Genomic DNA, 45123 nt, shown 5'->3' with positions numbered 1-45123 from the left:
GCGGTGGACGAGATCTTTGCTCGTTCCGGTGGTGGCGCGTTGCAGTTGAACACGCCGATGCAGCGGTTCTGGCGTGACGCGCATGCCGGTCTCGCGCACGCGATCCACGTACCCGGTTCCATCTTCCACGCGTCGACGCTCTCGCAGCTCGGTGGCGAACCGCAGGGCATCCACCGCTCGATGATCTAGTCCCACAATCACTCTCGAAGCAAGGACGGTTAGGCATGACTGAAATTCGGGGCCTGGGGTATCTCAGGATCCAAACGCAGGACGTGGCTCGCTGGCGCGAGCTCGTGGTCGACGGACTCGGCCTCGCGGTCGGTAGTGGCCCGGAAGCCGACGGCCTCTACTTGCGCCTGGACGAGCGTCGTGCGCGACTGATTGTCCTGCCCGGTGAGACGGACAAGGCCCTCGCAGTGGGCTGGGAAGTGCGAGATCAGTTCGCGCTCCAGCGTGTTCGTGAAGAGGTCGAGAAGGCCGGAGTCGAGGTCGAGGTTCTTTCCGAGGTCGACGCCAGCTACCGCGATGCCGAGCAGGTCATCGCATTCGACGATCCCAACGGCAACCGTGTCGAGGTCTTCTTCGGACCGGTACTCGACCACAGCCCGTTGGTCACCCCGCACGGCGGCCGCTTTGTCACCGGTGATCAGGGACTCGGCCATGTGGTGCTTCCGGTTACGCGTTTCGACGAGGCGTACACCTTCTACACCGAGGTGCTCGGATTCCTCCCGCGCGGTTCCATCCGTCTCGGCGGAATCGATGCGCCGCCGCCGGCTCGCCGCGTTCGCTTCATGGGTGTCAACCAGCGCCACCACAGCCTGGCGCTGTGCCCGGCGCCGCCGGTTGACGAACCCGGTCTCGTGCATCTGATGATGGAAGCCGAGACTCTCGACGCCGTCGGTCAGGCTCTCGATCGTGTTGCCAAGCTCGGCTTCTCGATCTCCTCGACGTTGGGTCGCCACACGAACGACAAGATGGTCTCGTTCTACGTGCGCGCACCCGGTGGCTGGGATCTCGAGTTCGGTTGTGAAGGCACGCTTGTCGACGAAACCTTCTACACCGCTGAGGAAATCACGGCGGACAGCTACTGGGGCCATGACTGGTCCGACAGTGAACCGCTGGCCGCGTTCACTCCCAAGAGCTAGTTCTGACGCAACGAAAAAGCTCGGTCCCGACGCCTGTCGGGACCGAGCTTTTTCGTGTGCTCGATCAGGAAGCTGCTGCTGCCAAACCGGTTTCGAGGTCGGCGAGGATGTCGTCGATTCCTTCGATACCGACCGCGAGGCGGACGAGCCCCGGGGTGACACCCGAAGCGAGCTGCTCCTCGGGGGTGAGCTGCGAGTGCGTCGTCGACGCGGGGTGGATGACGAGTGAGCGAACGTCACCGATGTTGGCGACGTGGCTGTGCAGCGTCAGTGCGTTGACGAACTTCTTGCCTGCGTCGACTCCGCCGGCGAGCTCGAACGCGACGATGGCGCCGGTTCCCTTGGGAGCCAGCTGCTTTCCACGCTCGTGCCAGGGTGAGGATTCCAGTCCGGCGTACGCGACCGACGTGACTTCGGCGCGGCCCTCGAGGAATTTCGCGACCTTCTGGGCGTTGGACACGTGGCGCTCGATGCGCAGGCTCAGTGTCTCGATGCCCTGCGAGATGAGGAAGGCGTTGAACGGTGCGATGGCCGAGCCGAGGTCGCGCAGAAGCTGAACGCGTGCCTTGAGGGCGTAGGCGGGTGCACCGAGGTCTGCGAAGGTGACGCCGTGGTAGCTGGGGTCGGGGGTCGTGAAGTTGGTGTGGCGTCCCTGGGTCCAGTCGAAGGTGCCGCCGTCGACGATGACGCCGGCGATCGCGGTGCCGTGTCCACCAAGGTATTTGGTGGCGGAGTGGACGACGATGTCGGCGCCGTGCTTCAGCGGCTGAATGAGGTACGGAGTTGCAACCGTGTTGTCCACGATCAGTGGGATGCCGTGTTCATGGGCGACTGCGCTGATGCCGGGGATGTCGAACACGTCGTTCTTGGGGTTGGAGATGGTTTCGCCGTAGAACGCCTTGGTGTTCGGACGGATTGCCTCACGCCAGTGATCGAGGTTGTCCGGGTCCTCGACGAAGTCGACGGTGATGCCGAGCTTGGGCAGCGTGTAGTGGAAGAGGTTGTACGTGCCGCCGTACAGGCGGGGGCTGGAGACGATGTGGTCCCCGGCCTCGGCGAGGTTGAGGATCGCGAAGGACTCGGCGGCCTGACCGGACGCAACCAGCAGAGCCGCGACTCCGCCTTCGAGAGCGGCGATGCGCTGCTCGACGGCGTCCTGCGTCGGGTTCATGATGCGGGTGTAGATGTTGCCCGGCTCGGCGAGGCCGAAGAGCGCCGCCGCATGGTCGGTGTTGTCGAAGACGTAGCTGGTGGTCTGGTAGATCGGAAGCGCTCGAGCGTTGGTAGCGCTGTCCGGGCCCTGTCCGGCGTGGACCTGCTTGGTTTCGAACGACCAATCGGCGGTCGGATCGGTGTCGACGGGGGTGTTCTCGCTCATGAATTCATACTCCGTGGTGAAGGTGGGTTGGTGCGGGTCAGGCGGTTTCGACGACTGTATGCACTGGGACGGGATTTCGGGTGAGATCGAGTACGGGGCAGTGGGCGTCGACCGTCTCCTGCAACTCGAGGTATCGCTCGCGAGTTTCCGGACCGGTCAGGGTCACCACGACGCGAACCTCGGAGAATCCCGGGCGGACGGCATCGTCGAATCCGAAGAATCCACGAACGTCGAGGTCGCCTTCTGCCCTGGCCGAGATGTCGTCGAGCGCGATACCGAGCTTGTCCGCCCACACACGGTAGGTGACCACCTGGCAGGAGAGCAGGGATGCGAGGTAGTACTCGACGGGATTGGCTGCGGTGTTCTCGCCGCCGAGGGCCGGCGGCTCGTCGACCTCGACGGTGTACTTACCGAGAGAAATGGTGCTGGCAACGGCGTCGTGCGCCTGAGCGGATGCTTTGAAGACGACGTGCGCTTTGCTTGCGTCCTTGTCGATGGCGTCGGCATTGGCTGCTACGACGGAACTCAGGTGCGAGATCGAAGCGGTGGTCATGACAGAAATATCCCCTGATCTGGGTGTACATACGAGTATCGACGTGAGCGGCGCTCACGTCGTAGGTCCGATCAGTAGATCGGACACCCGGATGTACAGACGTGCGCAAAATCGACATGGCGTCGCCGCGTCAGCAGCGTGCCCGTCTCGTATGCGCCAATTCCCGTCACGGAAGAGACTGTAACCGGTTCCCACCCTTTCCGACCAGCCCTATAGGAAATCCGTCTCGGATCGTGGTCGCTCATGTGGGCGGCAGTCCGCTCCACTGCGGCGTCCGACGGCTCGCAAAAGCGTCGAGTCCTTCGGCGATGTCCGGCGATCGGAGCACCGCGTCCTTCGCGTCGTCGGTGATGGTCCATCCGGCAGTATCGGCCTCGGCGTAGAGAGCGTCGATTGCCTTCAGGCTCAGGCTTACCGAGGTCGGAGAGGACTCGCAGATCTCGGCCGCCATCACCAGAGCCTCGTCGAGCGCCTTACCCGGGGCAGTCACTGCATTGACGACGCCGAGATCTTTGGCCCGATCGGGATCGAGAGTGCGCCCGGTGATCAGGAGTTCGCGAGCGACATTGATCGGAAGGGCACGTGGCGCCCGAAAGAGCGCACCGGACGTCGCAACCAGACCACGTTTGGTTTCGGGTAGACCGAATTGGGCTGTGGCGGAAGCGACGATCAGATCGCAGGCCAATGCGATTTCGAAGCCGCCGCCCAGCGCGTATCCCTCCACTGCGGCGATCAGAGGCTTGTTTCGCTGACGCCGAATGACGCCGTACTCACCGCCGCGAGGCATGCGAAGGTCGGCTCGCTCTCGGATATCGGTTCCGGCGCAAAAGATGTTGGGGGTTCCGGTGATGATGCCGACCCACAGAGAAGGGTCGTCGTCGAGAAGGTTCAGTGCGGCTTCGATTCCCTCGGCAGTTTCACGATTGATCGCATTACGACGTTCTTCGCGTTCGATCCTGACGATGAGAACGCGGTCGTGGCGTTCTGTGGAAACAGTCGACATAATTGGACTGTAGTCCATCTATCGAAGGAGTGGTGCGTCAACTGGCGAGACCGACATTGGACACATTCCGGACTGTGGCGAAGACTGTGTCCTGAGGCGGAGAAAGGCAGGTCGACGTGATTTCCAAACGAGAACAGAACAAGCGCGATACCAACGACAGGTTGCTCTTAGCTGCTCGAATTCTGTTCTCGGCAAAGGGTTTCGCCAGCACGACCGTCGACGACATCGCCGAGCGAGCCGAGGTGTCGCGAGCCACCTTCTTCAATTACTTCCAGGGCAAGGACTCGGTTCTCGAGGCGCTGCACAGTGATCATCTCGATCAGCTTGCGGCACTGGTGGATCAGCTCATGGAATCTCCGATGCCGACCTCTGATCGGATCTCCCGGATTTTTCAGGACTTTGCGCAACAAGCGATCATGCATCCGCGCTATCTGCGCATGGTGACTGCAGAACTCGAGCGCGACTTCGCCTCCTCCGGAGCGGGGGCGGCACACGATCATCGGTTCCATGTGGAACTTCTGCGGATCGTCACTGCCGGTATCGAAGCCGGCGAAGTGAGATCGGACTACCCGCCGCTGTTTCTCGCGCAGATGATCGGCGGTACGTACGGAGCGTTGGTCCGCTTCTGGCGGCAAGACGCCGATTACGACGTGGTCGGCGAATTCGATCGCGGTGCCAGGTACGTCGCGGAAGGCATCGCTGCTCGCTGAGCCGACTCAGGACGTGGTGCCGGCTCAGGGTGTGGGCACTACCAGGGGCAGCATCTGCTGGACGCTCTCCGAAAGATAGTTCGCGGCAGTCTGATCACCGGACAGGTGGCGAAGAAGACTCTGCTGGAACAGGCCGTCGAAGATCGCGTACATCGCCGGCGAGGTGACCGAGGGCTCCACGTCGAGAAGCTCGGCATAGCGAGAGACGATGCGCCAGATCATGTTTTCGAGACTCTCGTCGATCGCGGCCACGTCGGTTCGGAACGACTCCTCGAACATCGACTGCGCGCGCAGGTCGTACCAGAGGCGGTGCATCGTCGGCTCGTCGATCATGGTCTCGGCGAGCAGCGCGCCGAAACCCGTTTTCAGTTCCTCCGGCGTCTGAGCGGTGGCGACGATGCCGTCGTAGCGGGTGACGCAGCGTGCCTTGTAGTGGCGCACGCAGTGGGTGATGAGATCGACCTTGTCGCTGAAGTAGTAGTGCAGGACGCCGTGGGAGAACTCCGAATTCTGGGCGATTTCGCGCAGGCTCGTGCGTGCGTAGCCCAGTTCGGCCAGCGTTTGCAGTGCGGCCTCGGCCAGTTGATCACGTCGCTCGGAGAATTTGTCGACCTGACGACGTGACACCTTGTCTGCGTTGGACCGCTTCTCCGAAGAGACAGGAACCGCCTTTTTTCCTGCCCCACTTGGCTTCTCGACTGTCGTGGTCACGATGGCACGTCCTGTTCCCTGCGGTTTCCACAGCGGCACGATCGCCGCGTCCGAATCAGTGTAACCCCTGGTCTTTGACGAGCGTGTAACAAAATCTTGACAGTCGTCAAGATTTCTCTTGACACTCGTCCAAAGTTGAATACTCTGTGACTCACACCACTTGGCAGCGTCGCTGTGAACGGTGGCATCGCGAGAGTCGTTTCAGTCATGGAGGCAGTCGAAAATGAGCGTGTTTGATCTCGAGGGACGAAAAGCACTGGTCACAGGTGGTGCCAAGGGGCTCGGAGCCGGAATGGCTGAGGCGTTGGCGAAGGCGGGGGCGTCGGTGATGATCGGCGATGTTCTCGAAGACGAAGGTCGTGCCACCGCAGAGGCCGTTGGTTCGGGCGGAGTCAAAACCGGGTTCGTAAAGCTGGACGTCACCGACGACGCCAACTGGGAAGAGGCAGTCGCCGCCACCGCGGAGACTCTCGGCGGCTTCGACATCCTCGTCAACAACGCAGGCATCGAGATTTCCTCGCTGGTGGTTGACCTCGATCCGGGCGACATCCGCCGTATGTGTGAGGTCAACATCCTCGGAACAGCGCTCGGAACCAAACACGGACTGCGCAGCATGCGTCCGGGTGGCGTAGCCGGAACCGGCGGCTCCATCATCAACATCTCTTCAGTGGCCGCAACCATTCCGTTTCCCGGGATAAGTGGATACTCCGCGACCAAGTCCGCGGTCGATCGCTTCACCAGAGTTGCCGCCGCCGAGTCGGGCAAGCTCGGCTACGGAGTCCGCGTCAACTGCATCTACCCGGGCCTCGTCGCCACGGAGATGGGTCTCGGACTCGCGGCGGACATGGAGAAGCTCGGCCTGTGGCCCAGTGCCGAAGCGGCAGTCGGCGACGTCATCGGTCTCACCCCGCTCGGCCGCCTCGGTGAAGTGAACGACATGGCTGACGCCGTGGTGTTCTTGTCCTCCGACGCCGCGCGATTCATCACCGGAATCGGCCTACCGGTCGACGGTGGTATGGGCATGTAACTGCCCTCCCCATTCGTACGTACACCCTTCTCACGTCTTCGAAAGGTTCCACGAACATGTCCGAAAAGAAGCCAGTCATCGTCTACGGAGTCTCCGGGTACACCGGCCGTCTGGTGTGTGAATACCTGCGCGAGTTCAACATCCCGTTCATCGCAGCCGGCCGCGATGCCGCTCGAATCCAAGAGGTCCTCGACAAGATCCCCGGTTTGGACACCGTCGATCACGAGGTCGTCGAGGTCGAGCACACGGTCGAGGCTCTGACCGAATTGTTCACCGGCGCACAGGTTGTCAGCAACATGGTCGGGCCGTTCATCAAGCTTGGCGGCACCGTCGTCGAGGCTGCGTTGAATGCCGGTTGCCACTACATGGACACCACCGGTGAGCAGGACTGGGTACTCGACGTCCAGGAGAAATTCGGCGACAAGTACCAGCAGAAGGGTCTGCTTCTCTCGCCCGGTATCGCGCAGATGTACACCACCGGTGAGATCGCGGCCAACATCGCACTGGAAACGCCGGGTCTCGATACGCTCGACATTCTCGTGCTGTGGAAGGGATTTCCCACCTACGCCTCCACTCAGACGATCTTCACCATCCTCAAGGCGAACTGGTACTACCTCGAGCAGAACAAGTACGTGCAGTGGGCGCCCGGCCAGACTTTCGACGTCGTCGTTCCCGGCCAGCACGAAACTGCGCTTGCATTGCCGTGGGGCGGAACTTGCCACCCCGTGTGGTTCAAGAACGATCCGCGAGTTTCCAACGTCAAGGCTGCGGGCGGGGTGTTCGACCGCACCGTGATGGAAGGTGTTGTCGCGACACAGAAGATCGTGGAGGAGCAGATCAAGACCCTGCCCGCCGACGAGCAGGAAGCCGCCTTGGCCGAGATCGCCGGTTCGGTTCAGGCGGGTATGCCCCCTCGTGAAAATCCGCGCATCAACACCTCACTCGACTCCGTCTACGCGTCGGGACCGCTGGGTCGCTCGCACGTCGTGATCCACGGAAACTGCAACTACAAGCAGACGGGCCTCCTGCACGCTTATGCAGCGCATTCGTTGCTTCAGCAGGCGCCCAAGAGGACCGGGCTTGCCTCGGCCTGCCAGGCGTTCGGCCATCGCGAACTACTCGGCGCGCTGCGTAGTTTCGGGCTGGCTCTGGAGCCGGAAGTAACCATCAACGCCTAGCTCGTCGCCCTCGTCATCATGTTCACGGCTCCCGGCGTGCATCGCGCCGGGAGCCCCGCCCTGGAGGCTCCCCATGCGTTTGACCGACTATCTCGACAAGGGAGCCTCTCTTGGTTCCACCGCACCGTGTTTGACGATGGGGGAGCGCACTCTCTCCTACGGCGAGGTGCAACAGTTCAGCCGACGCTTCGCAGCTTCGCTCGCTGCTTCGGGCATCGCGGCGGGCGAGAAGGTCGCGATTCTGTCCGGCAATGACCCGATCTCGTTCTCCTGCGTATTCGGTATCAGTAGGGCTGGCGCGGTCTGGTGCCCGATCAACCCCCGCAACGAAGCTGCGGAGAACCGAGACCTGTTGGATCTGTTCGATTGTCGCGCTCTGTTCTTCCAGAAGTCCTATGCGCCGCTTGTCGACCAGATCAAGGACGCGCTTCCACAGTTGGTGACGCTCGTCTGTATCGACGGCGAATGGGATTCGGCACAGTCCCTCGAAAGCTGGCTCGGGGAAGAAGAACTCGACGCCGCGGCGCCCGACGACGTCACCATGCTGGTCGGTACCGGTGGTACGACGGGCCGCCCCAAAGGCGTGATGTTGACCGGGCACAACATCGAGACGATGACCGCAATCACTTTGATGAGTTATCCATTCGAGGGGCGCCCGGTGTATCTGGCGTTGGCGCCGTTGACTCACGCCGCCGGTGTTTTGTGCTTCCCGATCATGGCCCTCGGCGGCGAAGTGGTGATCATGCCGAAGCCCGATCTCGGGTACTTCCTCGCGAACGTTCAGAAGCACAAGGTGACTCACACCTTCCTGCCGCCGACGCTCATCTACATGTTGCTCGAGCACGAGGACCTCGCGGTAACGGATCGTAGCTCGCTGCAGTGTTTCTGGTACGGCGCGGCACCGATCTCCCCGACCAGGCTAGAGGAGGCGATCGACAAGATCGGACCGGTCATGGCTCAGCTGTTCGGGCAGAGTGAAGCCCCCATGATGATCTCGACGATGTCACCGAAGGAGCATTTCGGCCCGGACGGCACTGTCGCAACGTCACGACTTTCGTCGGCGGGTCGACCGTCGCCGCTGGTGACCGTGGGGATCATGGACGACAAAGGCGCGCTGCTCGGACGTGGCGAGCGTGGTGAGGTGGTGATTCGCAGTTCGTTGGTGATGGCGGGTTATTACAAGAACTCCGACGCAACCGCGGAAGCGTCAGCCCACGGCTGGCATCACACCGGCGACATCGGGTACCTGGACGAGGACAATTTCCTGTTCATCGTCGATCGTGCGAAGGACATGATCATCACCGGCGGTTTCAACGTCTATTCGGTCGAGGTGGAGCAGGCACTCATGGCGTATCCGGGGATTCAGGACTGCGGAGTGATCGGGTTGCCGGACGACAAGTGGGGCGAACGTGTTGTGGCAGTGGTGCAGCCACACCTCGGCGCAGACATCGACGGCGCCGAGGTGATGGCTTTCGTGAAGTCTCGCATCGGAAGTGTGAAGACTCCGAAGCAAGTCATCGTCTGGGACGATCTACCTCGCTCCAAGGTCGGCAAAGTTCTCAAGAACGAGATCAAAAGCGAGCTGACTGGCTGAATACCCCCGGAACGCCTATGTTTCACCGCGCGGAGTGCCTGTCGAAACCGACAGGCACTCCGCCTTCTTGTCACCGCGGCCGGTCGATTGCTCACGAATCGAGTACCGATCATCGGGAATCGTGTCTGTGAAGTTCGAATCGCGACCCGCATCGTCTCTGTGTCAGCCATCACAATGATGTGTTCGAATGAGTACGAGGTGAATCATGCGTCACGAAAGAACAGTCACCGAGCAACTTCCCCTTCCGGCCAGGACCGTCCGGAAGGTCATGCTCCGCTTCATGCCGGTCATCGGATTGGCATACATCGTCCTGTATCTCGACCGATTGAACATCGGCGTTGCAGCATTGACGATGAACAAAGAACTCGGAATATCGGCCTCGATGTTCGGGTTTGCGGCCGGAATCTATTTCTGGAGTTACACGATCTGCGAACCCCCGAGCAACTACATCCTCACAAAGGTCGGTGCGCGGCGCTGGATCACACGAATCATGATCACGTGGGGCGTGGTCACCATCGGAACCGCGTTCGTTCAGGGTGCCAGCGGATTGGTGGCAGCACGATTCCTGTTGGGTATTGCCGAAGCCGGCTTTTCGCCCGGCATGCTGTTCTTCGTCTCGAAGTGGTTCCCGAATCGGGATCGAGGCAAAGCAATGGCGTGGATCGTGACCTTCATCTGTATCTCCGGCCTGGGTACTCCGATCACCACACACCTGATGGCTATCGACGGCTTTCTCGGGCTTTCCGGATGGCGATGGGTATTCATTCTCACCGGCGTCCCCGCCGTGGTCATGGCGTTTGTGATCTACAAGGTTCTGCGGGACAAGCCTTCCGAGGCGGAGTTCCTCTCCGAGGAAGAACGCGGTTGGCTCACCGATACGCTCGAGTCGGAGGCGCAAGAGCGCGAAGCGGTCGTCGGTAAGCACAGCTTCCTCCAGGGACTCGTGCACCCACGAGTACTGGTGTTGATCGCCGTGTTCATCTGTTTCACATTCAGCCTCAACGGTTTCCAGATTTGGATGCCGCAGATTTACGCGCAATTCGGGATGAGCACCAATCAGATCGGATGGGTTGCCGCACTACCTGCACTGATTGCGATCGGACCGATGATCTGGTGGACGCGCCATTCGGACCGCGCCGGAGAGCGCCCCGTGCACTTCGCCATCGCCGCATCGGTCGCAGCACTCGGTTTTGCTATTGCTGCGCTGTTCTTCACCACACCGGTTGTCGCCATCTTCGGATTCTGCATCGCCGGGATCGGTCTCTACAGTTCGATGAGCATCTTCATCACCATGCCTTCGAGCTTCCTTACCGGCGCTGCCTTGGCGGCAGGTTTCGGTGTCATCAACGGAATGGGTAACCTCGGAGGCTATTTCGGTCCACAGGTCACCGGCTGGATCAAGGACGCGACCAACAGTTTCACACCGGCAATCGGGGTGTACTCCGCGGTGCTGGCGACGGCAGCATTGATCGTGCTGCTGCTCAAGGTGATCACCAGAAAGGCCGACAAGGCCAACGCCCAACTGACTCTGGATTACCGGGCGGAGCGCGACGCCGGAACCTTGGTTGCACCTGAGCAGGTTTGAGCCGAGTCTCGGCCCGAAAGATTCCCGATCAAGGGGAATTCTTCATTCTTCAGGCGAGCATGCGCAGGACATCATCACTTATCAGGATCACAGTCGTCGACCGTGGTTTCGTCGGCAACGAACAAACGAGGACTTCGTGAGTAGATACTTCGGGCCTTTGCGCCAATTGGGTTTTGTGGTCAACGACATCGACAGTGCGCTGAAGCATTGGATCGACGTTGTCGGCGTTGGCCCCTTCTTCTTCGTGGAGGACCAACCGTTGAACGACTTCGTCTTCCGTGGCAAGTCGAGTGCGCCTCGATTCAGTGTGGCGCTCGCGCACAGCGGAAGCGCGCAGATCGAGCTGATTCAACAACACAACGATGAGCCGTCGGCATTTCGCGAGTTCGCCGATCGCGGGCTCGAAGGACTTCAACATGTTGCCTACTGGACAACGGATTTCGATCGATATATGGAGGAATCCAAGAACCGAGGGCTCGTCGAATTGCAGAGTGGTAGGTCCGGTAGTGGCGCTCCGGACGAGCGATTCGTGTACTACGAGGACGGCCCGTATCCGGGAACAGTCATCGAAATCTCGGAGGTCAGCGGAAGGAAGGGTGATCTGTTTCGCGCAGTCGAGGCTGCATCGAAGGAGTGGGACGGGTCGAATCCCATTCGCGACATGAGGAAGGTGCTGTAGTCGTGAGTAGGAAGGTAGCGATCGTCACTGGTGGCGCATCGGGGATCGGCCTGGCAACGTGCAAACGATTCGCCGACTTGGGTTGGAATGTCATCTCTGCCGACCTGTCGCATACATCCGGAGACACTGCGCCAGAACCAGATACACGGACAGTCGGCGTTCGAGTGGATGTCACCGATGAGGGGGATATCCGACGGCTTCGCGACGTCGCCGAAAAGCTGTTCGGTCGTGTCGACACGGTTGTGACCTCGGCGGGAACCGCGGACAACGCGCCGATCCGGCACACCACACCCGATCGATTCAGGCGAACCCTCGAGCTGAACCTCGTTTCCACGTTTGCGGTGGTCAGGGAGTTCGTGGATCTGCTCGCCGGAGATGGCGGCGGATCGGTGGTGACAATTGCCTCGGTTTCCGGCCTACGCGGCAGCGTAGACCGTGCCGCGTATTCCGCCTCGAAAGGTGGCGTGGTCGCGTTGACCACACAACTCGCGATCGAGCTCGCCGGCGAGGGGATCCGAGTCAATTGTGTTGCACCGGGTTCGACGCGGACACCGCTTGCAAGTCGGGCCCAGAGCCCTGAAATGCAGAGCGCCATCTTGCAGTCGATCCCGTTGAGCCGTTACGCGGAGCCGGCTGAGATTGCCGAAGTCGTGACCTTTGTCGCTGGTCCCGGCGCCGGTTTCGTGACGGGTCAGACGTGGACGGTCGACGGAGGTCAGTCGATGACAGCCGGTTGGAATCTTGCGAAGGAGCGACATGACTCTTGACGCAACGTCCAATACAACGGAGAAACCGGTAATCATCGGAGTGCACGTCAACGAGAACACCATGCGCGCACCCAATCCCCACATTCCGTGGACGCCCAGCGAAATAGCCGACACTGCTCGCGCTTGTGAGGATGCGGGGGCGTCGTTGATGCATTTTCACGGTCGAGCCGTGGACGGCGGCGTGGATCACTCGGCGGCGACCTACGGAGAGATCGTCGAGCGGGTTCGGGCGGTATCGAATCTGCTGCTTGCGCCGTCGATGGCCAATGTTCCCGGCTACACGATAGATGAGCGGCTGTCGAATCTTGCCCCGAACCAAAGTGATCCGAAACGACGTTCCGACTTCTTGGTCGTCGATATGGGCTGTGCGGCGATGGACTTGATCGATGCGACGACAGGCTTGTTCGCAACCGATTCCAGGGTCTTCGTCAACGACACTCGAACACAGATCGAGTTACTTTCGCGCGCTGGTGAATTGGGTCTGGTGCCGTATCAGACGTCATTCAACGTGAGTTGGACGCGCGCGATCTTCGCCCACGCAAGGGTGCGGAATCCGTCGTCACCATTGGTGATCGCTTTCATTCTCGGTGGTGACGAGTTTCCGGCTGCACATCCGGCGACAGCAGCAGGGCTACGTGCGCAACTGGACCTCCTGCCGACTGATCTTCCAGTGGAGTGGATCGTCTCGGCCTACCGAGGCAATGTTCTTGCAGCAGCGGAGGAGTCGATCAAGCGCGGGGGCCATGTAGCAATCGGTGCCGGTGACTACCACTACGAAGAACTGGGATACCCCTCCACACCTGATCTGGTCGCCGAAGTTGTTTCGATCGCTCGGCGGTACGGGCGTGAACCCGCAAGTCCTGATCAGGCACGTCGAATTCTAGGGGTGGATGTCCATGCGAGTAGTTGAAACCGAAGGTGCCGAACCTACTTTGGTTCATTCCTCTAACGGAAAGAGAGTGTGGATCATGGATTCGATTGCGTTTGCTTCCTCGGCTCAGGCCGGTGATGTGATCGTGACCGGATCACACGGAGGGACGAGTGCTGGAGAGTACGCCGTCGGGTTCGGGGTTCGTGTTGTGGTGTGCAATGACGCCGGCATAGGGAAGAACAAGGCAGGAATCGCAGGTTTGGCTGCGATCGACGCCCAGAAGATCGTCGGCATTGCAGTCGGACACGAGAGTTCGCGTATCGGAGATGGCAAGGACGTGTGGGAGTGCGGCATCGTGACGTATGCCAATCCGACTGCAGTCGCAGCGGGTGTGCGTGTGGGCAGCCGCGTTTCCGAAGAAGTGCTGGCACTGATAGAGAGGAGCGTCGACTGATGTTTCGGAACATTGTCGGTGTGGAGAACGGTAGACAGATTGTCGTCATGGACAGTATGTCGCAGATCGAACGGTCGGACCGCGACCGCATCGTCGTTGCGGCATCCAACGGAGGTCAAGAGTCAGGGCGGATGGCGATTGCGACGGGCTGTGCGTTGGCTGTGCTGAACGATGCCGGAATCGGCAAGGACAACGCGGGGATCATCGGAATCGTCCGCATGGGAGATTCGGGACTTGCCGGCGTAGCGGTCAGTCACGACTCTGCCGAGATCAGCAATGGAATGGATATGTGGCACAACGGAACTGTTTCGTATGTCAACGAGCCCGCAGCGGCGGCTGGGATACGGGTCGGTGACAACGTTCGCACGTGTGTGAGTGCGTTTGCGGTTCGCTTCCCTGTCGGCCCAATGTCGGCGTCCGAGAGTTCGTCATGATCGGCCATGTGGTCAACCGGCCCGAGGATGTAGTCCGCGAAGCGCTCGAAGGACTTCAGATCCTGCACCCGGAAATGCTCTCCTACCACCGAGATCCGTTGTTTGTGACTCGCGCGGTTGTCGCCCGAGACAAAGTTGTGTTGGTCTCAGGTGGCGGGGCCGGGCATGAGCCGTTACACGCGGAGTTCGTCGGATCCGGCATGTTGGACGCCGCAGTTCCTGGGTCGGTCTTCGCCAGTCCCACAGCCTTTCAGATCCGTGCTGCGGTCAATGCTGTCGAGACCGGACGGGGTGCACTTCTCATCGTGAAGAACTACACCGGAGACAAACTGAATTTCTCGATCGCGGCCGAGTTACTCGGAACTGAGCGGCAAGTGGAGATCGTGATGGTCGACGACGACCTCGCGACGACGACTGCAGACGAGGGTGGACCTGGACGTCGTGGTACCGCTGCGGTAATCGCCGTGGAGAAGATTTGTGGGGCGGCCGCGGAACGGCACTGGGCGCTTTCCGAGATCGCTGACCTGGGGCGCCGGGTGGTGGCGGCGTCGGCGACGTTGGGTGCAGCTTTCCGCTCGTGCACGGCTCCCGGACAGGATCGTCCGTCCTTCGAACTGGCGCCGGGGGAGATGGAGTTCGGCATCGGAATCCATGGCGAGCGTGGACGTGAGACGCGTCCGACGGTTCCTGCCGCCGAACTCGTGGCGCAGTTGTCGGAGCCGATCCTCGATGCTGTCGGGGTGGAGCGCGGGGATGGTGTGATAGCGATAGTGAATGGGCTAGGGGCAACACATGGACTCGAATTATCGATTGCCACTGCAGAATTGAAGTCTTTCCTCGGGGATGCCGGTATCGGTTTGGATCGGGTGATTGCAGGTTCTTTCGTCACTGCATTGGATATGCACGGGCTCTCTATCACCCTTCTCCGTTCGACCGAGGAGTTTGTGGATCTCTGGGATGCAACGGTACGCACTCCCGCTCTCGCTTGGTAACTCGAATATGCACTACTGAAAAGAGTTTCATGATGACAACGTTGAGCGTTGGGGACACTCGGGCGTGGATCGATCGATTTGCCGACGCCGCCGAAGATCAATTCGATTCCCTCACAGATTTGGACCGGCTTGTCGGAGACGGCGATTTCGGAATGAATCTGCGGACGGGCCTGCGAAGTGCGGTGCAACGACTTCGTTCCGACCCGCCGACCAGTCCTGGTGAAGTGTTCGCCCGTACGTCGGATGCGTTTCTCGGCATCGGTGGGACAAGCGGACCACTTCTCGGTCTGTGGTTCGGCCGGATCGGAGCAGTCTCTGGAGTTGAAGTGACCGCAACAGACTTGGCTTCTGCCCTAGGTACGGCGACAGCTGCGGTGCAGCGTCTCGGCAATGCCCAGGTGGGTCACAAGACCATGGTCGACGCCATGGTCCCCGCAACCAGCGCATTGACCGAGGCGGCAGTCAGCGGGGCAACCTTGTCTGCTGCCTTGCGCTCTGCGGCCACGGCTGCGAGGCTCGGCGCCGAATCGACTCGCGCGATGCTCGCCCGCCGCGGACGCGCGACCTACGTGGGAGAACACGCCAGGGGCGTCGAGGACCCTGGGGCATCGGCGATTGCCATGTTCTTCGCCGCATCCAGCTACAAGAGCGTTCCGGCATGAGCGATCTGCGAGACAAGGTCATCGTCACAGTTGCCCCGACGGGTGGCTTCCTCACTGTTGCCGACAATCCGTTCATTCCGACTCAGCCTGAGCAGATTGCGGCGGATGTGGCACGCTGCCACAGCGCTGGAGCCAGCGTGGCAGCACTTCATGCTCGACGACCGGACGATCAAGCGACCTGTGATGCCGCAATCTATCGGCGGATGAATACGCTTGTCCGCCAAAGCTGCGACATCGTGATCAACAACTCGACCGGCGGCGGAGTCAACGGTGACATGGTGAGTGTTCGCAGTGACGGAACGCGCGTCGTGGACTGGGACGCGAGGCTGCAGGGCCTGCATGGCGGAGCAGACACATGCACGCTCGATGCCATCACGGCCTATGTGACATCACCGGTCGGTGAGGTACTGATGGACACGCCGCCCAGTCGTGCCGCCGAACTGGCAGCGTCAATGCGCGAACTAGGAATCAAACCTGAATGGGAGGCCTTCAGCCCGTCACATCTGCTCCAGGAGATACGTACGTTGACCGAAGAGCAGCCTGGCCCGCACCTCGTCAATCTTGTACTGGGACTTGATCGAACTTTTCAGAATGCGATGCCGTACTCCCCGCAGATCTTGCAGCAGATGGTGGAACACCTACCGGAGAAATCGGTCTTCTCCGTGAGCATCAGCGGGCCAGATCAACTGCGTGGTCTGACTCATGCACTCGTGCTCGGTGGGCACGTGCGTGTGGGAATCGAAGACTATCCGTTTCTCGCGAATGGGGAGCCGGCCGAGAACGTTCGTTTGGTGGAGAACATCGTCGACATCGTCCAGCGACTCGGAATGCAGCCTGCAACACCTGGGGAGGCAAGGGCAATCCTTGGTTTGGAGGGTTCGGATGAGTAGAACACCGACGAGTAGAACACTTCGCTCGCAGGATTGGTTCGGAGGCAATGATCTCAATGCATTCATCCACCGCTCGTGGATGAAGAACCAGGGTATCCCTGATCGGATGTTCGACGGCCGACCGGTTATCGGTATCTGCAACACGTATTCCGAGCTCACGCCGTGCAACGCTCACTTCAGAGATCTGGCCGAGCAGGTGCGACTGGGTGTCATCGAAGCGGGCGGATTTCCAGTTGAGTTTCCGGTGATGTCATTGGGTGAGACGATCATCCGCCCCACCACGATGCTCTATCGGAACCTCGTCAGCATGGACGTGGAGGAGTCGATTCGAGCCAATCCGATCGACGGCGTCGTACTGCTCTGCGGCTGCGACAAAACCACCCCGGCGCTGGTAATGGGCGCAGCCAGTTGTGACCTTCCCACCATTGTCGTATCCGGTGGGCCCATGTTGAACGGCCGCCATCAAGGTAAAACTGTCGGATCTGGAACCTCGGTGTTCGAGATGAGTGAAGCAGTGCGAGCGGGGTGCATGAGCGAATGTGAGTTCAGAGCAGCGGAATCGGCGATGTCTCGATCGCCTGGTCACTGCAACACTATGGGCACCGCGTCGACGATGGCTTCGATTGTCGAGACTTTGGGCCTCACGCTGCCCGGTAATGCTGCGATCCCGGCAGTGGATTCACGGCGACGTGTACTTGCACGCGACAGCGGCGTGAGAATCGTGGAGATGGTCGTCGAGAACCTGACGATGTCTTCGGTCGTCGACCGAAATTCATTCGAGAATGCGATCAAGGTGAACACGGCTATCGGTGGGTCCACCAACGCTGTGGTGCACTTGCTTGCCATCGCCGGGAGGCTGGAAATTCCCCTCGAACTCAGCGATTTCGGGGAGCAGAGTCGTGACGTTCCCCTGCTGGTCAACCTCATGCCTTCGGGTACCTATTTGATGGAAGATTTCTTCTACGCAGGCGGACTGCCCGCGGTGATCGCCGAGCTCGGAGACATCCTCCATCTGGATGCCGCCACGGTTACCGGAATGACTCTCGGTGAGAACAACTCCGGCGAAACGATTTGGGATGACGACGTAATTCGTAGCACGGCGGCACCGTTGCTGGAGCAAGCCGGCATAGCGGTATTGACCGGCAATCTCGCGCCGAACGGTGCAGTGATCAAGCCGTCTGCGGCGTCGCCCGAGTTGCTCAGCCACGTGGGTCGTGCGGTCGTGTTTCACGGAATGGACGACTTCTCGGCGCGCGTCGACTCGCCGGATCTCGACATCGAAGCCGACGACGTCATCGTCCTCACCGGTGCTGGACCGAAGGGGTTTCCGGGTATGCCAGAGGTAGGTAATCTGCCACTCCCTCGAAGGCTGCTCGAGCAGGGTGTGCGAGACATGGTCAGGATCTCGGATGCGCGAATGAGCGGAACAGCCTTCGGCACAGTCGTTTTGCACGTTGCGCCTGAAGCGGGAGCCGGTGGGCCTCTCGGCGCGGTCAGGGATGGTGATTTGATCGAGTTGGATGTTGCTCGTGGAGTCTTGCGTGTACTCGTCGACGACGACGAGCTGGCCAGGCGTCTCGAGGCGTTGCCGCCACGCGTACAAAAGAGTACGAGTGGGTATCAACGACTGTTCGTGGATCATGTGATGCAGGCCGACCGCGGAGTCGATTTCGATTTCCTGGTGGGCAGGCGTGGAACGGAGGTACACGGTGACAATCACTGAGCGTGTCGGCCGAGTCGTGGTCGTGACCGGTGCAGGGTCGGGACTCGGCCGCGCAATGGCCAGAGGTCTACTCGATGCAGGACACCACGTTGTATTGGCTGGTCGAAACAGCGTGAGCTTGGAAGCGACAGGTGGGGGTCACGAGCGTGCAGTGGTAATTCCCGCTGATGTGTCCTCGCCCGAATCGGTTCACCGGTTGTTCACATCCGTGACTGAGCGTTTCGGCAGACTCGATGTGCTTGTCAACAACGCAGGGACATTCGGTCCGTCGGGGAGTGTGGACGAGATCGATCCTGAAGCGTGGAACGCGACAGTCGCAGCCAATCTCACCGGCGTATTCCTTTGTGCGCGTGAAGCGATTCGTATCATGAAAACACAGGATCCGAGAGGAGGCCGGATCATCAACAACGGGTCGCTCTCCGCTCACACGCCCCGGCCTGACAGTGCCGCCTACACCGCGACCAAACACGGTGTGTCAGGTTTGACGAAGTCGATCTCTCTCGACGGCCGAGAATTCGACATCTGTTGCAGTCAAATCGACATCGGCAATGCGGCAACTGACATGACAGCCGGAATCGGCCACTCGGCACGACAAGCTGACGGCACCACCAGGCCCGAGCCGACATTCGATCCTCGTCATGTCGCGAACACCGTTGTGCAACTGATAGATCTACCACTCGACGTGAATGTCCCGACTCTGACGATCATGGCAAACCGGATGCCGTACGTCGGGCGCGGTTGACGGCGTCAGCGTCGTTGTAGGACAGGGCGGACGACGGACTGGGCACTCGAGAGATCACGTGAGATGGCGATTGCCGTCGTCCGCACCGCCGCGTCGATACGGGTCAGATTTATTCGGCCTGCCATACCGGAAATGGAGATGGCGCCGAGGACGTCTTCGTCCGGGCCGAATATTGGTGCTGCGGCGCCGACGATCCGGGGAAATGCTTCCTGGCGGTCGAAGGCGACACCACGCTTGCGAACACGATCCAGTTCTCGGTGGAAGAGTTCGGGGTCGGTGATGGTGTTCTCGGTGTGTGCTTCGAGGACAGTGGGCATCGTGAAATCCCGAGAGTTGGTGAACGCCAATACTGCTTTGCCGGAACAACTTGCGTGTGCAGGCCACCGACCACCGATTTGCTGCGGAAGGCGTGGTCCGTCGTCGCCACGGAAGACATCAAGGTAAACCACGTCGAAACCGTCCAATACAGCGAGTCCCACGTTGTGCCCCGTTGCTTCACGCAAGGCCGAAAGGTGGCGCCGCGCTGCTTCGCGGAGGTTTCGCTGCCGTGGAACAGATTCGCCGATCTCGAACAGGAGGAGACCCAAGCGGTAGTTGGTTCCTTGCCGTTCGAGCAACCCGACTCGGACGAGATCGTCGACCATTCGATACACCGTTGTTTTGGCCATGCCTGTCCGTCGAACAAGCGCTGCTGCGCTGAGAACGCCTGAGCTGTCACGAAAAGTCTTCAGGATCTCGGTGGAACGACCAATTGCGGAAACCTCGCCATCGGCCCGATGAATGGGACTCACCGAACTATTCTGTCTGCCTGATGCGCGATTGTCGAGGGGCAATCGCGCATCAGATCACGCAGGTCTTCCGGTGATGGGATCGCCGGATATCGTCACGACTCGCACACCACGTCTTCGGCGGGCAGTGAGCCGTCGAGCAGGTACGAGTTGACGGCGGCGTTTGCGCAAGTATTCGCGTAGCCCGGGAACACCGCATGAGTGCGGCCTGGAACTGTCACGAGCCGTGAGCCTTTCATCGCTTCGTGCATGCCGAGGCCTTCGTCGTACGTCGTGCGGGTGTCACTGGTTGCCTGGATCTGCAATGCCGGAACGTTGTTGTCGATGTCGATCCGCTTCGGGGCCTCACTGCGCCAGAACGCGCAGGGCATGATCGTGTTGTGCGTGCCGGCGAAGATCGGCTGATCACCACGGTGCTCCTCCAACTTGTTGCGATACCACGCGGGATCGCTCGGCATCGACACGTCTCCGCAGACAATGGCGATTGTTCCGGCATAGTCAGGGCCGGTCCCCAATTCGGTCTGGAACCACGCCTGCATCAGTCCCGTCAGCTGGGGATGGATGTCCTCGACGGTCTTGCCTGCGGCGAGTTCGCGCAACTGAACCAATACCTGCGCGAATGCCTCGCTTTCCTTTTCGGTGTCCCCGGTTCCGTTGACGTACATCAGGAATGGAAGGACGTGATCGTCGACGGCGTAGTCACCGATCTGAATCGGAGTGGTGGCAGCGTCCGAGATCAGCTTCTCGATGAGGGCGCGAACTTCGGCGGGCGTCGATCCGAGTGCATAGGTGGAATTGCGTTCTGCTGCCCACTGTGAGAATCCGTCGATCGCTTTCTCATTGGCCGGGCCCATGTCCTGGAACATCTCGTAACCGTATTTCTTCGGGTCCGGTGCGCTGTCGAGAACCACACGGTCGGTCCTGTCTGGGAACATTTGCGCATAGGTCGCACCAAGATATGTGCCGTACGACCACCCGAAGTACGACGCCTTCTCCTGGTCGAGGGCGCCACGAATCACGTCGAGGTCGCGGGCGATGTTCTGAGTATTGATGTGCGGCAGATAGTCCGGGTACTTGTCCCAGCATGTGTCAGCGGCCTCGCGTGCGAGCGCAACACTTTCGTTCCACCCTTCCTCTGTGGTACCCGGTGAACGCATCCATGTCATCTGCTCGACGCCGCAGTCGATCGGCGTGCTCTTGCCGAGCCCTCGGGTGTCCATGCCGATGACGTCGTATGCCGCTGCGACTTCCGGTGTCATCCCGGCATTCAGAATCTCGGGCAATCCCAGTCCTCGGCCGCCCGGGCCACCAGGGTTGGTGAGCAAGATCCCGCGTCGCTGTGCGGGGTCGGTGGACGCGACCCGCGAGATCGCCACTTCGATTGTCTTGCCGTCAGGGGCGGAATAGTCCAAAGGTACTGTGACCATGGCGCAGTCACTTGCCGTCGATGTTCCGGTGTCTGTGGCGCATGGCCACCATTCGACATCCTGGTCGTAGAACGCGCTGAGATTCGATTGTGGATCTTCCTGCGGAGCAGCAGGATCCGAGCACGCCGCCAGTGCAGGTACTGCGAGTGCGGCGGCGGCGATTGTGGTAGCCAGCCACTTTCGTGGTCGAGGCGTGCGTGATCTGGGCATGATGGATCCAGTCATTGTCGTGTCGTGTCCTTGTTTCGAGCCCATTTTCGGGCAGCGTTGATCACCCCACTTCCGATGTGGGGATTCAGTGGCGGAGTTTCAGGGTCGAGACTGGCGGGCAGCGAACTCGGCCGCTACAGCCTTCGCGAATCTTTCCTGGGTCGGGGTTCTTCGATCTGCTTGGTGCTCGCGCAGCACCGCTACCAACCGGGTGGGTGAAGGGCGTTCCGGTGCGGCCTGTTCAGGAAGCACTCTCTCGGTGAAATCGCAGAACTGAATGGCAAGGGCCGCAATCGTGTCGGCGTCCGCCGGAGCGTCGGTGAGGGCGTACATGCGAGTAATCAATTCGATTGCCTGCTTGCGGTTCGGCTTCGCCAACGCCCGGCGGTGTGCGCTCAGGAGTGAATCGCAGACTTCGGGATCACCCCCGGAGACGGTGAGCGCGAGGATCAGGAGTTCGCGCTCGTTGTCGATCCACGCTGTCGGTGCACCGGCAACGACATACTGTGCGAGCACTTCCGAAAACGCGTCGGGTAGTTCGGGATCGGCGTTGCGGCGTAGCGACTCGATGTGAGCACGTTGAACCGCGATCTGTTCGGCCTTGGCTGCCAGTTCCTTGTCGAGTGCGTCGAGTGCGGACCGGGTGTCGTGAGCGTCGCCGTCGAGCAGTTCGGCGATCTTGGCAACAGGAATCCCCAGATCGCGCAGGCGGCGGATGCGGCTCAGTCGTGCCAGGTCCACCGCCCGGTACATGCGGTAGCCGTTGGGTTGGCGTTGTGGTTCTTCGAGAAGCCCGTTCGAGTGGTAGTAGCGCACGGATCTGACGGTGGTGCCGGCCAGATTCGCCAGCTCGCCGATGGTCATCATCGCCTCGCCCTCCCGTTTGTCGATTCGGATTTCGTCTGTGGAAACCATTCTCCAACCCTGACGCGGCGTCAGGGTCAAGGTGCGCGCCGGAGAACGTGACCGTTGACACGTTAAGGACATAGCCTTAATCTAAATTTTGTCCGTTACGACATCGTCGATTCCGAGGAAGTGCCTTGATGGCTACCCTTTTGCCTGCGGCAACGATCTTTCCGATCCCCACCGATCCGCTTGCTGCCTATGGTCCACTTGTCGCTCGCCGGAATCCCGAGTCCGTAGTTCCGGCGCCGTACGAACACTTTGCGGTCAAGGCGGTCACGCCGACGATCGGAGCGGAAATCTCCGGCATTCGACTCGGTGGGGACCTGTCTGATGCCGTGATTGCGGAACTTCGCCGCGCTCTCCTCGAATGGAAAGTCCTCTTCTTTCGGGATCAGGACCTCGGCCGAGCAGAACATCGAGCTTTTGCCGAGCGTTGGGGCGATCTCGAACAGCATCCGTTCTTCAAGTACACGCAGCCAGGGCAGACGGACGTCGATGTCACGACGCTGGCCAAGGATGCAATGGTTGGCGGCGTCGAGAACAACTGGCACAACGACGTGACGTGGCACGAGTTTCCTTCATTTGCCGCCGTGCTTCGTGCAGTCGAGGTGCCAGAGGTGGGTGGTGACACGTTGTGGGCTGACACCGCTGCTGCCTACGATCTGCTTCCGGAAGACGTCAAGAAGCGTATCGACCCGCTTGTTGCAGAACATGATTGGATCAACTCGTTCGGCAGGTCGATGCCGGCGGATGCGGTCGAGATGTTGCGTCCGAAGTTCTCCGCGGTGCAGCATCCGGTGGTTCGGGTCATTCCGGAAAGCGGCAGGCGGGTGTTGTTCGTCAACATGACCTTCACGCAACGGATCTTGGGCGTATCCGAAGAGGAATCGAACGAACTTCTCACGATGCTGTATCGCCACGTCAATCGTCCGGAATTCCAGGTCCGACTGAAGTGGGAGCCGAATACTGTTGCCTTCTGGGACAATCGGACCTGCCAGCATTACGCGGCCAGTGACTACTTCCCGGCTCGTCGTGTGATGGATCGAATCTCGATTGTCGGCGATCGGCCAGTGGGCGTCGGGGACTGATACGACGCTCAGTGCCTCACGATGTCTACTACGAATAGTAGTAACGCACCTCACATAGTTTTTCGACGCCTTGTCGATATGATTTCGACAAGGCGTCGATAAAAGTCGGCGTAACTCGCACCGACGACTTTGGAGCTTCCCGAATGTTCCTCGCCCTGCGTGAACTGTGGTTTGCGCGAAACCGATTCCTCTTGATGGGCGCCGTGGTTGCCCTCATCTCGATCTTGATGGTGATCCTGTCCGGCCTCTCGTCCGGCCTGGTCAACGACGGTGTCTCCGCTTTGCAGCGGACGCCGATCCAGTCGTTTGCCTTCGCCCCGGACACCAAAGCCGACTCGGCGTTTTCGCGCTCGGTCGTCACCGAAGAGCAGGCGCAGGCATGGCGCATGCAACCCGATGTCCAAGACGCCGAGCTCTTCGGCAACATGATCGTCAATGCAAAAACTCGCAGTGGCACGCCTGTCGATCTCACGCTCTTCGGTATCGAACCTGGCTCCTTCCTCGAGCCCGTCACCGCCGACGGGAGGGGACTGCAAGCCGATACGGACATCATCGTCAGCTCTACCTTCCGTGATGATGGTGTTGCGATCGGTGACACGGTGATACTCGATCGACTCGGTACGGAACTGACAGTTGTCGGATTCACCGAAGACAAGCGCACTTTCGGGCACGTAGACGTCGCCTACCTGCCCCTGCGTACCTGGCAGGAGGTTCACGCCGGTGCCAAGATCGGCGAAACCGCCAACGCCAGTGCCTATTCCGAAGCGAGTGTCGTTGCGATTCGGGGCCTGGACGATGTAGTGCCGGACCTCGTGTCGGGAGATGCGGCGGCGGGAACGTCTGCAAAGACGCTCGAGGAATCTTTCGACTCCTCACCGGGCTTCTCCGCGGAAATGATGACAATGTCGATGATCAAGGCGTTTCTGTACGCGATCTCCGCACTGGTCGTCGGCGCATTCTTCAGTATCTGGACAGTTCAGCGTGGTCGCGAACTCGCAGTGTTGCGTGCGATGGGAGCCTCCACCGGCTTTCTGCTTCGCGACGGCATGGCACAGGCACTGGTAGTGCTGCTTGGTTCCATCGGCATCGGTGTGTTGCTGGGCTTGGGGCTCGGCTCGGGACTCGAAGGCGGTGGGATGCCGTTCGCTCTGGAGTCCGGCCCTGTCGTCAACGGCGCAGTGCTCTTGGCGGTACTCGGGCTGATCGGCGCAGCCGTTTCCATCGTCCGCGTTACGCGTGTCAACCCGCTCACCGCATTGGGGGAAAACCGATGACCACAGTCGAAAAAACCACTACCGGACTGGTATTGACCGCTGTCAGTCTTCGATTCGGTGACGGTGACTCCACAGTGCTCGCCCTCGACAACGTGGACCTCGAGGTCGCGGGCGGCGAACTCGTCGCGATCGTCGGGCCGTCAGGGGCTGGAAAGTCGAGCTTGCTCGCTGTGGCCGGCGGACTCGGTCGGCCGTCGAGTGGAACGATTGTCATCGACGGCGTCGACGTGTCGGCGATGCCGGCCCGTGCATTGGCCAAACTTCGACGAGACAAGGTCGGCTTCGTCTTTCAATCCGGCAATCTGATTCCAGCGCTGACGGCGCGCGATCAGCTTCGGCTGATTCCCAAGCTCACGGGGCGGCCGGGGCGCGATCCCGAGGAATTGCTCGACTCGGTCGGTATGAGCCACCGTGCGGATCGTCGACCTGGTCAACTCTCCGGCGGCGAACGACAGCGCGTCGGTATCGCTCGGGCATTGATGAGCAATCCCTCGCTACTGCTCGTCGACGAGCCGACGGCTGCTCTCGACCGCAAGCGTAGCCATGAGGTGGTTGAACTGCTCTCGCGCGAAACTCACGAGGCCGGCGTCGCTACGATCATGGTGACCCACGATCACGACGTGCTCGGGCACTGCGACCGCATCCTCGAAATGGTTGATGGTCGATTGCGTCAGAGCGAGTAAGCCCGCAAGGGGACTGGAGGAGATTCGGTGCCGAGGATCGATGCCCCCACTGTGGTCGAGCATCGTGCTGCTCAGCGCCGTGCCCTCCTCGACGCTGCACACGCTCTTCTGTCCGAGACCCCGGACCGGCCGCCAGGGCTCGGTGAGGTGGCAGCGAAGGCCGGGCTCGCCAGGTCGAGTGCCTACCACTACTTCCGGTCCCGAGAAGATCTCCTCAGTGCCGTCGTCGAAGATATGTTCCCGCGCTGGAACGACAAGATCGTCGAGGCGATGGCAGGCGCAGACGATCCGATATGGGCTTACGTCGAAGCAAACCTCCAACTGGTTGCCGACGGGGAGCATGCGATAGTCGGAGCGCTGGCGACGCTGACCCCGCAAACGTTTCGAGATTCGCGGATCATGGAAATGCACGACAGTCTTGTGCTTCCGCTTGTCGAGGCCCTTCGCCTCCGTGGCGTTTCGGACCCGAAGCTCACCGCCAAGTTGATCAACTCGCTGGTGCATACGGGTACTGAACTGATCGAATCCGGTTGCAGCATGGACGAAGTCAGGTCCGCCGTGCGTGAGGTCCTCGCGTGACGGGCAGCCTCAGGCCGTAATCAGATCCATCCGAAGGTACTCGGTGATGCGGAGCAGTCTCGGGGGTTGGGACACGTCTGAGGAAAGAGCTTGAAATGCTTCGTCTTTCGCGACGAGGCGCGGGGCGCCGAGGCTCACCTCCGTCTCGTCGACCGACAGTCGAGCGCTCCCCGCTTTCAAGACGTTCTGCACCCAGTCCGAGCCTGATCCGTACACCAGAATGAAGACATAGCCACCCTCGACCGGATAGGCGTCGAGAGGTGTCCGGTAGGTCGTGCCGGATGTGCGTCCGACGTGTGTCAGTATCGGCCATTTCCCGCTCGAGATCGCGCGAGGATTGAACACTCGCTTGTTGACGTGTCCCCACCATCTCGGCATCGGCATTGCGGTCTCCCTTCGCGAGCGCCTTACGAACGTAAGGCTGGCTTACACCTGTAAGGGTGACTTACGGATGTAAGGTTGTCAACGTATTCGTTCCTCGGAGGGGAGTCTGTGTGTCACGGCAACCGCGACAGTCGCTGAACAGGACTCGCGTGATCGAGGGTGCGATCCGCGTTGCCGACGCGGGTGGTGTCGAGGCCGTCACGATGCGACGGGTGGCCCAGGAGTTGGGCATCGAGGCGATGTCGCTCTACCACCACGTTCCCAACAAAGATGCGATTCTCGACGGCCTCGTCGATGCGGTCTTCGAGGCGATCGACCTACCCGACGGCGAGTGTGCGGATTGGCGAGATGCAATCCGTGGACGCGCCTTTTCCGCTCGCACAGTCCTGTCGCAGCACCGTTGGGCTCTCGGTTTGCTGGATTCGCGACGCAACCCTGGCTCGGCGACCCTGCGTCATCTCGACGCTGTGCTCGGAGTGCTCCGGAAGGCCGGGTTCACACTCCCGATGGCCGCCCACGGAGTCTCGCTGATCGACAGCTACATCGGCGGATATGTTCTCCAGGAGGCGAATCTGCCGATCAGCGGGCCCGTCGACGTCGAAGAAGTTGCGAGTGACATCCTCGAGCACCTTCCGGCTGGAGAGTTGCCCTTCCTTCACGAGATGATCGTCGATCACGGTCTGAGTCCGGCTTACGACCACACGCGTGAGTTCGCCTACGGTCTCGATCTCATCCTCGATGCGCTGGAGGCGCGCCGATGCTAGCGCCGAACCGGCACGTGCTTGGTGACTATCCGGTGGATCAGGCGAGCAGCGGTCCGGGCAGTGCGATTGTCGATGTCGAGGCTCGGGTTCAGTTCGGCGACATCGAGAACCGCGAGCTTTCCGCTGGATGTGACTCGATCACATACGTATTGGATTGTTTCCAGGCTGACGCCGTAGGCCGCGGGTGCGCTGACGCCCGGCGCCACGGCGGCGGGAAGCACGTCGAGGTCGATGGTCAGGTAGACCAGATCGACGTCGTCGAGGAAGTCTGCGAGGAACTGATCCACGACGCCTCGACCGATCACTCCGCATTCTTCGTCGAGCAGATAGCGAACGCCAAGGCGGTGAGCCGTGTCGAACAGAGCAGTGGTGTTGCTCGGTTGGCTGATTCCGATCACGATGTACTGATGTGAGGTGCCTGCGGCGGCTTCGTCCTCGGCGATCTGACGAAAAGGCGTGCCGGAACTGGGGATCGGGTCGCCACGTAGATCGAAGTGCGCATCCAAGTTGAGGATTCCGAGTTTGGCTCCGGCGGTTCGCAACTCGGAGCCCGCGACGCCGAGGTATGTACCGTAGGCGATTTCGTGTCCTCCCCCGAGAACCACGGGGAAGTGTCCCGAATCGAGCGCGGCACTGACGGCGTTCCCGAGTGCGGCCTGACCGGCCTCGAGTTCTTCACCCGACACGGCAACGGTTCCCGCGTCCTGAATCTGCAGTGGTTCGGCCAGCGCCATGGAGGCCAACCCCGCTCGCAATGCGTCCGGGCCATCCGCGGCGCCGCGGCGGCCCTTGTTGCGGCGGACTCCTTCGTCGCTGGAGAATCCGATCAGAACACAGTCGCCGGGAGCTGTTTCGGCTGAATACGGTTGCACGGCATGATGCCACCGCAGATGCTCGGCAGTGGTGCCGTCGGAGCGCCCGGTCCACGGCTTGGGTTCGATGTCGACTGCGATCTGATGTGCCACGACGGCCTCCCGGTGAGTGTATTTCAGTAGCTTGTGGCGAGTGCGCCGTTTTTCCAGACCTCGCGCACCAGAGGGACGCCCGGGCGGTAGGCGAGGTGGAGGTACGACGGTGCATCGAGCGCGATGGCGTCGGCACGTGTTCCGAGAGAAAGGGTTCCGACGTCGGTGCGCTGCAGCGCCCGAGCGCCACCTGCAGTGGCTGCCCAGACTGCCTCAGCGGGCGTCATGTGCATGTCTCGCACCGCAATTGCGATGCAGAACGGAAGGCTCGTGGTGTAACAGGTACCGGGATTGCAGTCGGCGCCCAGAGCTACGGTGACTCCGGCGTCGAGCAGTGCGCGGGCGTCGGGGTACTTGTTGCGGGTGGAGAAGTCGGCGCCGGGCAACAGTGTTGCTACGGTGGAACTTTGAGCCAGGGCGTCGATGTCCTCGGCGGTGACGTACGTGACGTGGTCGACGGACGCTGCTCCCATCTCGACGGCGAGCTGGACTCCTGGCCCTTCGCCGAGCTGATTGCCGTGGACGCGGGGGATCAGTCCGGCGGCGACGCCTGCGCTCAGGACTGCATGAGCCTGTTCGCGGTTGAACGCTCCTCGCTCGCAGAAGACATCGATCCACTTTGCGTGTGGCGCACAGGCAGGGATCATCTCGTCGCACGCCATGGCGACGTAATCATCGGCGCGGCCGGCATATTCGGGTGGTGGAACATGGGCGGCCAGCAGTGTGACCTCGTCGGTGAACTGCCCGGCGATCAGTGCGCTGCGTAGTTCGCTCTCGGTGTTCTGCCCGTACCCGGTCTTGCATTCGACGGTTGTGCTGCCCGAGCGCAGGGATTCGTCGAGTAGGCGTCGAACATTGGCCTGCAATTGCTCGTCGGTGGCCGAGCGCGTCGCTTCGATAGTGTTGCGAATGCCGCCGGCGGCGTACTTCTCGCCCGCCATGCGAGCTGCGAATTCCTCGGCCCGCTCGCCACCGAACACCAGGTGCGAGTGACTCTCCACGAAACCGGGGAGCAGGGCCCGACCGCCGATATCCTGACCGATATCGGCAGCCGGGGCGTCGGCGGAATCGCCGACCCAAGCAACAACGCCGTCGTCGAAAACGATTGCCGCGTCGTGTCGTACGCCGAGCTTGCCCTCACCCAGAGTCGGGTCATTGGTGACGAGGGTTCCGATGTTGGTCAGAACTGTGGTTCGAGAACCATTCGTGGTCAATGTAATTCCTAACTCAGTGTGAGGTGGTGGAGCTGTTTCAGTTCTCGGTCATCGGGATACGGACGCCGCGCGTGGCCGCCGTGTCGATGGCGTGGTCGTATCCTGCATCCGCATGCCGGATGACGCCCATCCCGGGATCGTTGGTGAGAACTGCTTCGAGCTTCTTGGCTGCGAGTTCGGTGCCGTCGGCGATGCACACCTGTCCCGCGTGGATGGAGCGTCCCATACCGACGCCGCCGCCTTGGTGAAGTGAAACCCACGAAGCGCCGGACGCGGTGTTGACCAGGGCGTTGAGCAGCGGCCAGTCGGCGATCGCGTCGGACCCGTCGATCATCGATTCGGTTTCGCGGTACGGCGAGGCGACCGATCCCGAGTCGAGGTGATCGCGGCCGATGGCGATCGGCGCGGACAGTTCGCCCGAGGCGACCATCTCGTTGAACTTGAGGCCCGCGAGGTGGCGCTCACCGTATCCGAGCCAGCAGATGCGGGCCGGAAGGCCCTCGAAGGCAACCTTTTCGCCTGCCATGGTGATCCAGCGACGCAGGTGCTCGTTCTCGGGGAAGAGTTCGAGGATGGCCTTGTCGGTGGCCTCGATGTCCTTGGGATCACCGGAGAGAGCTGCCCAGCGGAAGGGGCCGAGACCTTCTTCGAAGAGCGGGCGGATGTAGGCGGGAACGAATCCGGGGAAGTCGAAAGCGCGGTCGTAGCCGGCCTTGCGGGCCTCGTCACGGATGGAGTTGCCGTAGTCGAACACCTCGGCGCCGGCGTCCATGAATCCGACCATGGCCTTGACGTGCGCGGCCATCGCGTTGCGGGAATCTTCGGTGAACTTCTGCGGATCCTTCTCCGACATGATCTTCATGTCGGGGAAGTCGATCCCGATCGGCAGGTAGGCGAGGGGATCGTGCGCCGAGGTCTGGTCGGTCACGATGTCGATGGGGGCCTTCATCTCCAGCAGCGCCGGGAAGATCTCTGCCGCATTGCCTTCGAGGCCGATGGAGAGCGGCTTCTTGGCGTCACGTGCCGCTGTCGCCAGTTCGAGCGCGTGCTCGATGCTGTCGGCCTTGGTGTCGAGGTACTTGTGGGCGATGCGACGGTCGATGCGGGTGATGTCGCAGTCGACGCAGATCGCGACGCCGTCGTTCATGGTGACGGCGAGAGGCTGGGCGCCGCCCATTCCGCCGAGACCTGCAGTGAGCGTGATCGTTCCGGCGAGCGATCCGTTGTAGCGCTTCTTCGCAATGGCGCCGAAGGTCTCGTAGGTGCCCTGCAGGATTCCCTGGGTGCCGATGTAAATCCAGGAGCCTGCGGTCATCTGGCCGTACATGGTCAGGCCGAGGTCTTCGAGACGGCGGAACTCTTCCCAGTTCGCCCAGTCACCGACGAGGTTGGAGTTGGCGATCAGCACTCGCGGTGCCCACTCGTTGGTGCGGAAGACACCGACCGGCTTGCCGGACTGCACGAGCATGGTCTCGTCGTTCTTCAGCGTCTTCAGCGTGGCGACCATGGCGTCGAATGCCGCCCAACTACGTGCTGCGCGACCGGTTCCGCCGTAGACGACGAGGCTGTCCGGGTGCTCGGCAACATCGGGGTCGAGGTTGTTCATGAGCATGCGCAGGGCGCCCTCCTGCTGCCAACCGAGCGTCGTGAGCTCGGGGCCGCGGGGAGCACGGACGGGGCGCGGCTCGTGGCCGGGGGTGCTGATTTCCATGGTGTTCTCCTTGCTTAACTGAAGTTCGAAAGATGTTGGGGGATCAGACGCGAGAGTCGGTCATCGCGGTGTGATCGGGGTAGATCATCGACGAAGGTGGATTGCTGGTGCGTTTGGCGAGCGGGTAATAGATCAGCCCGGTGAACACGATGCCGACGATCCAGGAGATGTCGGCGCCGCCGAGCATGTCCGTGACGGGGCCGGTGTACATCTTCTGGGCGAGGAACGGGATCTGGGCGAGAACGCCGGCGGCGTAGCAAGCCAATGCGGTGAAGTTCCATGCTCCGTATCGACCGTTGACGTCGTAGAGCGCCGGAATGTCGATGCGCTCCTTGGAGATCAGGTAGTAGTCGATCAGATTGATCGCACTCCACGGCGTGAACACCATCAGCAACACCAGGACGAAGTTCTTGAAGTTGTCCAGGAAGTCGGCGCTGGCGGCGATGGCGATCAACACCGAGACAGCGGTGAAACCGAGAATGTAGAGGGTACGGGCGGTGCTCGAGATTCGTGACTGGCCGTTGAAGGCTGTGACGGTGGTCAGGATCGACATGAATCCGCCGTACGCGTTGAGCACGTTCACCGTCAGCTTGCCGACCAGGATGACGAAGTAGATCAGGAAGGCGATGGCAGCGGGTCCGGCGAGATCTCCCATGAAGCCGACCTGGTTACCCAGGAACGCGTCGCCGGCGCAGGCCGCGACGAGGGCGCCGAAGGTCATGGACCACTGTGATCCGATGACGCTACCGAGGAACGTCGACCAGAAGGTAGTGCTCTCGGAGGTGCTGCGCGGCAGGTAACGCGAGTAGTCGGCGACGTACGGGCCGAACGTGAGCTGCCAACCGGCGCCCAGCGAGATCGCGAGCAGGAAGGTGACGATGTCGAAGCCCTTGATACCGACGTACGAGGCGACGTCGTACTCGAGGAACAGTCGAACGGCCAGGTATGAGAATCCGACGATGCCCACGACGGTGGCGATCCTGCCGACGATGTGGATCAGCTTGTAGCCGGTGACCGCGACGAATGCGGTGAGGAGACCGAAGACGACGATGCCGACGGTGGGGCTGTCGATGTGCAGGATCTTGTTGACGGCTTGGCCGGCCAACACGGTGCCGGTGGCAGCGAAGCCGAGGTACATCAGGATGACGAGAACTAGCGGTACGACGGCTCCCTTGACGCCGAACTGGGCGCGACTCGAGATCATCTGGGGGAGGCCCATGCGCGGGCCCTGTGCGGAGTGAAGCGCCATGACAGCGCCACCGAAGATGTTGCCGATCAGAAGTCCGACGATTGCCCAGATGGCGTCCGCGCCGAATACGACGGCGAGAGCACCGTCGACGATTGCCGTGATCTGCATGTTGGCGCCGAACCAGAGAGTGAACTGGCTGCGCGGGGTGCCGTGTCGTTCTGCATCCGGGACGACGTCGATAGTGCGTCGTTCCGGAGTGAGGATGACCTCGGCCGGTCCATCGTGAGTCATAGGCCTGTCTTTCTGCTGCGAGCCCGTCGAGCGACGGAATCGACGTCGGGGTATTGCCCACCTTCTTCGTGCTTGGTGCTTTGCGCCTGGTGCTCTGTGCGCTGGGTCACTGTCACTGCGGATAAATGTATATGCCTGTATATACAGGCGTCAATACCTGAAACCCGATTTCGCGTAAATGCTGTGTAACACCGCTCGAGAATCAGAAACCCTTACCAGGGTTGAGGATTCCGAGTGGATCGAACGCGGCCTTGATCGATCGGTGCAGTTGCATGCTGTCCTCACCGAGCTCGAGAGAGAGCCAGCGACGCTTCAGAACGCCGACGCCGTGCTCTCCGGTCAGAGTTCCGCCGAGTTCGAGAGCACGCCGGAAGACCTCGTCCGCGGCGGTCCACACGGCTTCGGGGGCCGAGCCGTCGGCAGTGCGGTCGAAGACGAAGGTCGGATGGACGTTGCCGTCACCCGCGTGCGCGACGGTCATGATCTTGACCGAGTGCTCGGCGGCCGCCCGGTCGATACTTTCGAGCATGTCGGGCAGTTTCGACCGCGGGACCCCGACGTCTTCCACCAGACATTGCCCGAGTCGTTCGGATGCCGGATAGGCGAGTCGGCGAATCTCGAGTAGCTGTGCGGCTTCTGCTGCGTCCTGTGAGACGGCGACAAAATCGGCGCCGGCCCTCTCGAAGTGTTTCTGCATCGCCGCGGCTGCTGCGTCGGCGTCGACCCCATCGGCCTGTGCGATCAGCATCGCGGCGGTGTTGTCTTCCAACCCGATTCGTTTCCAGTCGTCGACTGCGCGAAGGGTTGCTCGATCGATCAGCTCCAGCAGGCTCGGCCCGATTCCGTCGCGAACGACCGCGGCAACCGCGTCCGCTGCGGAGCGGAGAGAATCGAAACTGCCGACGACGGTGACCGGTGCTCTCTTGGGCTTGGGCTGCAACTTGAGCGTGGCACTCGTGACGACTCCGAGTGTTCCTTCCGAACCGACGAGAAGACTGGTCAAGTCGTATCCCGCAACACCTTTGACGGTCCTTCGGCCTGTCCGCACGATCCGACCGTCGGCGAGCACAACCTCGAGACCCAGGACTGAATCGCGGGTGACGCCGTACTTCACGCAACGCAGCCCACCGGCGTTGGTGGCGATGTTTCCGCCGATCGTGGAGATCTCGAAGCTGCTCGGATCGGGGGCGTACATCAGCCCGTACTCGTCTGCTGCTCGACTGATGTCAGCGTTGATCACCCCGGCTTCCACGACAGCCAGCTGATCGTCCGGATTGACCTCGAGAATCGAGCGCATGCGAGTGGTCGAGATGACCAGGCAGCCCTCGACGGCTGCCCCGCCACCCGCCAAACCGGTCCCCGCACCGCGGGTTACCACCGGGACACGTTGAGCAGTAGCCCATTTCAGAGCCTCGGAAATGTCGGCCGCAGTTTCAGCGAGCATGACGGCTGCCGGATGGCCGGGTTCGGCGAGATGGGCCTCGTCGCGACGGTACGAGTCCATTACCGCCGGGTCGGTGATCAGGCGACTCGAACCGATCGACCGAGCGAGTTCGTGGACGGACATTCGTTTCTCCAGTCGGTCAAAGGTTGTGTGCGAGAGCGTCCACAGCTGAGATCACGGCGTCTTCTGCGTCCCGCTCGCCGACGGTGACCCGCACCCCCTCGCCAGGGAACATCCGGACCGAGACACCCTGGGCGACGCAAGCCGCTTCGAGTGCAGAAGCTCTCTCGCCGAGAGGGATCCAGACGAAGTTCGCTCCGCTGGGGACGGAATCGACGCCGCGCACAGCGAGTTGCTCACGTAGGTGAGCGCGACCCTGCGTCACCGTTTCGACTATCGAATCGGTGTGCGCCGGATCGGTCAGCGCTGCGCAGGCCGCGGCCTCGGCAACGGCGCTGAGCCCGAAGGGCGGTGCCGCGCTGGAAAGATCCGCTGCGATCGCCGGATTGGTGACGGCATAGCCGGCACGAAGGCCGGCCAATCCGTAAGCCTTGGAGAAGGTTCGGAATACGACGATGTTGGGAAAGGCTCGAAGCAGGTCGACGCCGTCGACATCGCTGGTCGCGAACTCCCGGTAAGCCTCGTCCAGAAGGATGAGGACGTCACCCGGGATCGAGCGGGCGAACGAGACGAACTCGGCGGTCGAGAACTCGCTTCCGGTCGGATTGTTGGGGTTGCAGACGAGTACCGCGCGGGTCTGCGGAGTCACGGCTGCCGCCATTGCACTCAGATCGTGCCGGTGTTCGGAATCGAGCGCGACGGGTACACCGCTCGCCCCGGCGATTCCGATCAGAATCGGGTACGCCTCGTAGCTGCGCCACGGGTAGACGACTTCGGTGCCCGGGCCCGTGTATGCGGTCAGTACCTGCTGGAGCAGTGCCAACGACCCGGCGCCGACCAATACCTGGTCGTCGCCGACGCCCAGGCGGTCGCTCAACCGGGCGATCAGCGTGTCGCCGAACAGCGACGGATACAAGTGCGAGTGTGAGGCCGCGAGATTGACGGCCTCGAGAATTGCCGCCGAGGGTGCAACCGTCGACTCGTTGCTCGACGCCCGCCACCGAACCTGCTCGAGGCCGGCGGCTTTGGAGTACCGAGGGAGTGCTTCGATTTCGGGTCGGAGGCGAGGCCGCAGCGCTCCGGGCGCGCTCATGCCAGGGCGCCGATCGCGTTCTCCGCGGCCGCAACGAGTGCACCCGATGCCGCCAAGTCCACCGCGGCCTCGATCTCGGGGGACAGGAAGCGATCGGTGCCCGGCCCCTGCACCTTCTCGCGCAGGGTCCGAAGGACGGCTCCGGTGGCTGGTGAGGGCTCGAGTGGGGAGCGCAAATCGATTCCTCGTGCTGCAGTGAGTATCTCGATCGCGAGAACTCGGGTGAGACCGTCGATGGACCGGCGGAGCTTACGTGCACCCGACCATCCCATGGAGACGTGATCTTCCTGCATGGCCGAGGAGGGAATCGAGTCGACGCTGGCGGGGCTCGCGAGTCGCTTGAGTTCGGACACGACGGCAGCTTGTGTGTACTGCGCGATCATCAGTCCGCTGTCGACTCCGGGGTCGTCGGCAAGGAAGGGAGTCAGACCGTGGTTGCGTGCTACGTCGAGGAAGCGGTCGGTGCGGCGTTCGCTGATACCCGCGACATCCGCGGTCACGATGGCGAGGAAGTCCAAGACGTAAGCCACGGGAGCTCCGTGGAAGTTACCGTTGGATCGAACCCGTCCGTCGAGGGTGACAACGGGATTGTCGACAGCACTGGCCAATTCGCGCCCGGCGACGAGGCGGGCGTGATCGACGGTGTCGCGTGCGCCGCCGGCGACCTGCGGTGCGCACCGCAGTGAGTACGCGTCTTGAACCCTGGTGCAGTCAGGGCCCGCATGGCTGGCGACGATCGGGGAATCGGCAAGCAGACGCACCATGTTCGACGCGGCCGCGCCCTGGCCGGGGTGGGGGCGAAGCGTTTGGAGGTCCGCGGCGAACACCTGATCTGTGCCGAGCAAGCCCTCGACGCTCATGGAGGCAGCGATGTCGGCCAACTTGAGCAGATGATCGAGATCGGTGATCGCAAGGGCCAGTTGGCCGAGCATCCCGTCGGTACCGTTGATCAGTGCGAGGCCTTCTTTCTCGGCCAGAACCACCGGTTCGAGGCCATGGGCAGCCAATGCCGTTGCCGCATCGGTGAGTTCACCGTCGGCGGTGCGGACGGAACCTTCGCCGATGATTGCCATCGCCACATGAGCCAGTGGTGCCAGATCTCCCGAGCATCCGAGGCTGCCGTATTCGTGCACCACCGGGGTGATGCCTGCGGTGAGTAGGTCGGCGTACGCCTGTGCGACCACGGGGCGCACTCCGGTCCTTCCGGTGGCGAGCGTCGACAGGCGCAGAAGCATCAAGGCCCGGATCACTTCGCGTTCGACTTCCGGTCCCGAACCTGCCGCGTGTGAGCGGATCAGGCTGCGCTGCAACTGCGTCCGCAGATGCGCCGGAATGTGCCGGGTGGCAAGTGCGCCGAATCCGGTGGAAACCCCGTAGACCGGCGTGGGATCTGCGGCCAGGGCCTCGATGCGTGCACGACTTTCGGCGATCGCGGTCAGTGATTCCGCGGTCAATGCGACGCCGTAACCGTTGCGCGCGACGTCGACGACGTCGGCGATGGTGACAGCCCCGATTCCGACCTCAATGGTTCGGGTGGCTGTATGGGTGGCAGGGGTGGCGTTCATGGGACTCCAATGATGATGCGGTGGTGATCCAGCAAGTCTTGTATACGAGACTCTAGTCTTGAATATGAGACGAAAACAAGGCCCGCAAAGTACGCAGCGGAGAAATTGGCTACATGTCTGCGGTCGGGGTCTCCACCATTCGATCTCCGAGATCGGCAGAGAACTCGGCGCTGACGGCGCGCACTCGGTCGGCGATCAGGGCACTCTCCTTGGCCGATTTGGAGCCGGAGAGGAAGGTGACGCCGAGAGCTGCGACCGGACGACCGTCCCGCGTGATCACGGGGCTGGCGATGCAATTGATCCCGGATGTCGTCGCATTCTCTTCGACCGCATATCCGCTCTCACGTGCTGCGGCGAGCAGTTCTCGCAGTTCGGCGAGCGTCGACGGTCCCGTTCCGGTCCGCGTCGGCCAGGTGTATCCCTCGTAGAGCGCGCTGATTTGTTCCACGTCCAGACGGCTCAGAATCGCGCGCCCGACTGCGGTGAGATGCGCTGGAAGGCGAGTCCCGATTTCGGTCACCAATCGCACGCCCGGCTTCAGCGGTTCACGTTTGTCGAGGTAGATGACGTCAGAGCCCTGTAGTACCGCCAGATGGGACGTCTCATCCGTCGACTGAGTGAGTGCCAGCATGAATCGTTGGCCCTCACGGTGAAGTGGGCCTGAGCGCATGTACGACGCGCCGACTTCGAACGCCGAGACACCCAGGGTCCAGGCGCGTTGATCAGCCCAGTACGAGACGAACCGTCGATCTCGCATGACATTGAGGAGGTGATGCGTCGTACTCTTCGGCAGGTCGAGAGCGCTGGAGATTTCTGCCGTCGCCAGCGGCACACCCCGGCGGGCCAGGAGATCGAGCACGTCGAGCACGCGCTCAGCAGATTTCACGCGACTCGTCGTCATGTGGGGTGTGTCCTTACGAGTAGGTAGGAAATCCGGAGCGGGGAACCACATTGTCTCGGATACGAGACTGAATCGCCAAGTGCTCGGGGTGGTCAGGGAGCCTGGCTGCCGAGTTCCGCGGACAACCGGGCGCAGTGCTCCACCAAGACGCGACCGTGGCTGGCGCAGACCTCGTCCGTCAGACGGAATGTCGGGCCGACGACGCTGAGCGCTCCGGCTATCTGACCGACTGCGTTGTAGATCGGCGCGGCAACTCCGGTCGAGTGATCCTCGATGGTGTCGTGCGCAATGGCGTACCCGCTCTCACCTACCTTGCCGCTCAACGCTGCGCCGACGGCGGTGCCGTCCAGGGGAACGCTCTGTCCCACCCACCCCATGTGGCGGATCGCGTGCGTGCCCTCGATCTGATCGAGATACAGCGCAGTGTCTTTCGGTCCCATCGTCGACAGGTAGGTCGATTCCCTCGTGGTTTCGGCGATGGCCTTCATCGCGGGCCGGGCTCTCGGCAACAGTTGATTGTCGCCGAGAGCGCGAGCTCCGATCTGCAGTAGCCGCGGGCCGACGCGATAGACGTTGTCCTCGCCGCGAACGACGAACTCGGTTTGTTCGAGGCTTCTGATCAGGCGAAGGGCGGTACTGGTTGCCAGATCGGTTGCCTTGGCGGCGTCGCCGAGCGTCAATCCGCCGTGCTCGACGATCGCACCGAGAAGTTCGAACGTGCGATTCGCGCTGCGGGTCACGTCGCCGGGGGCCATGTCCTACTCCAAGTGCCGAGGGATGTCTGCGCTGAATCTATCGCGAGCCCGGCAGTACCTCACCGTGGTGCTCGTCCAGCAGGGGACTGCGGCGGACATCGGGGCGTTGGCTCTCACCGAACACGACGGGTTGTCGTACGTAGGAGATCTTTCCTGCTACCGGGTGCTCGAACGATTCGACGACTCCGCGATACTCGGCCTGTGCGGAGGTGAGTGCCTGCTGGACGTCCCAGATCTCCGAGCCGGCGAGGCCCGCGTCGCCGAGAATGCCGACCACGTCGGCGACGGTCTTTCCTGCAGCCCAGTTTTCGATCTCCTTGCGCAGTGCCGGCTCGTTCTCGGTCCGGGCGGTGTCGTCGGCAAATCGAGGATCTGCGATCAGGTCGATGCGATTCATCGTCTGCGCCAATTTCTCGAAGCCGGATTGGCTCGCAACCGCGAGGACAAAGAGTCCGTCGTCGGCCCGATAGGTGTCGAATGGTGTTGACACCGGATGACGGTTACCGACGCGTGGGGGAGTGAGCCCGGTGGATTGCAGTTGGCTGTGTGCTGTCGGCAGCATGGCGAGCATGCTGTCGAACATCGCGACGTCAAGGTGCTGCCCGAGTCCGGTCGCCCGTGCACTCAGCAGGGCGGTACTGATTCCCCAGGCGGCGAACAGCCCGGCGACCAGGTCTCCGAACGACTCACCCAACCGTGTCGGCCCGGATTCCTCCGAACCGGTGATGCTCATGATTCCCGAAAGAGCCTGGACTACAAGGTCGTAGGCGGCGGCGCCGGACATGGGACCGTCCTGTCCGAAACCGGAGATGGACGCGTACACGATCCGCGGATTGCGAGCCCGCGCAGCCTCGTAGTCGATTCCCAGGCGCTTAGTGACGCCCGGGCGAAAGTTTTCCACGACGACGTCGGCGGTCTCGATGAGCGTCAGCAGCGCCTCACGGTCCTCGTCGTCCTTGAGGTTGAGTGCCACCGAACGCTTGCCACGATTGAGCACGTTGAAGTAGATGCTCTCGCCGTCGCGGAACGGGCCGAGGTGCCGAGAGTCTTCACCGTGTTCGGATTCGATCTTGACGACGTCCGCACCGGCGTCCGAAAGCAGTGCGGTGCAGTAGGGTCCGGCGAGGACGCGCGAGAGGTCGATGACCCGGATGCCGTCGAGTGGGGGAAGTGCAGACATGTCCGCGCCTTTCAGAAATCGGTGGAACGCGGCGACGGAGCGTTGCCGGCAATGGTGAGCAATTGGATCTGCGAGGTGCCCTCGAAGATGCGGAGAATGCGGCAATCGCGGTACAGGCGTTCGATTTCCGATTCGCGCATGAATCCCGCGCCGCCGTGGATCTGCACGGTTTGATCGACGATCGAGAAGCAGGCCTCGGTGGCGACGTACTTCGAAATCGATGCGGCGCGGCGGATGTCCTGACCGGCGTCCTTGACGTCGGCGGCCCAGTCTGCGGTGACGCGTGACGCGACCAGTTGCGCGTCGCAGCCACCGAGGAGTAGCTGAATTGCCTGGAAGTCGAAGATCGGCGTGCCGAACTGCTTTCGCTCCGTTGCGTACTCGCGTCCCAGTTCCCAAGCGCGCAAAGCGATGCCGTTCGCCATTGCCGCCACGTCGATGCGCGCACGGTTCAGGGCGGTCAAGGCGATGTTGCCGCCGCGACCTTCGGTGCCGATCACCGAGTCGAGCGGCAGCACGACGTCGTCGAGGTAGACGGTATATGTCGGAGCCGAACGAATTCCCATCTTGTCCTGCGGCTCCGAGTAACTGATTCCCGGAGTGCCCTTGGGGACGACGAAGGCGGTGATGCCGCGGAATCCTGCGCTCGGGTCCGTCTTGGCGAAGAGCACGACCAGGTCGGCTTCCTTCGCGTTGGAGATGTACGTCTTGGATCCGGAGAGATGCCAGCCGTCGTCCTCGCGTCGAGCGACGGTACGCATCGAGGCGATGTCGGAGCCGGCGTCGGGTTCGGTGAGTGCAAATCCGGCCAGCAGTTCGCCCGACGCGAGCTGGGGCAACCAGCGGTGCTTCTGCTCTTCGGAACCGCCGACGAGAATCGGCTCGAGGCCCAGGTAGTGCGCGGTGTAAATCGATGCCAGTGCGGCGTCGGTGCGTGCAACTTCTTCGATGGCGACCAGTTGGGTTCGTGTCGACAGGCCCAGACCGCCGAATTCCTCCGGCACGGAAATGCCCATGAGGTCCTGCTGTCCGAGGCGCTTGACCAGCTGCGCCGGGAACTCTTTGGATTCGTCGCGTGCGGCTGCTCCGGGTTGGATCTCGGCGTTGGCGAAGGCTCGGACGGTGCTGCGGAACTCAGCGAGATCAACGCTGTCGATGTCGTGCGCGGTCTGGGTGGTCACGGGGGCTCCTTCGAAGCGAGGTAGTTCACGAATTTCATCTAATGGAATCTAATTGCCACTAGTTGGCATGACTGACTATGGCTGAGGGTGGCGAATTTGTCCAGGGGTGGAGCTGTTGTGTCGCGGCTCACGTTCTGCAATGATCAACTTGTCCAAACCTGTATAGACAAGTTGATCGCGGATCGAACCCACTACAAGTCGGAAGCAGCGTGGCTTTCGGCGGAAGGTGCTGACATGAGCCTCGTTTCAGTCGACACGACACCGGACTCCGAGAATGTGAGGAGGGTGTGCAGTAGGTATTTCGAGGGCTTGTCGGCTGATCGATACGCGGCGCTCGCCGAAGACCGCAAGCTTGCGATGGTCGCCGCGCACATGGATCTTTCGCGCCGACGGGGACACAACTCGTCGATCTCGAGACTCGCGCCGGCCGGGGAGCTGGGGGACGGGCCGGCAATTCAATACGTCGGCGACGACATGCCGCAGCTCGTCGAAGCGGTTCTGGCGACACTTGCCCGCGCGCGCATGGAGCCGGAATTCGTGGTGCACCCAGTGCTTCGCACAGTCGTGCAACCGGCGCACAGCACTGAAGACACCCGGGTCGGGGAGCGTGCCGAATCATGGATCCACATAGGACTACCCGCACATTGTTCGGACGCGCAGGCACAGGTGATCGCTGATGACGTCGCCGGAATCCTCGACCGTATCGCGCGTGCCTTCCGCGATACCTCGCCCCTGCGGGATCTCGTCGACGAGGCGCGCGGGCAACTGGCCTCGGGCGGTCACGCCGAAGAAGCTGACTTCCTCCAGTGGTGCAGTGCCGGAAACTTCAGTGTCGTCGGCGGTGCGCGAACAATCGACAGGCACGAGCCGTACACCCTCGGCGTGCTCCCCGATCCAACCGGCTCTTCGGATTCGAAGGCGGTGCCCCTCGCGATCGGAGTGGTGTACCTCGGGCAAGGGTTCGGTGGATCCGCATACGCCACAGAGATCGACGTGTCAGTCGGTGACCGTGAATACCGATTCATCGGGTCCTTCACCTCGACCGGACTTGTCGCAGACGTCAGGCGGACCCCCCTCGTGCGAGGGCGCGTCGCAGACATCTTCGACGCCTCCGGATCCACCGTGGATTCGTTTGTCGGACAATCGATGCTGGCGGTGATTCAGTCGATTCCGATCACAGTCCTCTTTGCCGCCGACCCGGCCCGAATTGCGGACGCACTGGACGAACTCACTTCTGTGGACGGCCGCACGTCGTTCCATCTGTTCCTGCAACCCGTGGGATGCTCTCCGACGACGGGGCAAGACCAGGAGCTGTCGGCTTTGCTGTTCGTTCCGCGCGAGAAATTCAGTACGACGATCAGAACAACGGCCGAGTCGGTACTCGCCGAGGCGCTTGGTGCCCGCACCATCGAGTTCTCCAGTCGAGTATCGGAATCTCCCTTGGCTGTCGTGCATTTCACGGCCACAGTCGGCGGCGGCGCGAACTTTGCATCGGCGCGACAAGCGCGGGAGATTCGGGATCTCGTCGTCGACGCGTGCCTGACGTGGGACGAGCGATTCGTTCTGGATGCTTCGCACTACGACGAGCAGCGCAGGCGTGCTCAGTTCGCCGAGCAAGTTCCGGTGGCATACAAGCAGGATTTCGACGCCGTCCGCGCCGCCGAGGACATGGCGGTATTCGACGGCCTCGAACTCGGAGAGGTGAGCCCACGGTTGGCCCGATCTGTCGACGGACCCGGTACTCACCGACTCGGGCTGTACGTATCGGGTGACCCGCTCTCGCTGGGCGAGGTGCTGCCCGTATTGCAGAGCCTGGGGGTCGACGTGGTCGACGAGCGTCCGTACGAGCTCGTCTCGGCAGGCTCGGAACAGTCCTGGATCTACGAGTTCACGCTCGACTATCCGAGTGCGCCGGTCGAAGGCTTCGACAACTTTGCCGCGCGGTTCGCGGCGACGTTTGCCGCGGTTCGAAACGGCTCCGCCGAGCCGGACTCGTTCAACGAACTTGTCGCGATCGCCGGACTCGGTTGGAAACAAGTAGTGGTGCTGCGGGCATACGCGGAGTTCTTGCAGCAAGCAGGATTTCCGTACAGCACCAGTCGCGTCGCCGAGGTACTTGCCGATCATCCCGAGATCGCCGCCGGTCTGTGCGAATTGTTCGAGAGCCGTTTCGATCCCGACGTCGTAGACGGAGATCGAGGTGCGCGTGCAGCAGCGGAGGTGGAAACAGCCGTGGCACAAGTGCAAGGACTCGACGCCGATCGGATCCTGCGCGCGTTGTCCGAGCTGGTCCGTAACACGTTGCGTACCAACTACTTCGTTTATGGCACCGAATCGCTCGGCGCACTCTCGTTGAAGTTCGATTCGGAGAAGCTGTCCGTATTGCCCTTCCCTCGACCGAAGTTCGAGATATTCGTGTACTCACCCGATGTAGCAGGTGTGCACCTTCGCTTCGGTACGGTTGCCCGCGGCGGCTTGCGCTGGTCGGATCGGAAAGAGGACTTCCGCACCGAGGTCCTGGGATTGGTGAAGGCGCAGGCAGTCAAGAACGCGGTCATCGTGCCTGTCGGTGCGAAGGGCGGATTTGTCGTCAAACGCCCGCCGGTTCCAGGACAGGGTGTAGACGCGGACCGAGAAGCCACGTTGGCGGCCGGGATCGAGTGCTACCGATCCTTCATTCGCGGACTACTCGATCTGACCGACAACGTCGACAAACAGAGCGGCGCCGTTGTCGCGGCGCGAAGGGTCGTTCGCCACGACGGGGACGACACTTATCTTGTTGTCGCCGCGGACAAGGGCACTGCAAAGTTTTCCGACATCGCGAACGACGTTGCCGCGCAGTACGGATTCTGGCTCGGCGACGCCTTCGCATCCGGCGGATCGGTCGGCTACGACCACAAAGCCATGGGTATCACGGCGAAGGGCGCCTGGGAGAGTGTCAAGCGGCACTTCCGGGAATTCGGCGTCGATACCCAGCACGACGACTTCACCGCGGTGGGGATCGGAGACATGAGTGGTGACGTCTTCGGCAACGGTATGTTGTGCAGCAAGCACATTCGTCTCATCGCGGCGTTCGATCATCGGCACGTGTTCGTCGACCCGAACCCGTCACCTGAGCGCTCGTACGACGAGCGATCACGTCTCTTCTCGCTCCCACGATCGTCGTGGGCCGACTACGACCCGACCTTGATCAGTGCGGGTGGCGGAGTGTGGGAACGCTCGGCGAAGCGCGTTCCGATCAGTGACGAGATGCGACAGGCACTGGGTCTCGACGCCGACGTCACCGAACTGACTCCACCGCAACTGGTTCGGGCGATTCTGCGGTCCCCGGCAGATCTCTTGTGGAACGGCGGCATCGGAACGTACGTCAAGGCCTCCGGTGAGTCCGACCTCGAAGTCGGCGACAAGAGTAATGACGCGGTTCGGGTGAACGGCAACGAAGTGCGTGCACGTGTGATCGGTGAAGGAGGCAACCTCGGCCTCACCCAAGCAGGACGAATCGAATACGCGCGTATCGGCGGACGGATCAATACAGACGCCCTCGACAATTCCGCGGGAGTCGATTGCTCCGATCACGAGGTGAACATCAAGATCCTTCTCGACTCCCTGATCAGCTCAGGCGTCGTCGCGGACTCACATCGCGACGCACTGCTCGAATCGTTGACCGATCAGGTCGCCGAACTCGTTCTTGCAGACAACCGTTCACAGAACGAACTGATGGGCACCACGCGTGCGGATGCGGGGGCAATGATCGGCGTGCACGGCAGAGTGATTTCGAACCTCGAATCTCGCGGAATCGTCGACCGCGTCATCGAAGGGTTTCCGACCAAGAAGCAGTTCGCCGCGGCCGAGAAGACGGGAACGGGGCTGACGTCGCCGGAACTCGCCACACTGATGGCCCACGTCAAACTCGATCTGAAGTCCACGCTGTTGGCGGGAAGCTCGATCGACAACCAGATCTACCGCAAGGCGCTGGTGAACTACTTTCCGGAGGGCGTTCGAGATGCAGGGGGCGACGCCCTCGACCGGCACCCATTGCGGCGCGAGATCGTCGCGACCGTGCTGACGAACAACGTCATCGATCGGGGCGGCATCACCTATGCGTATCGGCTCGGTGAAGAGGTCGGCGCTGATCCGGAAGACGCGGTACGTGCCTTCACCGTGGTTTCCGAGGTGTTCGGACTGTGGAAGTTGTGGCACGACATCAGCAAAGCCTCGATCTCGACCGCCGTATCCGACGAGTTGATCCTGCTCACCAGGCGACTGCTCGACCGGGCGTCACGGTGGATGCTGACGCGTCGGCCGCAACCGCT

41 protein-coding genes and 1 pseudogene (1 of these 42 running past the window's edge) are annotated in these 45123 nt (G+C 61.8%); 23 read left to right on the top strand and 19 right to left on the bottom strand.

Annotated elements, in window-relative coordinates:
• Together B0E55_RS10190 and bphC are read left to right on the top strand one after the other, a co-directional pair.
• Window positions 1-189, top strand: a pseudogene (locus B0E55_RS10190) (hydroxylase); the annotation flags it as partial.
• A 35-nt stretch (window positions 190-224) separates the two neighbouring features.
• Entirely contained in the window at window positions 225-1145 is a 921-nt protein-coding gene (gene bphC / locus B0E55_RS10185; RefSeq protein WP_020909199.1) for a biphenyl-2,3-diol 1,2-dioxygenase, read from the top strand.
• Between the two features lie 64 nt (window positions 1146-1209).
• Here the strand turns inward: bphC and B0E55_RS10180 are convergent, their stop codons facing one another.
• From B0E55_RS10180 to B0E55_RS10170, 3 genes are all read right to left on the bottom strand, one after another.
• Window positions 1210-2523, bottom strand: a complete 1314-nt coding sequence (locus tag B0E55_RS10180; protein WP_019745377.1) for a bifunctional o-acetylhomoserine/o-acetylserine sulfhydrylase — start codon at window positions 2521-2523, stop codon at window positions 1210-1212.
• 37 nt (window positions 2524-2560) lie between these two features.
• Window positions 2561-3076, bottom strand: coding sequence for an OsmC family protein (locus tag B0E55_RS10175; protein ID WP_019745376.1), 516 nt, complete (start codon window positions 3074-3076; stop codon window positions 2561-2563).
• 241 nt (window positions 3077-3317) lie between these two features.
• Window positions 3318-4079 carry an enoyl-CoA hydratase-related protein gene (locus B0E55_RS10170; protein ID WP_029537047.1) on the bottom strand — a complete coding sequence of 254 codons (762 nt, stop codon included), beginning with the start codon at window positions 4077-4079 and terminating at the stop codon, window positions 3318-3320.
• A gap of 116 nt (window positions 4080-4195) precedes the next feature.
• Here B0E55_RS10170 and B0E55_RS10165 point away from each other — a divergent pair, with 116 nt between their 5' ends.
• Window positions 4196-4789 carry a TetR/AcrR family transcriptional regulator gene (locus B0E55_RS10165; protein WP_019745374.1) on the top strand — a complete coding sequence of 198 codons (594 nt, stop codon included), beginning with the start codon at window positions 4196-4198 and terminating at the stop codon, window positions 4787-4789.
• A 24-nt stretch (window positions 4790-4813) separates the two neighbouring features.
• Here B0E55_RS10165 and B0E55_RS10160 read toward each other — a convergent pair whose 3' ends face one another.
• Complete coding sequence (locus B0E55_RS10160) at window positions 4814-5416, bottom strand: TetR/AcrR family transcriptional regulator (RefSeq protein ID WP_020909198.1); 603 nt, start codon at window positions 5414-5416, stop codon at window positions 4814-4816.
• Window positions 5417-5723: 307 nt separating this feature from the next.
• Between B0E55_RS10160 and B0E55_RS10155 the strand changes: the two genes are divergently transcribed.
• The 14 genes from B0E55_RS10155 (at window position 5724) to B0E55_RS10090 (ending at window position 19098) form a co-directional block, all read left to right on the top strand.
• Complete coding sequence (locus tag B0E55_RS10155; RefSeq protein ID WP_019745372.1) at window positions 5724-6527, top strand: SDR family NAD(P)-dependent oxidoreductase; 804 nt, start codon at window positions 5724-5726, stop codon at window positions 6525-6527.
• A gap of 56 nt (window positions 6528-6583) precedes the next feature.
• Window positions 6584-7705 carry a DUF5938 domain-containing protein gene (locus B0E55_RS10150; RefSeq protein WP_080909646.1) on the top strand — a complete coding sequence of 374 codons (1122 nt, stop codon included), beginning with the start codon at window positions 6584-6586 and terminating at the stop codon, window positions 7703-7705.
• Window positions 7706-7778: 73 nt separating this feature from the next.
• A complete protein-coding gene (locus tag B0E55_RS10145; protein ID WP_019745370.1) occupies window positions 7779-9299 on the top strand; it encodes an AMP-binding protein in 1521 nt (506 codons plus the stop codon).
• Between the two features lie 205 nt (window positions 9300-9504).
• A complete protein-coding gene (locus B0E55_RS10140) occupies window positions 9505-10884 on the top strand; it encodes an MFS transporter (protein ID WP_019745369.1) in 1380 nt (459 codons plus the stop codon).
• 136 nt (window positions 10885-11020) lie between these two features.
• A complete protein-coding gene (locus tag B0E55_RS10135; protein WP_024488162.1) occupies window positions 11021-11563 on the top strand; it encodes a VOC family protein in 543 nt (180 codons plus the stop codon).
• Between the two features lie 2 nt (window positions 11564-11565).
• A complete protein-coding gene (locus B0E55_RS10130; protein ID WP_019745367.1) occupies window positions 11566-12330 on the top strand; it encodes an SDR family NAD(P)-dependent oxidoreductase in 765 nt (254 codons plus the stop codon).
• Entirely contained in the window at window positions 12320-13240 is a 921-nt protein-coding gene (locus tag B0E55_RS10125; RefSeq protein WP_019745366.1) for a 3-keto-5-aminohexanoate cleavage protein, read from the top strand. Before B0E55_RS10130 ends, B0E55_RS10125 begins: the two co-directional genes overlap by 11 nt.
• Before the next feature lie 58 nt (window positions 13241-13298).
• Entirely contained in the window at window positions 13299-13655 is a 357-nt protein-coding gene (locus tag B0E55_RS10120; protein ID WP_127160019.1) for a hypothetical protein, read from the top strand.
• A gap of 47 nt (window positions 13656-13702) precedes the next feature.
• On the top strand, window positions 13703-14089 hold the full coding sequence (locus tag B0E55_RS10115) for a hypothetical protein (protein ID WP_241896044.1): 387 nt from the start codon (window positions 13703-13705) through the stop codon (window positions 14087-14089).
• Window positions 14086-15081 carry a dihydroxyacetone kinase subunit DhaK gene (locus B0E55_RS32165; RefSeq protein ID WP_029537040.1) on the top strand — a complete coding sequence of 332 codons (996 nt, stop codon included), beginning with the start codon at window positions 14086-14088 and terminating at the stop codon, window positions 15079-15081. The genes B0E55_RS10115 and B0E55_RS32165 overlap by 4 nt, the downstream gene beginning before the upstream one ends.
• Before the next feature lie 32 nt (window positions 15082-15113).
• Window positions 15114-15743, top strand: a complete 630-nt coding sequence (gene dhaL / locus B0E55_RS32160; RefSeq protein WP_080909662.1) for a dihydroxyacetone kinase subunit DhaL — start codon at window positions 15114-15116, stop codon at window positions 15741-15743.
• Entirely contained in the window at window positions 15740-16633 is an 894-nt protein-coding gene (locus tag B0E55_RS10100) for a 3-keto-5-aminohexanoate cleavage protein (RefSeq protein WP_020909189.1), read from the top strand. Before dhaL ends, B0E55_RS10100 begins: the two co-directional genes overlap by 4 nt.
• A complete protein-coding gene (locus B0E55_RS10095) occupies window positions 16626-18356 on the top strand; it encodes an IlvD/Edd family dehydratase (RefSeq protein ID WP_019745364.1) in 1731 nt (576 codons plus the stop codon). Before B0E55_RS10100 ends, B0E55_RS10095 begins: the two co-directional genes overlap by 8 nt.
• The gene (locus tag B0E55_RS10090) at window positions 18343-19098 is read left to right on the top strand and encodes an SDR family oxidoreductase (protein WP_007732761.1); all 756 of its coding nucleotides are present in this window, start codon (window positions 18343-18345) and stop codon (window positions 19096-19098) included. The genes B0E55_RS10095 and B0E55_RS10090 overlap by 14 nt, the downstream gene beginning before the upstream one ends.
• A 5-nt stretch (window positions 19099-19103) precedes the next feature.
• Here B0E55_RS10090 and B0E55_RS10085 read toward each other — a convergent pair whose 3' ends face one another.
• The 3 genes from B0E55_RS10085 to B0E55_RS10075 form a co-directional block, all read right to left on the bottom strand.
• Entirely contained in the window at window positions 19104-19889 is a 786-nt protein-coding gene (locus tag B0E55_RS10085) for an IclR family transcriptional regulator (protein ID WP_019745363.1), read from the bottom strand.
• A gap of 92 nt (window positions 19890-19981) precedes the next feature.
• On the bottom strand, window positions 19982-21523 hold the full coding sequence (locus B0E55_RS10080; RefSeq protein WP_241896043.1) for an alpha/beta fold hydrolase: 1542 nt from the start codon (window positions 21521-21523) through the stop codon (window positions 19982-19984).
• 99 nt (window positions 21524-21622) lie between these two features.
• Entirely contained in the window at window positions 21623-22438 is an 816-nt protein-coding gene (locus B0E55_RS10075) for a MerR family transcriptional regulator (protein WP_019745361.1), read from the bottom strand.
• Window positions 22439-22566: 128 nt separating this feature from the next.
• On the opposite strand from B0E55_RS10075, the gene B0E55_RS10070 reads away from it, so the two are divergent.
• The 4 genes from B0E55_RS10070 (at window position 22567) to B0E55_RS10055 (ending at window position 26053) form a co-directional block, all read left to right on the top strand.
• Window positions 22567-23517 carry a TauD/TfdA dioxygenase family protein gene (locus B0E55_RS10070; protein ID WP_080909644.1) on the top strand — a complete coding sequence of 317 codons (951 nt, stop codon included), beginning with the start codon at window positions 22567-22569 and terminating at the stop codon, window positions 23515-23517.
• A gap of 143 nt (window positions 23518-23660) precedes the next feature.
• Complete coding sequence (locus tag B0E55_RS10065) at window positions 23661-24791, top strand: ABC transporter permease (protein WP_020909183.1); 1131 nt, start codon at window positions 23661-23663, stop codon at window positions 24789-24791.
• Entirely contained in the window at window positions 24788-25474 is a 687-nt protein-coding gene (locus B0E55_RS10060; RefSeq protein ID WP_021331951.1) for an ABC transporter ATP-binding protein, read from the top strand. The genes B0E55_RS10065 and B0E55_RS10060 overlap by 4 nt, the downstream gene beginning before the upstream one ends.
• Window positions 25475-25501: 27 nt before the next feature.
• On the top strand, window positions 25502-26053 hold the full coding sequence (locus B0E55_RS10055) for a TetR/AcrR family transcriptional regulator (RefSeq protein WP_019745357.1): 552 nt from the start codon (window positions 25502-25504) through the stop codon (window positions 26051-26053).
• A 9-nt stretch (window positions 26054-26062) separates the two neighbouring features.
• Here B0E55_RS10055 and B0E55_RS10050 read toward each other — a convergent pair whose 3' ends face one another.
• Complete coding sequence (locus B0E55_RS10050; RefSeq protein WP_019745356.1) at window positions 26063-26437, bottom strand: nitroreductase family deazaflavin-dependent oxidoreductase; 375 nt, start codon at window positions 26435-26437, stop codon at window positions 26063-26065.
• 110 nt (window positions 26438-26547) lie between these two features.
• On the opposite strand from B0E55_RS10050, the gene B0E55_RS10045 reads away from it, so the two are divergent.
• Window positions 26548-27201 carry a TetR/AcrR family transcriptional regulator gene (locus B0E55_RS10045; protein WP_020909182.1) on the top strand — a complete coding sequence of 218 codons (654 nt, stop codon included), beginning with the start codon at window positions 26548-26550 and terminating at the stop codon, window positions 27199-27201.
• Here the strand turns inward: B0E55_RS10045 and hutG are convergent.
• The 11 genes from hutG to B0E55_RS09990 form a co-directional block, all read right to left on the bottom strand.
• The gene (gene hutG, locus B0E55_RS10040) at window positions 27198-28166 is read right to left on the bottom strand and encodes a formimidoylglutamase (protein ID WP_080909643.1); all 969 of its coding nucleotides are present in this window, start codon (window positions 28164-28166) and stop codon (window positions 27198-27200) included. The genes B0E55_RS10045 and hutG overlap by 4 nt on opposite strands.
• 23 nt (window positions 28167-28189) lie before the next feature.
• Window positions 28190-29380 carry an imidazolonepropionase gene (gene hutI / locus B0E55_RS10035; protein WP_029256288.1) on the bottom strand — a complete coding sequence of 397 codons (1191 nt, stop codon included), beginning with the start codon at window positions 29378-29380 and terminating at the stop codon, window positions 28190-28192.
• A 37-nt stretch (window positions 29381-29417) separates the two neighbouring features.
• On the bottom strand, window positions 29418-31091 hold the full coding sequence (gene hutU / locus B0E55_RS10030; RefSeq protein ID WP_019745352.1) for a urocanate hydratase: 1674 nt from the start codon (window positions 31089-31091) through the stop codon (window positions 29418-29420).
• 43 nt (window positions 31092-31134) lie between these two features.
• Complete coding sequence (locus tag B0E55_RS10025) at window positions 31135-32571, bottom strand: purine-cytosine permease family protein (protein ID WP_020909179.1); 1437 nt, start codon at window positions 32569-32571, stop codon at window positions 31135-31137.
• A 202-nt stretch (window positions 32572-32773) separates the two neighbouring features.
• Window positions 32774-34138, bottom strand: coding sequence for an FAD-binding oxidoreductase (locus B0E55_RS10020; protein ID WP_080909642.1), 1365 nt, complete (start codon window positions 34136-34138; stop codon window positions 32774-32776).
• A 16-nt stretch (window positions 34139-34154) separates the two neighbouring features.
• Window positions 34155-35228, bottom strand: a complete 1074-nt coding sequence (locus B0E55_RS10015) for a histidinol-phosphate transaminase (RefSeq protein WP_080909641.1) — start codon at window positions 35226-35228, stop codon at window positions 34155-34157.
• Window positions 35225-36793, bottom strand: a complete 1569-nt coding sequence (hutH, locus tag B0E55_RS10010; protein WP_046379310.1) for a histidine ammonia-lyase — start codon at window positions 36791-36793, stop codon at window positions 35225-35227. The genes B0E55_RS10015 and hutH overlap by 4 nt, the downstream gene beginning before the upstream one ends.
• Window positions 36794-36902: 109 nt before the next feature.
• Window positions 36903-37694, bottom strand: a complete 792-nt coding sequence (locus B0E55_RS10005; protein ID WP_080909640.1) for an IclR family transcriptional regulator — start codon at window positions 37692-37694, stop codon at window positions 36903-36905.
• A 92-nt stretch (window positions 37695-37786) separates the two neighbouring features.
• Entirely contained in the window at window positions 37787-38449 is a 663-nt protein-coding gene (locus B0E55_RS10000; RefSeq protein WP_020909174.1) for an IclR family transcriptional regulator, read from the bottom strand.
• Window positions 38450-38486: 37 nt separating this feature from the next.
• On the bottom strand, window positions 38487-39629 hold the full coding sequence (locus B0E55_RS09995) for a CaiB/BaiF CoA transferase family protein (RefSeq protein ID WP_029256282.1): 1143 nt from the start codon (window positions 39627-39629) through the stop codon (window positions 38487-38489).
• Between the two features lie 11 nt (window positions 39630-39640).
• The gene (locus tag B0E55_RS09990; protein ID WP_019745344.1) at window positions 39641-40810 is read right to left on the bottom strand and encodes an acyl-CoA dehydrogenase family protein; all 1170 of its coding nucleotides are present in this window, start codon (window positions 40808-40810) and stop codon (window positions 39641-39643) included.
• Window positions 40811-41044: 234 nt separating this feature from the next.
• On the opposite strand from B0E55_RS09990, the gene B0E55_RS09985 reads away from it, so the two are divergent.
• On the top strand, window positions 41045-45123 hold the 5' portion of the coding sequence (locus B0E55_RS09985) for an NAD-glutamate dehydrogenase (protein ID WP_020970829.1). It continues 568 nt past the right edge of the window; the window shows 4079 of its 4647 coding nt (coding positions 1-4079); it begins with the start codon at window positions 41045-41047; its stop codon lies off the right edge, out of view.

Origin of the sequence: Rhodococcus sp. 66b (genome assembly GCF_002076325.1) — a bacterium.
GTDB classification, from domain to species: Bacteria; Actinomycetota; Actinomycetes; order Mycobacteriales; family Mycobacteriaceae; genus Rhodococcus_F; species Rhodococcus_F erythropolis.
The sequence above is the reverse complement of the archived record's forward strand: the minus strand, read 5'-3'. Positions and strand labels throughout refer to the sequence as shown.

Excerpts from the sequence above, each read along its gene's own strand:
- bphC (WP_020909199.1), top strand. The coding sequence starts at position 225 with ATGACTGAAATTCGGGGCCTGGGGTATCTCAGGATCCAAACGCAGGAC.
- B0E55_RS10180 (WP_019745377.1), bottom strand. The coding sequence starts at position 2,523 with ATGAGCGAGAACACCCCCGTCGACACCGATCCGACCGCCGATTGGTCG.
- B0E55_RS10175 (WP_019745376.1), bottom strand. The coding sequence starts at position 3,076 with ATGACCACCGCTTCGATCTCGCACCTGAGTTCCGTCGTAGCAGCCAAT.
- B0E55_RS10170 (WP_029537047.1), bottom strand. The coding sequence starts at position 4,079 with ATGTCGACTGTTTCCACAGAACGCCACGACCGCGTTCTCATCGTCAGG.
- B0E55_RS10155 (WP_019745372.1), top strand. The coding sequence starts at position 5,724 with ATGAGCGTGTTTGATCTCGAGGGACGAAAAGCACTGGTCACAGGTGGT.
- B0E55_RS10150 (WP_080909646.1), top strand. The coding sequence starts at position 6,584 with ATGTCCGAAAAGAAGCCAGTCATCGTCTACGGAGTCTCCGGGTACACC.
- B0E55_RS10145 (WP_019745370.1), top strand. The coding sequence starts at position 7,779 with ATGCGTTTGACCGACTATCTCGACAAGGGAGCCTCTCTTGGTTCCACC.
- B0E55_RS10140 (WP_019745369.1), top strand. The coding sequence starts at position 9,505 with ATGCGTCACGAAAGAACAGTCACCGAGCAACTTCCCCTTCCGGCCAGG.
- B0E55_RS10125 (WP_019745366.1), top strand. The coding sequence starts at position 12,320 with ATGACTCTTGACGCAACGTCCAATACAACGGAGAAACCGGTAATCATC.
- B0E55_RS10120 (WP_127160019.1), top strand. The coding sequence starts at position 13,299 with ATGGATTCGATTGCGTTTGCTTCCTCGGCTCAGGCCGGTGATGTGATC.
- B0E55_RS10115 (WP_241896044.1), top strand. The coding sequence starts at position 13,703 with ATGGACAGTATGTCGCAGATCGAACGGTCGGACCGCGACCGCATCGTC.
- B0E55_RS32165 (WP_029537040.1), top strand. The coding sequence starts at position 14,086 with ATGATCGGCCATGTGGTCAACCGGCCCGAGGATGTAGTCCGCGAAGCG.
- dhaL (WP_080909662.1), top strand. The coding sequence starts at position 15,114 with ATGACAACGTTGAGCGTTGGGGACACTCGGGCGTGGATCGATCGATTT.
- B0E55_RS10100 (WP_020909189.1), top strand. The coding sequence starts at position 15,740 with ATGAGCGATCTGCGAGACAAGGTCATCGTCACAGTTGCCCCGACGGGT.
- B0E55_RS10095 (WP_019745364.1), top strand. The coding sequence starts at position 16,626 with ATGAGTAGAACACCGACGAGTAGAACACTTCGCTCGCAGGATTGGTTC.
- B0E55_RS10080 (WP_241896043.1), bottom strand. The coding sequence starts at position 21,523 with ATGCCCAGATCACGCACGCCTCGACCACGAAAGTGGCTGGCTACCACA.
- B0E55_RS10075 (WP_019745361.1), bottom strand. The coding sequence starts at position 22,438 with ATGGTTTCCACAGACGAAATCCGAATCGACAAACGGGAGGGCGAGGCG.
- B0E55_RS10070 (WP_080909644.1), top strand. The coding sequence starts at position 22,567 with ATGGCTACCCTTTTGCCTGCGGCAACGATCTTTCCGATCCCCACCGAT.
- B0E55_RS10065 (WP_020909183.1), top strand. The coding sequence starts at position 23,661 with ATGTTCCTCGCCCTGCGTGAACTGTGGTTTGCGCGAAACCGATTCCTC.
- B0E55_RS10060 (WP_021331951.1), top strand. The coding sequence starts at position 24,788 with ATGACCACAGTCGAAAAAACCACTACCGGACTGGTATTGACCGCTGTC.
- B0E55_RS10050 (WP_019745356.1), bottom strand. The coding sequence starts at position 26,437 with ATGCCGATGCCGAGATGGTGGGGACACGTCAACAAGCGAGTGTTCAAT.
- hutU (WP_019745352.1), bottom strand. The coding sequence starts at position 31,091 with ATGGAAATCAGCACCCCCGGCCACGAGCCGCGCCCCGTCCGTGCTCCC.
- B0E55_RS10025 (WP_020909179.1), bottom strand. The coding sequence starts at position 32,571 with ATGACTCACGATGGACCGGCCGAGGTCATCCTCACTCCGGAACGACGC.
- B0E55_RS10020 (WP_080909642.1), bottom strand. The coding sequence starts at position 34,138 with ATGTCCGTCCACGAACTCGCTCGGTCGATCGGTTCGAGTCGCCTGATC.
- B0E55_RS10015 (WP_080909641.1), bottom strand. The coding sequence starts at position 35,228 with ATGAGCGCGCCCGGAGCGCTGCGGCCTCGCCTCCGACCCGAAATCGAA.
- hutH (WP_046379310.1), bottom strand. The coding sequence starts at position 36,793 with ATGAACGCCACCCCTGCCACCCATACAGCCACCCGAACCATTGAGGTC.
- B0E55_RS10005 (WP_080909640.1), bottom strand. The coding sequence starts at position 37,694 with ATGACGACGAGTCGCGTGAAATCTGCTGAGCGCGTGCTCGACGTGCTC.
- B0E55_RS10000 (WP_020909174.1), bottom strand. The coding sequence starts at position 38,449 with ATGGCCCCCGGCGACGTGACCCGCAGCGCGAATCGCACGTTCGAACTT.
- B0E55_RS09995 (WP_029256282.1), bottom strand. The coding sequence starts at position 39,629 with ATGTCTGCACTTCCCCCACTCGACGGCATCCGGGTCATCGACCTCTCG.